This is a genomic window from Thioalkalivibrio sp. ALJ1 (genome assembly GCF_000745395.1).
GTDB lineage: Bacteria > Pseudomonadota > Gammaproteobacteria > Ectothiorhodospirales > Ectothiorhodospiraceae > Thioalkalivibrio.
Genome location: NZ_KN050684.1, coordinates 618,486 through 675,506, shown reverse-complemented (window position 1 = coordinate 675,506; position 57,021 = coordinate 618,486). Strand labels below are relative to the sequence as shown.

The window sequence follows — 57,021 nt, the reverse complement described above, 5'->3', positions numbered from 1 at the left end:
GAGGTGAGCCCGGACCTGCGCGCCCGCCAGCAGGCGCACCTGGAGGCCACGCTCACGCCGCAAGAGTATGCCCGCGTTGCCTGGCTGGACGCCTTGCCCGATGCCCCGGTGCGCGGCGTGGTGCTGGCCAACGAGGTGCTGGACGCTCTGCCGGTGGAGCTATTTCGCTGGCGCGAGGGGCAGGTCTGGCAGGTCGGGGTGACGACCGGCGTGGGTGGGGATCTGGGCCTGGCCGAGCGACCGGCTCCGCCGACCCTGGCCGAGCCGGTCGCGCACTTGCAGGCCGAGTACGGCCCGTGGCCCGAGGGCTATCTGTCCGAGTGGCGGCCTGCGCAACGCGCGTGGGTCGGCGCGCTCGCCGATTGTCTCAAGCAAGGGGTGGCCGTGATTGTTGATTACGGTTTTCCGCGTGCCGCCTACTACGCCCCCGAACGCCACCAGGGGACTCTGGTGGGCTACTACCGCCAGCAGATGATCCAGGACCCGCTCGCGCACCCCGGCCTGATGGATCTGACAGCGAGCGTGGACTTCACTGGCGTGGCCGAGGCCGCGGCGGGCGCGGCTCTCGACGTGCTCGCCTACGCCGGGCAGGGCGAGTTCCTGCTGGGTGCCGGACTGCCGCAGCGCTTCGAGGCCCGTGTGGGCAGCGGGGAGGACGCGCGTCTGACCATGCAGGCCGCCCAGGCCGTGCGCATGCTGACCCTGCCGGGGGAGATGGGCGAGCGCTTCCAGATGATGGCCCTGGGTCGGGGTTGCTCGCACCTGCCGTTGACGGCGATTCCGGATCGACGGGGGCGGTTGTGAGGGCCGCCCGGGTTTCAAGTACATGGCACCACAAGGGCTGCTTGGTTCCCGCTCGGAACGGCGGCATGCTGCAGCCATGAAGGTACTGGGTATCGAGACCTCCTGTGACGAGACGGGCGTGGCGCTGATCGACGCGGATCAGGGTCTGCTCGCGCACCGGCTATACAGCCAGACGGATCTGCACGCGATCTACGGGGGCGTGGTGCCGGAGCTCGCCTCGCGCGACCACATCCGCCGTCTGTTGCCGCTGGTGCGCGCAGTGCTGGACGAGGCGGGTGTGGACGGTCACGACCTGGATGCAGTGGCCTACACCGGTGGCCCGGGGTTGCTGGGCGCGCTGCTGACTGGGGCCTCGGTCGCGCGTGCGCTTGCCTGGGGCTGGGATATCCCGGCGCTGGCGGTGCACCACCTGGAGGGCCATTTGCTGGCACCTTTTCTGGAAGATACCGGCCTGGACTTCCCGTTCCTGGTGCTACAGGTCTCCGGTGGGCACACCCAGCTGATCCATGCCCGCGCGCTGGGCGACTATGACTTGATTGGCGAGAGTATCGACGATGCCGCCGGCGAGGCCTTCGACAAGACGGCCAAGCTACTGGGGCTGGGTTATCCGGGGGGTCCCGCGCTGGCACGCCTGGCGGAACAGGGAGCCGCCGATGCCCTGCGTCTGCCGCGCCCGATGCTGGATCGTCCGGGTCTGGACATGAGTTTCTCCGGGCTGAAAACCGCGGTGCTGACCGCGCTGAAGAAGCAGGTCTACCGGGCGGAGGATGTTGCCCGCGCCTTCGAGGAGGCGGTCACCGACACCTTGGTGGAGAAGACCCGCCGAGGGCTGGAACAAAGCGGGGCCCCCGCGCTGGTGGTGGCGGGTGGCGTGGCCGCGAACACTACGTTGCGCGCCGGCCTGCAGGCGATGGCGCAGCGCCAGGGCGTGCCGGTGTATTTCCCGCGTCCGGAGTTCTGCACCGACAACGGCGCGATGATCGCGCTGGCGGGGCTGCGCCGACTTCAGGCCGGGGCGGTCGCAGAGACGACGGCTCCCGTGGTGGCGGCGCGGGCCCGCTGGCCGCTGGCAGAGCTGACGGCGCCGGGCGCGTAGCCGCCGCGGCCGTCAGTCGTTGGTCGAAGCCGCAGATTTGTCCTTCTTGCCGATGCGGGACTCCTCCCCGCGCATCAGACGCCGGATGTTGCTGTCGTGGCGGATGAACAGGATCACGCTCATCAGGGCGACCGCGGCGCTGATCCAGTGATCCATGCCCAAGAACACCGTGTACACCGGTGCCATGCCCGCGGCGACCAGCGCAGCCAGTGACGAATAGCGCCAGATGGCCGCGACCAGCAACCAGGTCAGCAGGACCAGGCCGCCGGCCAGCGGGTTGAAGGCGAGGATGACGCCCAGCGCCGTGGCCACGCCCTTGCCGCCCTGGAGGCGGTAGTACACCGGGAACACGTGCCCCAGAAAGGCGGCCAGGCCGATCAGTCCGATCGCCCAGCCGGGGAACAGGTCCAATTGCAGGGCCACAAATACGGGTAGCCAGCCCTTGCCGACATCCCCGATGAGCGTGATGATGGCCGCCGTTTTGCCCCCGGAGCGCAGCACGTTGGTGGCGCCGGGGTTCTTCGAACCGGTGGTGCGCGGGTCCGGCAGGCGCAGCAGGTTGCTGACCAGGATGGCCGTGGAAAGCGACCCCAACAGGTACGCGATGATGATGCCGATTGTAATGCCCATGAGCGGTCAGCCTGCCTGCGCGGGTCGAGAGGATTCGGCCGCATATGATACGCAAGCTGGTGGCCGCCGTTCAGGGCGCTGAGATGGGCGTGGGACATTCGCCGGGTGGCGCGCCGACGTTGGTGCTGTTGCATGGCTGGGGTTTCTCCGGCGCGGCGTGGGCACCTTTACGCGCAGCCCTTCCGGCTGCCACGCGTGTGCTGGCCCCGGATCTCCCTGGGCATGGTGCGGCCGGTGATGGCGAGGCGTTGGCCGATGTCGAGCGTTCGGCGGCGGCCCTGATCGGGTCTCTGCCATCGGAGGTGGTGTGCCCGGTCTGGGTCGGCTGGTCCTTGGGTGGGCTGGTCGCGCTGGCGGCGGCCCGTCAGTGGGCGGGGCCGCAGGGCGTACTGCTGATTGGTTCCACGCCGCGCTTTGCGCGGGGTGGCGATTGGCCGGCTGCCCTGCCGTGGGCCGAGCTGGAGGATTTCCGGACGGCGCTGGGGGGTGACCGTCGCCGGCTTGAACGCCGCCTGGCGATGCTCTGCGCCCGCGGCAGCCCGGATGCGGCCTCGCTCGCCCGCACACTGACCGCCCAGTTGCAGGCCAACCCGGCGGCGCCCGAGGGGCTGGAGGCCGGGCTGACCCTGCTGGAACGGTCCGATCTGCGCTCCGCCTGGGCGGATGTGGAGGCGCCCGTGGGGGCGTGGCTGGAGGCCGGGGACGCGCTGGTGCCAGTGGCCGTCGAGGCGTCCCTTCAGAAACTGCGACCGGATGCCCGGATCGGCCGCGGGCCGGGCGGCCACGCCGAGTGGTTCCAGCGGCCGGAGCCACTGGCCGGATTTATCTCCGAATTTTTGTCCGATTGCGGCACCAAGGAGCCGGCATGAGCCAACCCGAAGGATTCAATCTCGACAAGGCGCGGGTGCGCGCGGGTTTTGCCCGCGCGGCGGCGACCTACGAGGAGCATGCGGTCCTGCAGCGGGAGGTGCAGGAGCGCATGCTGGGTCGGCTGGACTGGATCCGTATGGAGCCGGAGCAGATCGTCGATCTCGGTTGTGGTACCGGCGAGGCCCTGGACCACCTGAGCCGCCGCTATCGCGGGGCGCGCCTGACCGGAGTGGATTTTGCCCCGACGATGGTGGCCCGGGCGCGCCGCCGCGGACGCTGGCTGCGGCGGCCCCGGGTCGTCTGTGGGGATCTCGAAGCATTACCGTTGGCGGAGCATTCGTTCGATCTCGCGATCTCCAGTTCGGCCCTGCAGTGGTGCGCGAGTCTGGATCAGGCCTTCGCCGAGGCGCGGCGTATCCTGCGCCCGGGTGGCTTGTGGATGTTCACCACCTTTGGTCCGGACACCCTGCGCGAGCTGCGCGCGGCCTTCGCGGCGGTCGATGGCGGGACGGGCACGCATGTAAACGCGTTCATGGATATGCACGACATCGGCGATGCCCTGGTGCGGGCCGGTTTTGCCGACCCGGTGATGGATCAGGAGGCGCTGACCCTGACCTACCCGGATCTCAACGGGTTGATCCGCGACTTGCGCGGCGTTGGCGTGCGCAACGCGCTGTCCGGGCGTTCCCCCGGATTATTCGGTCCTCGTCGTCTGCGCGCCGTGGCCGAGGCCTACGCGCAGGCGTTCGGCGTCGACGGGCGCCTGCCGGCGACTTGGGAGGTGGTCTATGGCCATGCCTGGGTGCCGGACGCACCGCCGCCGTCGCGTCCCGCGGGTCGCGTGATCCCGGTGCAGCCGGTTCGTTGATCTGGATCAAATCTTTCCGACCCGCAGGCCTCGCCTGCACGCGCATGAAGAATGTATTCTTGCTCTGGTCAAAAGTTCCGCCGATCGCGCTTAATATCCGAGTGAGATAGGCGGTATTGGTTTTTTGTGGGCCCGGAATGGGGTAGAGTTCACGCCCCCGAACGATCGGGACATCCGTGTTCCCCGCAGCAAGGTGGAAAAGTCATGTCACAAGCAGCCACTACGGCGGGTGCCGCACCCGCAGCGTCAGTCGCGACTTCCGAGCAGTACAACTACGCGATCATCAAGCGGTTCGCCATTGCCGCCATCCTCTGGGGTGTGTTTGGCATGGCGGCGGGCGTCTGGATCGCTTCGCAGCTGGCGTTCCCGTTCCTGAACTTCGATATCGCGCAGATCACCTTTGGGCGTTTCCGCCCGGTCCATACCTCGGCCGTGATCTTCGGGTTCGGGGGTAATGCGCTGTTTGCCACCTCTTACTACATCGTTCAGCGAACCTGCCAGACGCGCCTGTGGAGCGACTCCATGGCGAGCTTCACCTTCTACGGGTGGAACCTGGCGCTGATCCTGGGCGTGATCACCTACATGATGGGGATCACCCAGGGCCGCGAGTACGCCGAGTTCAACTGGCAGATCGACATCATCATCCTGGTCGTCTGGGTGGCCTATTTCATGGTCTTCCTGATGACCCTGCTGCGCCGTAACCAGCCGCACATCTATGTCGCGAACTGGTTCTTCATGGCCTTCATCCTGGCCACTGCTTTGCTGCACATCTTCAACAACATCCAGGTCCCGGTGGGCCTGTTCCATCCGCACTCCTACTCCATCTTCTCCGGGGTGCAGGATGCGATGACCCAGTGGTGGTATGGCCATAATGCGGTGGGCTTCTTCCTGACCGCGGCCTTCCTGGGGATGATGTACTACTTCGTGCCGAAGCAGGCCGGACGTCCGATCTACTCGTACAAGCTGTCCATCATCCACTTCTGGGCGCTGGTCTTCCTGTACATGTGGGTGGGTGCGCACCACCTGCACTGGACGGCCCTGCCGGACTGGGTGTCCACCTTGGCGGCGACCTTCTCCATCCTGCTGCTGCTGCCCTCCTGGGGTGGTATGATCAACGGCATCATGACCCTGTCGGGCGCTTGGGATAAGCTGCGTACCGACCCGATCATGCTGTTCCTGATCACCGCGCTGGCCTTCTACGGCATGTCGACCTTCGAAGGTCCGATGATGTCCCTGAAGAGCGTCAACGCGCTGTCCCACTACACCGACTGGACCGTGGGCCATGTGCACTCGGGTGCGCTGGGCTGGGTGGCCATGATCACCTTCGGCTCCCTGTACCACCTGATCCCGCGGCTTTGGAACGTGAACCTCTTCAGCTTGAAGCTGGTGTACGTGCACTTCTTCCTGGCGACCATCGGGATCGTGCTGTACATCACCGCGATGTGGGTGGCCGGTATTGGCCAGGGCCTGATGCTGCGCGCCTTTGACCAATACGGGAACCTTGCCTACACCTTCACCGAGTCGGTGGTGTTCCTGCACAAGCCGTACGTGGTGCGCGCCATCGGTGGCGGGTTCTTCCTCGCCGGCATGCTGATCATGGCGTTCAACATCGCGATGACCGTTCGCTCGGGCATCAAGGCCGAGGCCCGCGAGGCCCAGGCCGCGTCCGCCGAAGCCCGCACGGCCTGATTAGGGAGAGACTAGATCCATGAAGCATGAAAGCGTTGAAACCAATGCCGGCCTGCTGATCATCCTCACCCTTGCGGTGATCAGCGTCGGCGGCCTGGTCGAGATCGTGCCGCTGTTCTACATCGACGACACGATCGAAGAAGTGGACGGTGTCCGCCCGTACACCCCGCTGGAGCAGCGTGGGCGTGATATCTACGTCCGCGAAGGTTGCTACACCTGCCATTCGCAGATGGTGCGCCCGTTCCGTGACGAGATGCTGCGCTATGGCCACTACTCGCTGGCGGCCGAATCGCAGTACGACCATCCGTTCCAGTGGGGCTCCAAGCGCACCGGTCCGGACCTGGCCCGTGTGGGTGGCAAATACTCCAACGAATGGCAGGTCCAACATCTGATTGACCCGCAGTCGCTGGTGCCGGAGTCGATCATGCCGGGTTACCCCTGGCTGGCGACGACGCCGCTGAACTACTCCGACATCGAAGCGCGGATGATCGCGCTGAAGCGGGTTGGTGTGCCGTACTCGCTCACCGACGAGGAATACGAGGCCAACGTCGAGCGGTTCGGTGCGGAACACGCCCGGATGTTCGATATTCGCGACGCCGAGGACAACCTGGTTGGCCAGGCTCAGGCCGAAAACTTCGACGGTAACCCCGGCACCATCACGGAGATGGATGCGATCGTCGCCTATCTCCAGGTCCTCGGGACCATGGTCGACTTCAGCGCATACGACGACGGGCACTTTGCCGAATTCCGGTAAGGAGGAGCGGGCGCCACAATGATGGGACTTTGGGAATGGATTACGGACATGGGCAACAGCAAGATCGTCGCGCTGTTGCTGTTCATGAGCACCTTCATCGGTGTAGTGATCTTCCTGTTTTCCAATCGTCGCCGCGCCCAGAAGTTCGAGACGTATCGCTACATTCCTCTGGATGACGATGATTCACATCGGGAGCCCGTGGCCCGGCGTGACAAAACCGAGAGTGACGAGCAATGAGCACACAGGACAACCGCGATAAGGACCAGAAGAACCAGGTCGAGACCACTGGGCACGTCTGGGACGGGGACCTTCAGGAATACAACAACCCGCTCCCGCGCTGGTGGCTGTGGGGCTTCTACGCCACGGTGGTGTTCGCGCTGGTGTACTGGCTGATCTACCCGGCCTGGCCGATTGGTGACAGCTTCACCAAGGGCTTTAACACCATCACCTTCGAACAGGGTGGTGAAGAACGCACCATGCACTGGAATACGCGTGCGCTGTTGGCCAAGGACATGCAGACCGGTACCTATGCCGTGCGTCAGCGCGAGATGCTGGAGCAGGTCGCCGGCCAGGACTATGAAACCATCCTGGCGGATGCCGACAGCATGAGTTTCGTGAACGCCTACGCCCAGGGTTCCTTCGGGACCTGGTGTGCCGCTTGTCACCAGGTGGGCGGCGCCGGTGTGGTTGGGCAGTACCCGAACCTGCGCAATGACCATTGGAAGTGGGGCGGGACCGTTGACCAGATCGAAGAAACCCTGCGCCAGGGCCGCCTGGGTTACATGCCGGGTTACCGTGACACCCTGAACAGCGATCAGCTGAACCAGGTCGCCGCCTACGTGCTCTCGCTGAACGACTACAGCGTCGACCAGGATGATGCCGATGCCGGCGAACGGATCTTCACGGGCTCCGATGGCGGGTGCTTCCAGTGCCACGGCATGGACGCCCAGGGCCTGAGTTCTCAGGGCGCGCCCAACCTGACCAATGACCTCTGGGGTCTGGTTGACGTGCGTGGCGCAGAGAGCGACAGCGAGCGTCAGCGCCTGGTTGCCAACTTCGTCCGTGATGGCGTCCAGCGCGAGATGCCCGCCTTTGCCGATCGCCTGTCGGAAGCGGAGATCAAGATGTTGACGGCCTATGTCCACTCGTTGGGCGGTGGTCAGTAAGCGGGGACTTCAGACCCGGCGGCTGGCGCCAGGGCCGGCGGCCTGCCGCAGACTTGAAAGGGGTGTCCAACGGGCAGGATTGACGCCCGGAGGCGCCCCTGTTTTGTTGCAAGGAACCGTACTCGCGGGCAAGGCTGGATCTTGCCCCATGCTGCCGGACTAACCTCCGGGAGGTTTTGATGTCCCAGGCCCAGCCGTTGTACGAGGCGCGCGTCCCGATCCACCCGCGATCGGTCAAGGGGCGTTTTCGCAATCTGAAGACGGGTATTCTGCTGCTCGCCTACGGCGTCTTTTTCGGGCTGCCCTGGATTCGCTGGGAACGCGAGTACGGCCCCGACCAGGCGGTCCTGTTTGACATCCCGGGGCGTCAGTTCCACATCTTCGACCTCGTGGTCTATCCGCAGGACATCTTCTGGCTGGCCGGTTTTCTGGTACTGGCCGCCTTGTTGCTGTTCTTCGTGACGGGGGTGGCCGGCCGTGTGTTTTGTGGCTATTTCTGCTTTCAGACCTTGTGGACCGATGTGTTCATGTGGCTGGAACGCAAGATCCAGGGTGAGCGTCCGGCCCGCCTGCGTCTGGCTAAACAGTCCTGGAACGGCGAGAAGGTCTTCAAGTACGGCCTGACGCACCTCTCCTGGCTCCTGGTGGCCTTCTCCACCGGGCTTGGGTTTGTCCTCTACTGGGGGAACGCACCATCGATCGTGGCCGACTTTTTTACCGGCCAGGCCGTCTACGCCGCCTATGTCACCGCAGGCATCCTGACCGCGACGACCTATACCTTCGCGGGCCTGGCGCGGGAGCAGGTGTGCACCTTCATGTGCCCCTATGCCCGCTTCCAGAGTGTGATGTTCGATCGCGACACCATGATCGTGTCCTATGACGATGGGCGCGGCGAGGGCACCGCAGGCCGGGCCAAGGTGAAGGCGGGCTTGAAGACGCGCGAAGAACGCCAGGCGGCCGGGGTCGGTGACTGCATCGATTGTGGCTACTGCGTCCAGGTTTGCCCGACCGGCATTGATATCCGTGATGGGCTCCAGGTCCAGTGTATCCACTGTGCGCTGTGCATTGATGCCTGTGACACGATCATGGACAAGCAGGGCTGGCCGCGTGGGCTGATCGCCTACACGTCCGAGCGCGAGCAGGAGGGGGGCAAGACCCGCCTGCTCAAGGGCAAGACACTTGGCTATGGGGCCGCGGTGCTGATCGTGATCGTCGCACTCGTCGGCAGTATCCTCGGCCGCCCGCCGGTGGATGCCAACGTGAACCAGGTTCGCCAGCCTCTTTATGTCCAGATGTCCGATGGGCGCATCCAGAACGGTTACGAAATTCGACTGAACAACACGGCTGACCGCGAGCTGGATTTCGAGATCGGCCTGGCCGGTCTGGACGGGGCCGAACTGGACCTGGGACAGGTCGAGATCATCCGCCTTGAGCCGGGCGAGCGCCTGACCGTGGTCGCGCGGGTGCGGCATGACGTGCCGGACGGCACGCCGTCGCCGAAACCCTTCCGGTTTGTGATCACGGATCGAGATGGGTACATCGAACCGCTCGAGGTGAACTCGCAGTTCAGTCATCGGTAACAAATCGGCCTCCGGGCCGCCGGCCGCAGAAACAGCAATCATGCTGGCGGATTTGACGCAATGTCATGCAACCCTCTAGGTTGCTAAATCGCAGGAAACGAAGAAACCATTATGAGCAATCTCGTCATCACCCTGGGGGTTGGCAGCGCCGTACTGGCCTTGCTGTTCGCCCTGATCTATCGCTTCACTCGCCTCAAGGCCTATAGCACCTCGGCGGTGGTGGTGGCCTTGATGTTCTTCGTGTTCATCCCCTACTCGATCCTGACCTGGCAGGGCGCGGATGTCTTCGCGATTCATCTCGCCTTGTACATCATTGTTCCCTACGGTCTCGGGATCGTCTTCACCCAGAAAGAGGCGGAGGCCGAGAACGGGGGCAAGGCCAAGATCGGGCGCCTGCATTGGGCTCCGCTCGTGCTGGTCGGCTTCTTCACCATTGTGGCGTCGGTCCAGGCGGTTCTGATTACGCTGGCACATAACGGGATGCCGCAGCAGTTCATCGGCTCCATCCTGCCCGAACCGGAAAACCGGGCGGAACAAGTCACCTCCGGGTTCCCTGGCACCGTGGCGGGGATGGAGAGCCGCAAGCAGGCCCTCGCGGTGCATCGGGTCTCCGAACTTCTGGAACAACGGCAGAAGGGTTGGCAGGTCCGTCAGGGTTGGTTGGAGCGCCCCACCGAGGGCGAGACCGCGACCCTTCAGGTCGAGGTACGCGATGCCGAGGGTGACCCGATCAATGATGCCCAGGTCCGGGGCCTGTTCATGTGGTTGGCCGACGAACGCCGCGATCAGACCTTCGAGATGCAGGCGATGGGGGACGGTCTCTACCAGGTCGAAGTCGCGCTGCCGGCACCGGGCCGTTGGGACTTGCGCTATCAGGTCGTTCACGACGGGGAACTGCTCGAGCAACAGGCCCGCACCCGTGTGCGTAGCGGCCGCTCCGGCTGAACGAACGCCCTTTCGCCGTGGCGCACGCGTCCGAGTCGCAGGGCCCGGCATCGTCCGCGGCCGATCGCGCACATTGCTTCCACTGTGGCCTCGAGGTTCCGCCCGGGGCCGATTATGCCGTCACCTTCGAGGGCCGCGAGCGGCCCACTTGTTGCCCAGGGTGTCAGGCGGTCGCCGGCGCCATCATTGAGCGCGGACTGGGCGCCTACTACCATCATCGCGACGCCCCGCCCGCCGAGAGCGGTAGCCCCCTAATCCCCGACGAGTTGCGCGAACTCGAGCTGTTCGACCATCCCGGCGTGCAGCAGCAGTTCGTCGTGTCCGCCGGCGCCGGCAATGACCGTCGCGAGGCGGCGCTGATGCTGGAAGGCATCACGTGTGCTGCCTGTGTCTGGCTGAATGAACGCCACGTGCAGGCGTTGCCGGGTGTGGAGAGCTTTCGCGTCAACTACTCCACCCACCGGGCCCAGGTCATGTGGGACCCGGAGCGCATCGCCCTGTCCGACATCCTGAAGGCGATCCGCGACATCGGCTATCACGCCCACCCCTACGACCCGGGCACGCGCGAGCAGGCCATCGCGCGTGAACGTGGTCTGGCCCTGCGGCGGATTGCGGTGGCCGCGCTGGGCATGATGCAGGTGATGATGCTGGCCGTGGCTCTGTGGCTGGGCGCCGAGGACACCGAACACGAAGACCTGCTCCAGTTCATGCGTTGGGTGGCGGCTGCCCTCACCACGCCGGTCGTCTTCTACTCCGCAATCCCGTTCTACCAGAGCGCCTGGCGCGATCTGCGGCATCGCCAACTGGGGATGGACGTCCCGGTCAGTCTGGCCATCATCGCGACCTATCTGGCCAGCCTGTACGCGGTCATCCTCGGCACCGGCGAACACGTCTACTTCGAATCCGTGGTGATGTTCGTGTTCTTCCTGCTGACCAGTCGCTACCTCGAGCTGATCGCGCGCCAGCGCGCCTCTCACGCCATCGATCGCCTGGATCGCCTGGTTCCGGCCATCGCCAGCCGTCGGATTGCCGACGGCCGCTTCGAAGCCGTACCGGTGGGCGAGCTGGCTCCAGGAGACACCCTCCGCGTGCGACCTGGCGAGACCATCCCTACCGATGGTGTGGTGTGCGAGGGTGAGTCCACGGTGAACCAGGCCCTGTTAACGGGCGAACCTGAACCGCACCCGGTGCGCCCCGGCGAGCGTGTCACCGGTGGCACCGTCAATGTCGACGGTCCGCTACTGATCGAAGCCGAGCGCGTCGGAGCCGAAACCACCTTGGCAGCGATCCAGCGTCTGCTCGACCGCGCCCAGACCGAGAAGCCCCGCATGGCACGGGTTGCCGAGGCCGGCACGGGCTGGTTTGTGGGTGTCGTGTTGCTGTTGACCGCCTTGGCCGGGGTGGTCTGGTATGCCTGGATCGACCCGTCGCGGGCCTTGTGGGTCATGGTCGCCATGCTGGTCGCGACCTGCCCCTGTGCGCTGGCTCTGGCCACCCCGGTCGCGCTGACCGCGACCACGGGTGCCCTCTCGCGCCTGGGCATGCTGGTCACTCGAGGACGCGCCCTGGAGGCCCTGCCCCGAGTCGACCTGGTGTGCCTGGACAAAACCGGGACCTTGACCCTGGGGCAACCCCGCCTCGTGGCCCGTGCCGATCTGCAGCCACCCCCGGATGCTGGCTCCTGGTTGGACTGGGCCGCGGCGCTGGAGGGGCACTCCGAACACCCACTGGCTCGGGCCATTGTGGGCATCGCAGACGGGACCGGCCCCGTCGCGACCCACGTCCACAACCTTCCCGGTCAGGGCCTGACAGGTCAGATCCATGGCCACCGGGTCGCCATCGGGGGCAACACGATGCTCCCGCAGGACCCTGCCGCGTCCCCCTCGCCGCCGGAGGGCTTTCCTTTGGCGAGCCCTGTTTGGCTCGTGGTTGATGACCAGCCAGTGGCTCTATTCTGGCTGGCGGATACCCCTCGCCCGGATGCGCGTGCCCTGATCACGGATCTGCAGGCCCGCGGGCTAGGAGTGGTCCTGTTGACCGGCGACCGCCCGGAGGCCGCGCAGGCCTTTGCAGCACAGATGGGCATTCCCGACGCTGTGGGTGGATTGGCGCCCGAGGACAAGCTGGCCTACGTGCGCGCTCGTCAGGCCGAGGGCCGGGTGGTGCTCATGGCCGGTGAAGGTATCAACGATGCCCCGGTACTGGCAGGCGCCGACGTGTCGCTGGCTATGGGTGGCGGCACGCAACTGGCCCAGAACCAGGCCGACCTCGTCCTGCTGTCGGACCGGCTGGAGCCGTTACCCCAGGCCCTGGATCAGGCGCGCCACACACAGCGCATCATTCATCAGAATATCGCCTGGGCAATCGGCTATAACGCCCTGGCGCTCCCGGTGGCGGCGTCCGGCTTGCTGACTCCCTGGCTTGCGGCACTGGGCATGTCGCTCAGTTCGTTGTTGGTGGTGGGCAATGCGTTGCGCCTTCGACCGCCCCGTGAGGATTCAGCTACCGTTTCCAGTCGCGCTCCGGTCCCGGCGTCAGAACGTGGTGCGCCCCCGGTTTAAGGCCACCACGCAGGGGGGTTACACTGATTGCATGACGATCCTGTACCTGCTGATCCCGCTCGCCATGCTGTTTGCCCTGGTGGTGGGACTTGTCCTGTTCTGGGCGATCCGCTCGGGGCAGTACGACGATCTCCAGGGGCCAGCCCACCGAATCCTGATGGACGACGACGATCCCCGTATTCCGACCGGCTCCCAGTCGGATTCGCCGGAGCGTCCGGAAGAGGGTGGCGGCCACGAAAAGACCAAGCGCTGATCTCGGTCGAACTTGCGTCGCGCCGCAGCGCAGCTTACCCTTTACCTGATTCTGTTAGGAACATTCCGAGGACTGCGAGATGCGCGAGTGGTTTACCTTTTCAAACTTCCCGTTGACGTTCACGGCGGGCCTGATCATCTGGTCCTGGATCAGCTTCTTTTCGGTGATCCTGTTCGGCTGAGCCAGGAGGATTCCGGCCGGGTCGGGTGAGTAGGCCCGATGTCCGGCAACAAAAAGGCCCCGGCAAATGCCGGGGCCTTTTTCGTTCGGGCTCTAATGCCCTCTGCTTTGGCGCTGCGCGGAGACGTTAGTCGTCGAATGCCGCGCGGATACGCTTGATCGCGTTGTTCTCGATCTGGCGGATACGCTCGGCCGACACGCCGTATTCCGCCGCCAGTTCATGCAGCGTCGCCTTCTGCTCCGCCATGTAGCGGCGCATCAGGATGTTGCGCGCGCGCTCGTCCAGCTCGCCCAGCGTCTGGCTCAACCGTTCCTGGTAGTGGCGGTCCCAGTCTTCGTCCTCGGTGACGTGGGCCGGGTCATCGCTAAGGTCCTCCAGGCTCAGGCGTTCGGACGGTGACGCATAGCTGTGCTCGTCGTCCACCTCCGGGCCTGGGTCGAAGCTCGCGTCCTGGCTGGACAGGCGGCGTTCCATCTCCCAAACGTCCTTTTCCGAAACGCCCAGATCCTGCGCCACTGCGGAGACCTCCGCGTTGGACAGCCAGCCGAGGCGCTGCTTGGCGCTGCGCAGGTTGAAGAACAGCTTGCGCTGCGCCTTGGTGGTGGCGACCTTCACGATGCGCCAGTTGCGCAGGATGAACTCGTGGATCTCGGCGCGGATCCAGTGCACCGCGAAGGACACCAGCCGTACACCCTGGTTGGGGTCGAAGCGGCGCACGGCCTTCATCAGGCCGACATTGCCTTCCTGGATCAGGTCCCCCAACGGCAGGCCGTAGCCCTGGTAGCCGCGAGCGACGTGGATCACAAAGCGCAGGTTATGCAGGATCAGTTGGCGTGCGGCATCCAGGTCCTGGCGCTCGTGCAGCGCCACGGCCAGTTCGCGCTCCTGTTCGGTGTCCAGTACCTCGATGCGGCCTACGGCCTGCATGTAGTGATCGAGGTTACCGACCGGGACGGGCATATCGATGCGCGGGGTGGTCAGGGCCTGAGTCATGCGTGGTGTTTCCTCCCGATTCATGGCTCTAGATTAGCAGTCTGTGCGTAGGAGTGCTAAACCCTGTAAAAGTTCCGGCCGTTGGGCCGGGTCGAATTGCCCCTACGGTGCGTCGCGCAGGGCGTGGCCGCTTCCCAGACGGGCACCCAGCCAGCCGAGGAAAAGGCCGGCCAGCATGAGCGACAACAAATGGCTTGCTCCGGGCAAGCCGAGTTCGAACTCGAATGCGAACGCCGCCGCAGCCTGTTCCAGGGGCGCACGACTTAGGGCAATGCCGACCAGCAGCAGGATGCCCGCAAAGACGCCGCCCCCGAAGCCGGTGAGCAGGCCGCCGTACAGCGATGGACGACGGAGGAATCGGTGGGTCGCCCCGCTGATGCGCGAGATGGCGATCTCTTCCCGGCGTTCGCGCAACTCCGACGCGGTCGCGAGGGCCAGGATCAGCACGGCCCCCAGCCCAAGCAGGGCACCCACCACGGTCAGGATACGCAGGCCCACCTGGTGCAGGCTGTTCAGCTGGCGCACCCACTCGTCGTCGCTGATCACGGTTGCGTTGGGCGCGAGTGCTTCGAGTTCCTCGCGCAATGCCGTCACCGTTGCCGGGTCAGCGGTGGCCGGTACGACATCGATCACATCGGGCAACGGGTTCGCATCCAGCCAGTCCAGAAGGCCGGGGTCGGACAGCCCCTCGCGATAGCGTTCCAGGGCTTCGTCGGCGTCGATCCAGGTCCAACGTTCGACCCGCGCGTCGGTCTCCAGGTGGCGTTCCAGTTCAGCGGCCGTTTCGGGTGCGACATCGTCCAGATACAGGGCGATGCGCGGGTCATGGTCGATGTGTGCGGACAGGGCGCGGGCGTTATCCAGCAACACCCAGAGGAAGGCTGGGAGCGTCAGGATGAAGCCCAAAACGGCGATGCTGATCAGACTCAGCACGGGGGCCTGAAGCCGTCGTTGGAAGCTGCGTCGGGCGGCATCCCGGTGCGCCTCCACCCATGCGGGCACGGCGTCGAGTACGCGCCGACCGGATCTCATGCAGGGTGCCCCGAGGCGGCGCGGGCCTCGATGCGCCCGTCCTCCAGGTGCAGGATCGGTTTGCCCATACGCTCGACCAGCCCGAGGTCGTGGCTGGCGATCAGCGCGGTCATGCCGACCCCGTTGAAGTCATCGAACAGCTGGAGGATCTCGCGCGAGAGCGCCGGGTCGAGGTTGCCGGTGGGCTCGTCTGCCAGCAGCAGGACCGGGCGATGGACAATGGCCCGCGCAATCCCGACGCGTTGCTGTTCGCCTGCGGACAGGGTGCGCGGGTTGACCGCCTCCTTGTGCAGCAGGCCGACCTTGTCCAGCGCTGCACGCACGCGTTTGCGCATCTCCGGTCGGCGGTAGGCGAGGATTTCGAGCGGCAGGGCAACGTTATCGAACACCGGTCGATCGAACAGCAGGCGGTGATCCTGGAAGACCAGTCCAATACTGCGGCGAAAACCGGGGATCGCCCGGTTGGAGAGCCGATCCAGGTCGTGGCCGTTGACCTGGATACGCCCACGGGTCGGGCGTTCCAGCCCGGCGATCAGCCGCAGCAGCGTGCTCTTGCCGGCACCCGATGGGCCGGTGATGAACGCCATCGCGCCCGCGTCCACCCGAAGACTGACGTTGCTAAGCGCCTCTGACGCGCTGCCGAATCGTTTGGTGACGCGTTGTAGGCGAATCATCCAGAACGCTCGCTAATCGCCGTCGCGGCCGAGCAGGGCGCGCACGAAGGCGCGAGCATCGAAGGCCTGCAGGTCTTCCGCCTTCTCCCCGACTCCGATAAAGCGCACCGGAACGCCGAGCTGCTGCGCAAGGGCGAACAGCACGCCGCCCTTGGCGGTACCGTCGAGCTTGGTGACCACGATTCCGGTCAGGCCGAGGGCCTCGTGGAACTGGCGCGCCTGGTTCAGGGCGTTCTGGCCGGTACCGCCGTCGACCACCAGCAGCACTTCGTCCGGGGCCTGTTCGTCGAGTCGGCCCATCACGCGTTTTACCTTGCGCACCTCATCCATCAGGTTGGTCTGGGTATGCAGGCGCCCGGCGGTGTCGGCGACCATCACGTCGATGCCGCGGGCCTGGGCCGCCTGCAGGCTGTCGTAGACCACCGAGGCGGAGTCGGCCCCGGTGCCCTGGGCGATGACCGCGACGTTGTTGCGCTCGCCCCAGGTCTGCAGCTGTTCCACGGCCGCGGCGCGGAAGGTATCGCCCGCGGCCAGCAGTACCGAACGCCCTTCCGCCTGGAGGTGGTGCGCCAGCTTGCCGATGGTGGTGGTCTTTCCGGCCCCGTTGATGCCCACCACAAGGATCGAAAACGGGCGCTCGGCCGCAGGAATCTCCAAGGGCTGCGAGACGGGTTCGAGGATCTCGATCATGGCCGCCTCCAGGGCGTCCATCAGGGCCTCGGCATCATCCAGTTGCCCGCGCTTCACCTCGCGGGTGATACGATCCATGATCTGCTGGGTGGCATCCAGGCCAACGTCGGCAAGAAGCAGGCGTTCTTCCAGTTCCTCGAAAAGCTCGTCGTCGATTTTGCGCCGGAACAGCGACCCCAGGTCGCCGCCCAGGGCCTGCCCGGTTTTGGCCAGACCTTGACGCAGCCGCTGGAACCACCCTCCGCGGGCGGGCTTTTCCGGCTCGGTCCCGGGCGTTTCCGGGGCGGGTGCAACAGGGTCGTCGGACTTGTTCTTGCGGAAACCGAACATGCTCAATGTGGTCAAGTAGAGAGTTCGCCAATGCTAGCACGAGGATTCACGAATCATGCGCGGTAAAGATCTAGTGGCAGTGCTTGCAACCGCACTGGCTTTCGCCTGGCCCGTCGTAGCCCCGGCCGACTCGCTCGAGATGGAATCCGACGTGGTTGAGGCCACGCTGGACAACGGCCTGACGGTATTGGTGTTGGAGGATCGGCGTGCCCCGGTCGTGGCCAATATGGTCTGGTACCGCGTCGGCTCGGCCGACGAGCACAGTGGTGTGACGGGGATCTCGCACATGCTGGAACACATGATGTTCCGTGGGACCGAGGCCTACGAGCCTGGTGAATTCTCGCGCATCGTCTCGCGCCTGGGTGGGCGCGAGAACGCCTTTACCGGTCGCGATTACACCGGCTACTTCCAGATCATCGGCCGTGATCACTGGGAGACGGTGATGGCCATGGAGGCCGAGCGCATGCAGTACCTCAAGCTGCAGGACGATGAGTTCCAGCCGGAGCTGCGCGTGGTGCAGGAGGAGCGCCGCCTGCGCGTGGAGGACCAGCCCAATTCGCTCTTGCGTGAACAGGTGATGGCTACCGCGTTCTTCAACCATCCCTACGGCATTCCTGTGATCGGCTGGATGAGCGATATCGAGGCCTACACCCTGGAGGACACACAGGCATGGTATGACCGCTACTACCACCCGAACAATGCCGTCGTGGTGGTCGTCGGCGATGTCGATGCCGAGGAAGTGATTGCGGCCGCGCGCGAGCATTTCGGGGACATCCCGGCCGGAGATTTGCCCGAGACGAAGCCGCGTACGGAGACCCCGCAACGAGGCGAGCGGCGCATCACCCTGGAGGCGCCGGCCGAGCTGCCCTTCCTGATGATGGGCTGGAAGGCCCCAGTCCTGAACACACTGGACGACCCGATGGATGCCTACGCCCTTATGGTGGCGGCAGGGGTTCTGGATTCCGGCGAAGCCTCGCGGTTTGCCCGCGAGATCGTGCGTGGCGAGGAACTGGCCGGCGCGACGTCGGCCCGTTACAGCCCATTCAGCCGCCTGGATGACCTGTTCATGATCGCGGCCGTGCCCAGCGCCGATACCGATATCGAGTCCCTGGAGGCAGCCTTACTGGAGCAGGTGGAGCGCCTGAAGGACGAGCCAGTCAGCGACAGTGAGTTGGAGCGCGTACACGCCCAGGTGATTGCCTCCGAGATCTACCAGCGCGACTCGGTGCGTTCGCAGGCCTTCCAGCTGGGCATGCTGGAAACCATCGGGGTGGGTTGGCAGGAAGGTGATCGTTTCGTGGAACGCGTGCGTGCGGTTACCGCCGAGGATGTGCAGCGCGTGGTACGGGAATACCTCGTGCCCAATCAACGCACGGTCGGCGTTCTCGACCCCCAGCCCCTGGATGGCGAGGCCCGTCCCGATTCGAGGCAGGCCTACGGTGATGACACGGGAGGTCTGTGATCATGGGAGCCAAGATGATGCGAGCGGGTGTTCTGAGTGTCCTGGGTTTTCTGCTGGCGCTGGCGCTACCGGCCCAGGCCGTCGAGATCGAAGAGTGGGAGACCACCGAGGGGTTGCGGGTGTTGTTTGTGGAGGCGCCGGACCTGCCGATGGTCGACCTGCGCCTGACCTTTGACGGCGGAGCCTCGCGCGATGGGAGCCAGGGCGGCCTGGCGTTGCTGACCAGCAGTGCATTGCGCCACGGCACCGCGGATATGGATGCCGACGAACTGGCCGAGCGCTTCGAGTCCGTCGGTGCCGAATTCGGCACCCAGTCGCTGCGCGATATGGCCATCATCAACCTGCGCAGCCTGACCGAGCCGGACTGGATGGATGCGGCGCTGGATACCCTGACGGACGTCCTGGCCGCGCCGGCTTTCCCGGATAGCGACTTTGACCGCGCGCGGCGCCAGGCCCTGCAAGGTCTCCAGCGCGAGCGCCAGGACCCGGGCAGCGTGGCCACCCGTCGCTTCTACGAATTGATGTACGAAGGCCACCCCTATGCCAATTGGCCGCGGGGTGACCGGGACAGCCTTGAGGCATTGAGTCCCGGGGATGCGCGCACGTTTTTTGAGCGCCACTACACGACCGGCAACGGCGCACTGGCGATTACCGGCGGCCTTGATCGCGAGCAGGCCGAGAGTATCGCGGCCCGCATCTCGTCGGCGCTACCTCGGGGTCCCGCAGTCGATCCGCTGCCAGACGTACCGCAACAGGACGAACCGGTGGAGGAGCGCATTGACTTCCCGTCGGAACAGGCCCACATCCACATGGGCGCGCCCGCCCTGCGCCGCGGGGACGATGACCACTATGCACTGACCCTGGCCAATCACGCCTTTGGTGGCGGTGGATTCACCTCGCGGCTGTTCCAGGAGATCCGCAGCCAGCGCGGATTGGCCTATTCGGTCAGCAGCCGCTTTCAGCCGATGGCCGTGGAAGGGCCGTTCCGGATTGGTATGCAAACCGGAGTGGATCAGGCGGACGATGCGGTGAGCGCCCTGCGCGACGAACTGCGGCGCTGGCACGCCGAGGGAATCGATGCGGACGAGCTGGAGGCGTCGCGTGAGAACACGGTCAAGAGCTTTCCGCTGTCGTTGGCCTCGAACAGCGATATCGTCAGCCTTCTCGGTATGATGGCTTTCTACGAGCTGCCGCTGGACTACTTGGAGCGCTACATCGAGCGCATGGAGGCGGTTGAGCTGGATGACCTGAATAAGCGCCTGCGCGAGCGCATCAATCCGGATGCGATGGTCACGGTGATCGTGGGTGGCCAGGAGTAGGCGTGCCCCCGCCGGGCGCGCCGCGCGCATCCGCATCATCGGCGGTGCCTGGCGGCGGCGCTGGTTGCCGGTGCTCGGGGTGGGTGGGCTGCGGCCCACCGCGGATGCCCTGCGCGAGACCCTGTTCAACTGGCTGCAACCCAGTCTCCCTGGTGCCCGCGTGCTGGATCTGTTCGCTGGTACGGGGGCCCTGGGCCTGGAGGCGGCGTCGCGTGGGGCGGCATCGGTGTTGTTGGTGGAACGTGATGCGCGTGCGGCCGCGCAGTTGCAGGCCAACTGCGAGACGCTGGCGGCCGAACAGGTCACGGTGCGCCGCGACGACGCCCTGCGCTTGCTGGCGTCCGCTCCGCCGGATGGGCAGCCCTATGACTTGGTGCTGGTGGACCCCCCGTTCCACCAGGATCGGGTGGCGCCAGTGCTGGAGGCCTTGGTGATGCAGGGTTGGATCCATGCCGCCAGCCAGATCTACGTGGAGATTGAGGCCGAGGCCGCCCTCGACTTTCTTGCTTCAAGTGGGTGGCATATCGAGCGAGAGCGCCAGGGCGGGCAGGCCCGCGCCTTGCTTTTGACGCGGCTTCCCAGCGTCTAACGGTGAGTGATACGGCGAGGGCTGTGAAGCCCTTCGCGGTTTTTGCAGTGTTGGAAGTCTTTCGCTACGGTGGGCGAAGTCCCACCTGAAAGCGGCAACGCGCCAACGGGCGCGCACCTGAGCGGCTTTGCGGCAAGAAGCAGTCAGGCCCGTGCCCGCAACTCGAACACAAGGGGAAACCGAATGGATGAACAGTCCACCCCCGGTCTGACGCAAACGCGCCTTCGCGGCTTTGGCGTGATCTGCAGCCCGGTCTTCTATGCCTCCAGTATTGTGATCGCAGCGTTTGTGCTGTTTGGGGCGATCTTCCCGGATCGTGCCGAGGCGATCTTCGAACAACTGCAGACCGGGATCTCGGAATATCTTGGCTGGTACTACATGCTGGTCGTAACGGTGTTCCTGGTGTTCTCCCTCTACCTGATGTTCAGCCGGTACGGTGGGGTGCGCCTGGGGGACCAGTTCGAGACGCCGCGCTTTAGCTATGCCGCATGGTTTTCGATGCTGTTCTCCGCCGGGATGGGGATCGGGCTGCTGTTCTGGAGTATCGCCGAGCCGATGTACCACTATCTGAGCCCGCCGCATGCGGAGGGCGAGACCAGTGGCGCGGCCGTCGAGGCGATGCGCTACACCTTTTTCCACTGGGGGCTGCATGCCTGGGCGATCTACATCGTCGTGGGCCTGTCGCTGGCGTATTACGCCTACCGCCACAACCTCCCGCTGCTGATCCGCTCTTCGCTGTATCCCTTCATCGGGGATCGGATCTATGGCCCCTGGGGTCACGTGGTGGATGTCGTGGCCTTGTTCGGCACCCTGTTTGGTGTGGCGACCTCGCTGGGGCTCGGGGTTATGCAGATCAACTCGGGCCTGAACTTCGTGTTCGGGATCGAGGAATCGACCGCCATGCAGATCATACTCGTGGCGATCATCACCCTGATCGCGGTGGGTTCGGTCGCGCTGGGTGTCGACAAGGGCATCAAGCGTCTGTCGAACTTCAACATCGGGCTGGCCGCGATCCTGGTCGCACTGTTGCTGATCATGGGGCCGACGCTGTTCATCCTGCGCCTGCTGGTTGAATCCACCGGCGTTTATGTGCAGAACCTGCCCGAGATGAGTCTGTGGGCCGATACCATTGAAGACTCCGGCTGGGCTGCCTCGTGGACCATCTTCTACTGGGGCTGGTGGATCTCCTGGGCCCCGTATGTCGGCATGTTCATTGCGCGAGTGTCGCGTGGCCGCACCATCCGAGAATTCGTGGCCGGCGTGCTCCTGGCCCCGACCGCCGCGGCCTTTGTCTGGCTGGCCGTGTTCGGGGGTACCGCGATGAGCTACGAGCTCGACGGTGTGGTCGATCTGACCGCCGCCGTGTCGGAGAGCGTGTCCACCGCGTTGTTCGTGACCCTTCAGGCGATGCCGCTATGGGATTGGCTGGCGCTTGTGGTGATGGCAGCGGCGACCTTGCTGATCGTCACCTTCTTTGTCACCTCCTCGGATTCCGGTTCGCTAGTCATCGACACCCTGGCCTCCGGCGACGTGCGCAACCCGACCGTCACCCAGCGCGTGTACTGGGCCATCCTCGAGGGGGTGGTCGCCTCCATCCTGTTGCTGGCGGGGGGGCTCGCGGCGCTGCAGGCCGCCGCGATCAGTATCGGGTTGCCGTTCTCGGTGGTGATGCTGATCATGGTCATCGGGCTGTACAAGAGCCTGCAGCAGACCGAAGCGGTTACGCCGACCAAGTACCAGAAGGAGGCGCCACCGCCGCATACCCTGTTCGGGTATACCGACGACCTCGACGACAAGATCAAATAGGAGTCGATATGGCTGCGTCCCGAGTGGCGCTGCTGGGATGCGGGCTCATGGGGCAACCCATGGGCCTGCGTCTTTTGCAGGCCGGATTTCCCGTGGTGGCGTATAACCGCACGGTATCCCGCGCCAGTGATCTGGCTACGGAGGGAGTGACCGTTCATAGCGCACCTGCGGCGGCGGTCGCGGAGGCAGATGTACTGGTACTCATGCTCAGCGACGCAACGGCCATCGAGGCCGTGCTGGGTGGCCTCCCGACCGGGTCGTTATCGGGGCGCTGCGTGATCCAGATGGCGACGATCCTGCCGGCCGAGAGCCGGGCGCTGGCCAAGCGGGTGCGCGCGGCTGGGGCTTGCTACCTGGAGGCCCCGGTGCTGGGTTCCATCCCGGAAGCTCGGGATGGCCGCCTGCTGATCATGGCGGGTGCCGATAGCGATGAGGACTTTGCCCGTGCACAGCCCGTGTTGGCGGCCCTAGGCGAGACCCCTCGGCATGTCGGTCCGGTGGGGCAGGGGGCGGCGCTGAAGCTGGCTTTCAATCAGCTGATCGCCAGTCTTACCGCCGCGTTCTCCTTGAGCCTTGCGCTGGTCCGACGCGAAGGCGTGGAGGTCGATACCTTCATGGAGATCTTGCGCGATAGCGCTCTGTATGCCCCAACCTTCGACAAGAAGCTGGGCAAGATGCTGTCCGGCGACTTTGGGTCCGCTAACTTCCCGGTCAAGCATCTGCTGAAAGATGTGCGCCTGACCGAGCGGGCGGTCGAGGATGCTCAGCTGGTTGGGCCGTGGTTACCGTTGTTGGCGGACCTTCTGGACCAGGCGCAGGACCAGGGGCTGGCGGACGCTGACTATTCGGCGATCTACCGGGCGATTGCTCCGGAGCCCGCCAAACACTGACCGGCGCGGCACGTTGGCGTGGGTTTATGCACAGTGCGTACCAAGTGCTCGCTCATTGCGGTGGTAGGCCCAAAAAGCGGCGCTCGCGCAGTAACGAAAGAATTAATTGGCCATCAATCAGTAAGTTGCAGGAGGTTCGGCGTTGGTCTGATCCTTGTGGGCTTGACGTTCGAGCCAGCGTTCGTTCCGCTTCCGACAATTCGTCCACAAAGTTATCCACAGGTTGTCCCGGACTATAAAACCCTCTGTTCATTCAGTGAGTTGCCATCCGCTTTGCAGAACGGCTCTCGAAAGACGCTCGCAAATGGGTCTTGCGCTGGTGGGTGATCCACGGCTATCCTATCGGACTTTTCGCCAGAACCTGCGTGAGCCGATCATGAAAGCCGATATCCATCCGAACTACCACCAAGTCAAGGTCATCTGCAGCTGCGGGGAGCAGTTCGAGACCCGCTCCACCCTCTCCAGCGAAGAGATGCAGGTGGATGTGTGCTCGCAGTGCCACCCGTTCTATACCGGCAAGCAGAAGATCGTTGACACCGCTGGCCAGGTCGACAAGTTCAACCGCCGCTTCGCATTCTGAAGCCGTGGCGCGCCGGCCGGCGCGAGATGCAACCGGACGCGTAGCCGCTGTGGCGGGCCGCGGCCGACCCAACGAGGGCGCCCTGTGGGGCGCCCTCGTCTGCGTTGGAGGGGTGCTGCTTTTGTTCGCCCAGGCCGTTGCGGCCCAATGCCAGCTGGCGGACCAGGATGCGCGAGGGCTTCAGGAAGTCGAGGTCGACCGGGTCCAGGGTTTCGATGGACTGCGGTTGGCCGATGGGCGCAGCATCCGCCTGATCGGGCTCGCCCCGGCGGCGGAATTACCGGAGACGAGTCCCTTGATGCGACCTCTGCGCCTGCACGAAGACCTGCAGGATGTATTGGACGAACGGATCGACGCGGCTGGCCAACGCCTGATCCTGCGTCCCGGGCGACCGGCCCGGGATGCCCAGGGGCGTCTCCATATGCACGCCTGGTTACCCGAGGGGCCGCTGCTCGCCAGTGAGCTGATCGCTAGTGGCGCGGCCGTTGCCCGCCCCGGTCTCCAGCCTTCCGCCCTGGACACCTGCTACTACAACGCCGAGGCCGAGGCGCGTGCGGGACAGCGGGGACTCTGGCTGGAACGTCCTGCCGCCTTTCCTGCGATGGCCCTGGACCGGCACGCAGGCGCCCTGCGTCCAGGGCGGTTGCGAGTGCAGGGCGAGGTGGTCTCGGTGCGTTCGACGGAACGCCACTGGGTGCTGGAACTGGACGGCCCGCTGGATGTGTTCATCCATGAGGATGACCGCGCGCACTGGCCGGATCTTGAACCTGACACTTTGAATGGCGAGGCGGTCATTGTGCGTGGTCAGGTGTATCCTTGGAGAGACCGACTGCGGATTCGCATCCGGAATCCGCGCGATCTCGAGGTGGTCGAATAATGCGCGCTTTTCGCAAGCCCTGGCGGACCGGACGTGGTCGCCTGACATCCCTGCTTTTGACGGTGTTGATTGCCGCCGGTCTCGCCGTGGCGGTCCCCGGTTGTGCTACGAACCCGGTGACCGGCCGCTCCCAGCTGATGCTGGTGTCCGAGAACCAGGCGATTGATGCCTCGCGCAGTGCCTATGTCGAGATGCTCGCCCCGGCACGCGAAGAAGGCCGGGTGGACGCCAACCCGGAGATGACCGCGCGGGTCCAGGGCATTACCGAACGCGTGGTGGCGCAGGCCGTCAAGTATCGTCCCGAAACCGCCGACTGGGATTGGGAGATCCGCGTGATCGAGGCCCCGGACACCATCAATGCGTTTGCCATGGCCGGCGGCAAGATGGCGATCTACTCGGGCATTATCGAGCAGCTGGAGCTGACCGATGACGAGCTCGCCCAGATCATCGGGCACGAGATTGCGCATGCGTTGTCCGCGCACACGGCGGAGAAAATGTCGGTGGCAATGGCCAGCAATCTGGCCGTGGCGGGCTACGCGATGACCGGTGACCGTTCGGCGGTTGCATTGACTGGCGCGGCCCTCGGCGCGGCCCTCGCCGTACAGCTCCCGCATAGCCGGCAGATGGAGTCCGAGGCCGACCGCATCGGGATCGAGCTTGCCGCCCGCGCCGGATACAATCCGGATGCCGCCGCCAGCCTGTGGCGCAAGATGGCGGCTCAGTCCAACGGACGGCACCCGGTATTTCTGAGTACGCACCCGGCACCGGAGTCGCGTCAGCGCGAGTTGACCCGGCTGGCCGATCAGTTCCGGCCGGCGTACGACGAGGCCCGCCGCGGCTCCGTCCCCACGCATCCGGTCAACTGACCCTGGGTTCCGGAGCGGCTGCCGGCCGCTCCGGGGCTCGCTGTTTCGCAAGTCACCGTCTTACAAAAAGGCCCCGCGACACTATGTCCAAGGATTTCAACCAGCGCGCGCTGGAGTACCACGAGCAGCACCCGGCCGGGAAACTGGCTATCCACGTCACCAAGCCGACGGCGACCCAGGAGGACCTGTCGCTGGCCTACTCCCCGGGGGTTGCCGCACCGGTGCGCGCAATTGCTGCCGATCCGGAGCTGGCCTATCGCTATACCGGCAAGGGCAACCTGGTCGCCGTGATTACCGATGGTACCGCCGTACTCGGGCTGGGCAACGTCGGTGCGCTGGCGTCCAAGCCGGTGATGGAGGGCAAGGGCGTGCTGTTCAAGGCCTTCGCCAATATCGATGTCTATGACATCGAGGTGGACGCGCCGCAGCCGGAGGATTTCATCAACACGGTGGCGCGGATTGCCGGTGGCTTTGGCGGCATCAATCTCGAGGATATCGCCGCGCCGCATTGTTTCGAGATCGAGCGCCGTCTGAGTGAACGCCTGGATATTCCGGTCTTCCACGATGACCAGCACGGGACGGCGATCATCACCGCCGCCGGATTGGTCAATGCGCTGGAAATCCAGGGCAAGAAGCTGAGCGAGGCCAAGATTGTCTGCGTCGGGGCCGGTGCCGCCGGGATTGCCTCCATGCAGCTGCTGGTCCGCCTGGGCGCGGTGAAGCGAAACCTGTTCATGGTGGATCGCAAGGGCGTGATCCACAGCCAGCGCGACGACCTGAACGAGTACAAGCAGATCTTCGCGGTGGATACCGACGCGCGCAGCCTGGCCGATGCGTGCCAGGATGCCGATGTCTTCATTGGCCTGTCCGGCCCGGACCTGCTGACCCCGGATATGTTGCGCTCCATGGCGCCGAAACCGGTCATCTTTGCGTTGTCCAACCCGGACCCGGAGATTCGCCCGGAGCTGGCGCTGGAGACGCGCGACGACCTGATCATGGCGACCGGGCGTTCGGACTACCCGAACCAGGTCAACAACGTGCTGGGTTTCCCGTTTATCTTTCGTGGTGCGCTGGATGTGCGCGCCCGGACGATCAACGATGAGATGCTGGTGGCCGCGGTTCACGCCCTGGCCGGCCTGGCTCGCGAGCCGGTGCCGCAGGTCGTGCTGGATGCCTATGGTCTGGAAACCCTGGAGTTCGGCCCCCACTACATCCTACCGACGCCGTTCGATCCACGCCTGATCGATACCGTGCCGCCCGCCATCAGCAAGGCCGCTCGGGACAGCGGGGTCGCGCGCCTGTAACGTCCACGAGCAAGGACTGAGGAGTCGTATGCAAAAGATCGCCATAGTCGGCGCCGGCCGCGTCGGCGAATCCACCGCCCAGTTCCTGGCGCGCCGCGATGTGGCGCGCGAGATCGCGTTGCTGGATGTGCGCGAGGGTGCCGCGGCGGGCGCGGCACTGGATATTCAGGAGACCGCGCCACTGCTGCGCTTCGATACTCGCCTGAGCGGCAGCCATGAGCCGTCGGTGATCGCGGGATCGGAGCTGGTCATCGTGACCGCCGGATTGCCGCGCAAGCCGGGGATGTCGCGTTCCGATGTGCTGGACAAGAACGTCGAGATCCTCGATCTCATCCTGCAGGACATCCTGGTTCACGCCCCTCAGAGCCGTATCCTGGTGGTGTCGAATCCCGTGGACGTGCTGACCTACCGCGCCTGGCAGAAGACCGGCTGGAGTCGCGATCGCATTTTCGGTCAGGCCGGGGTGCTGGATACCTCGCGCATGGCCGCCTTCATTGCGCTGGAGACCGGGCTGTCCACCCATGACATCCAGGCGTTGGTGCTGGGCGGCCATGGCGACGCAATGGTGCCGATGCTGCGCTACTCGTCGGTCAATGGCGTGCCGCTACACCACTTCATGGATCAGTCCACGCTGGACAATATCGTCGAGCGTACCCGCCACGGTGGGGCCGAGATCCTGGCCCTGAAACAGACCTCCAGCGCCTACGGCGCCCCGGCCGCCGCGATCGCCGAGATGGTTGAGGCAATCGCCCTGGATCGCCGTCGGGTGCTGCCGACCGTGGCCCTGCTGGACGGCGAATACGGCGAGCGTGACGTGGCCATGGGCGTGCCCTGTATTCTGGGCCAGGGCGGCATGGAGCGCGCGATCGAGCTGGAGCTGAATGCCGAGGAACGCGCGGCCTTTGACCAGTCCATCGCCGGTGTGCGGAAGGACCTTGAGCGCCTCTCCTGAGCCCAGCCTGGCAGCAGGTGCCCGGTTGCCGACCCTGACCCTGGTCGACAGCAGCATCTTTGTGTTTCGCGCCTGGTTTGCGCGGGGGCTGGATGCGGATTCGCGGGGGCGTCCCGGTGGTGCGTTGCACGGCCTGGTGCACTCGCTCTGCCAGTGGCTGCCTACCTGCGCGCCGGGGCCGGTCGCCTTCTGTTTCGACACCGGCTTGCGCCGAGGCTTTCGCCACCGCATCGACCCGACCTACAAGGCCCATCGCCCGCCGGCGCCGCCGGAGCTGCGCGAGCAGTTCGAGCGGATCCGTGAGCTGCTGGAACGGCTCGGCTTCGCCACGTTCGCCAATCCCGAGTACGAGGCCGACGACCTGATCGCGACCCTGGCCCGCAGTGGTCGCGCGGCGGGGTATCGGATCGACGTGAAGAGCGCGGACAAGGACCTGACCCAGGTCATCCTTGGCCAGCAGGATCGTCTGCACGACCCCGAGCGCGGGCTTGATCTGGATCGCCGGGCTATCGAGAAGCGCTTTCGCCTGCGTCCGGAGCAGGTCGCGGACATGCTGGCCCTGGCCGGTGATGCCAGTGACAACATCCCAGGGATCGAGGGCATCGGGCCGAAGAGCGCGGCCCGGATCCTGCGGCGTCTGCATGACCTCGACACCGTGCTGGCGGACCCGGCGGCGGTCGCCCGCTGCAATATCCGGCGCGCCCCCGTGGTGGCCACGACCATTGCCGAGCAGACCGATGCGCTCCGCCGCTGGCGGCAATTGACCGGGCTCGTCGACCGTATTCCGGACTTGCCGCCTCCGGGACTGCTGGGGCCTGCGGGCCCCGAGCCGAACGCATGGGCGTGGTTGCAGGACCTCGGCGTAGCGCTGGCCTACCAGGCCCCCCTTCTCGCGGCGGCGCGCGCCTGGACCCCTGCAGATGCGAGGCAGACCGCATGATTCGCCATTGGGCTCCCCTGATGGTCACGGTGCTGGCCCTGCTGGTACTGCTCCCGGGCACGCTGCAGGCGCACCCCCACGCCTGGATCGACCTGGAGATCACGTTCGAACGCGATCGCGACGGGCAGCTGACCCACATGCATCACAACTGGCGCTTTGATCCCACCTATGGGCAGTACCTGTACGACGATGCCCAGGAACACCAGGAGGGCACGACTTCCGAGGAGCGCCTGCAGGCGCTGGCAGCCGAGATCCTCGGCAACCTGGACGAGTATCGCTGGTACAGCCACATCAAGGCGGGCGATGAAGCCATTGGCATTGCGGCGGCCGAGGAGCCGCGCATGGCGATGGAGGAGGGGTTGCTGCACTTTCGCTTCCGGCTGGAGCTGGATCAGCCCGTGGATCCGAAAGCCCGCGACCTGGAGTACAAGGTCTACGACCCGACCTTCTTCATTGAGGTTCTGCACCGCGAGCCGCATGGCATACGCGTAGTCGATGCGGCCGGACTGGTGGATGCGGCTTGCGAGGCCCGGCTCGAGCGGCCGCGGCCCGATCCGGCAATGGTCGCGCGCGCCATGGCGCTGGATTACGGCGCCAGTGTCGATTACGACCTCGGTCGGCATTTCGCCGAACGCGTCACGTTGCGCTGCGACTGACCCAACAGGCCATGGCCCGGGTCGTCCTCTTTCACAAGCCCTGGGGCGTGTTGCCCCAGTTCACCGACCCTGAAGGGCGCCCGACGCTGGCCGACTTCATCGACGTTCCCGGCGTCTACCCTGCCGGGCGCCTGGATCGGGATAGCGAGGGCCTGCTTGTCCTGACCGACGACGGTCGTCTGAACGCGCGCCTGACCCAGCCCAAGCACAAGACCAGCAAGACCTATTGGGTCCAGGTCGAGGGCGAACCCGATGATGCGGCATTCGAGGCCCTGCGCCACGGCGTCAAATTGAAGGACGGCCTGACACGACCGGCGAAGGTGGAGCGCATGGCGCCACCCGACCTACCGGAACGTGACCCGCCGGTGCGCTTTCGTCGCCATATACCCACCCGCTGGCTGGCGATCACCCTGCGTGAGGGGCGCAATCGCCAGGTCCGCCGCATGACCGCGGCGGTAGGGCATCCGACCTTGCGTCTGGTGCGGTACCGGGTTGGCTCCTGGACCCTGGACGGGTTGGCGCGCGGTGAAGCGCTTGTACTGGAGACCTGATTCTCACGTTGACTCGGAAAGCACGAACTGCCGGCGCCGCAGTGCGAAACGGGACAAAGTTCGTTGCAAGTGCCCCAGGGCTGGTCGATGATGGAGATCCATTGATTCGAGGGTTGGGCATGCGCCTTTCCAGGAGCGTATTGGCCGGGCTGGCCGCCCTGTTGCTGGCCCTGGCCGCGGCATTTCCGGCGGTAGCGGCCGAAGACGATCTCTATGTCTTCGAGCGCAGCCTGTTCCTGCTGGCGGAGCGCGCGCTGAACCGCGGTGACATGACGGCTTATCGCGCCGCGCGCAGCACCCTGACCGGCTATCCTCTAACGCCCTACCTCGATTACCGTGAACTGGCGCGCAACCTGAGTCGCGCCGACCCCGATGCCGTGCAGGATTTTGTGCGCGAGCATGCCGACACCCCTCTGTCCCCCCGGTTGTACAGCAGCTACCTGTCGCATCTGGCGGACGAGGAGCGCTGGTCTGCATATCTGGATTTTGTCGATGATGACCGCCCCCTGTCCGTGACCCAGGACTGCCAGCGGCGCAAGGCGCTGTTGGAAACGGGTGAGCGTGAAGCGGCCCTGGACGACATGGAATCGATCTGGCTGCACGGCCAGTCCCGACCCTCGGCTTGCGATGCCGCGTTGAGCGCCTGGCGTGACGCGGGTGGGCTGACGGACGAACTCGCTTGGGACCGCTTTGCACTGGCGATGGAGGCAGGCCAGACCGGTCTCGCCCGCTATCTGCGACGCTACCTGGATAGCCGCGATCGCGATTGGGGCGAACGCTGGCTGAACCTGGCCGAGCGCCCGGCGCGGGTGGCTGACGTCGACTTCCGTGCTGGGGACCACCGCGCGGCGGAGACGATGCTGGAGCACGCCTTTATCCGCTGGGTGCGCCAGGATCTGGATGCTGCACTGGAAGGGTGGGAGCAATCCGGAGATCGGCTCGAGCTGGCATCCGAATCGGCCGGGCGAGTGCAGCATGCGCTGGCCCTGCGCCTGGCCTTGCGTTACCGCCCCGAGGCCCTGGATTTCATGGCTGCCCTGGACCCCGAGGTCTTTGATACCCAGTTGCGCCAGTGGCAGGTGCGGGCGGCACTCTACGAGCGCGACTGGGAAACGGTGATGGACGCGATCCGGGTGATGGATCGTGATGTTCGCGACGAGGCTAACTGGCAGTACTGGTATGGCCGCGCCCTGGAGCAGACCGAATCGCTGGAGGCCGCGCGGCGCTTCTACGAGCGCGCGGCCCAGGAGCGCAACTTCCATGGTTTTCTGGCCGCCGATCGTTTGGGCCAGCCCTACCGCATCGGCCATCAGCCGTTGATTGTCGCGGACGACCGGCAGGCCTCGATCCGTGAACATGCCGGCATGCAGCGCATGCGCGAGCTCGTGCGCCTGGACCGCAATGCCGAGGCCCGCCGCGAGTGGACCCATGCGGTGGCGAATATGGAGATCTCCGAGCTGGAGGCCGCGGCCCTCGCCTTTGCCGACTGGGGTTGGCATGACCGTGCGATTTTCACCGCCGCTCGGGCGCGCGCCTGGGATGATATCGAGCTGCGCTTCCCGCTGGCCTTCGACGACCTGATTGTGGCGGGGGCCCGCGAGCAGGCGATCGACCCGGCCTGGGCCATGGCGATCGCGCGGCAGGAGAGCGCCTTTCTCTATGACGTGCGTTCCGGGGCCGGGGCGCTAGGAGTCATGCAGGTCATGCCGGCGACCGGGCGTTCGATCGCCTCGGCGGCCGGGGTGCGGGTGAACTCTGACTGGGACATCCTCGACCCTGCGACCAACGCCCGTCTGGGGACCTACTATCTGCGCCGGAATCTGGATCGCTTTGGCGGGCACAGCATGCTGTCCAGTGCCGCCTACAATGCCGGTGCACACCGTGTGCGCTCGTGGTTGCCGGAGGACCGGGCGATGGACCCCGACATCTGGGCCGAGCTGATCCCGTTCTCCGAAACCCGCGACTATATCCGCCGCGTGTTCGCCTATCGCATCCTGTACGCGGTGCGTTTGGGGCAAGAGCCGCCGTCGCTGGCCACGCTGCTGTATCCGGTCACCCCGGAATCGCGTCTGGCCGCAAGCCGCGAACAGCACCTGGCCGCACTGCCGGGCGACGCGGGCGTCACCCTCAGCCGCGCCTTCTGCGACGCCCCGGGCTACACCGACAACGCCTGCTAGGGCGTCTGTCCACCACGAAGCGCACGAAGATACGAAGAAGGGCCAAGTCAAAAGCGGTTTACAGGAAGACGGAAAGGGAAGAAGGGTTCTTGGTGGGAGACGCTCGGGGAGGGCGCTCACGGTGAAGGCCATTGTGTCGCACCCGGGCCCGCCTGGCCCTGACCATCACGGCCCGGCCTCGGGCCAGCTATCTATTTTCCTTCTGATCTTCGAACCTTCCTGTAGACCGCCCTTGACCTTCTTCGTGTCTTCGTGCGCTTCGTGGTGCAAACAAAAAGGCGGGTTAGCCGCGGATGATGTCTTCGCGCATGCGGCTGGCGATGCCGTCGGCCAGTTGCTGCCATTCGGCCGCCAGCGGGGGTTCCAGGTGTTCTTCGGTGGTGGCCTTGAAGTGGCGCATCCACACAGCCAGGTCGGCCTCGGTCAGGTTCAGCGGGGCGTGCTTGCCGACCATGTCGATGGTCGGCGGCTGTTCCAGACGCCCGCCCAGGTTCATGTACCAGAAGTCCGCGATCCGGCTGACATGATCCGGAAAGTCCTGGATACGCTCGAAGTGATGGCCGATCTCGGGGTTGGCCGAAAGCCGGCGGTAGAAGTCGTCGATTACCGCGCGGATGCGTTCGGCACCGATCTTGTCGCAGAGGGGTTCGAGTTTGCGAAAAGCCATGGGGATCTCCTGACGGATCCTGCGACAGCCGGTACCCTGCAACTTGAAATGCAATCCGGAAGCCGAGGATGAACCGATTTGATTCAGCGGGCCCCGATGCCGTGACGGCGGCGGTGGCCCAGTGCATTGGCGACCATACCGGAACCGCCTTCCAGCCGTCAGGAAGCCAGGCCTGTTCCGGGGGCTCCATTAATCAGGCGCAGCGTCTGACCGGAACCGACGGCCGCGAATTCTTCGTCAAGCTGAGCGGAGGCGATGGTGCCGCGATGTTCGCGGCCGAGGCACGGGGCCTGGAAGAACTGCAACGCTGTGGGCGGCTGAAGATACCCGCGGTGTGCGGTATGGGATCGGTTGGTGGCAACCATTTTCTGGTGATGGAGAACCTGGACCTGGGTGGGCGGCGCGATGGCGTGGTGTTGGCGCGCGGCATCGCCGATATGCATCAGAAGACCCGAATGCGTTTCGGGCTGGATCACGACAACTTCATTGGGAGTACGCCGCAGCCGAATACTGAACACGACGACTGGGTCTCGTTCTATCGCGACGAACGCCTGGGCTTCCAGCGCCAGCTGGCGCGGCAACGTGGCGCCGCGGCGTCCCTGCTGGGGGCGTTGGAGGAGCTGGAGGCGTCATTGGGCGGCTTCTTCACCGACTACCAGCCCGCTCTCTCCCTGCTGCACGGGGACCTGTGGAGCGGCAACTGGGGCTTTCTGGCCGATGGGCGCGCGACGATTTATGACCCGGCGGTGTACTACGGCGACCGCGAGGCGGACCTGGCGATGATGGAGCTGTTCGGGCATCCGGGGCAGGACTTTGTCGCCGCCTACGAGGAGATCCTGCCCATCGATCCCGGCTATGGCGTGCGCCGTACGCTGTACAACCTCTACCACATCCTCAATCACGACCACCTGTTCGGCGGCGGCTATGGTCCCCAGGCCGAACACATGATCCGCCAACTCCTCGCCGAACTCCGCTAACCGCCCACGTCGAGCCTTTGAAAGGCAAGGGCGGTTTTACCACGAAGCTCACGAAGGCACGAAGAAGGTCAAGGGCGGGTTTACAGGAAGAAGGGAAGTCAGGAAGAGGTCTTGTGGGGCGGCTGCGGGGCGCGGCCCCGAGCTGTTGCCTTTGCGGTCGCGGCTGGCGCCGGCACCAGCCCTCCAACTCATTTTCCTCCTTCCGATCTTCCAACCTTTCTGTGAATCGCTTTTGACCTGGCCCTTCTTCGTGCCTTCGTGCGCTTCGTGGTGAATCAGGGTTTCAGCGGCCGAGTTCGCGGGAGCGGTCGGCGGCCGCGGTCATGGCGCGCAGCATCAGCTCGCGCAGGTCGCCGTCCTCCAGGACTTGCAGGGCGCGCTCTGTGGTGCCACCCGGCGAAGTGACGCGGTGGCGCAGCTCGGCGGGGCTCTCGTCGCTTTCCGCGGCCAGGCGGGTGGCGCCGGCTAGGGTGCCAAGGGTAAGTTCCAGCGCGGTATCCGCGGGCAGGCCCAGGGACTGCGCCGCCTCCTGCATGGCCTCGATTATCAGGAAGACATAGGCCGGGCCGCTGCCGGAGGTGGCGGTGACCGCGTGCATCAGCTCCTCGTCGTCCACCCAGATCGCGCGGCCGACAGCCTCCAGCAGGCGGGTGGCCGTGGCGCGATCCTCGGGTCCGGCGGTTGGAGCGGCGTACAACCCGGTGACGCCGGCGCCCACCAGGGCCGGGGTGTTCGGCATGGCGCGGACTAGGCGCGTGGCATCGCCCAGCCATCCCGCCAGTTGTGCGGTGGTGATACCGGCGGCCACCGAGAGCACCAGCGGTTCCCCTTCGCCGACGGCAGTGCTCAGGGTTGGGGCCAGCTCGGGCAGGGTCTGGGGTTTGACGGCGAGGACCAGGGTTGCGCTGTGGGCGGCCAGTTCCTCCGGGTCGCCAGTGGCGAGTCCCGGGTAGCGGGCCCGCAGATCGCGTATGCGCTCGGGGCTCTTGTCGGCGATGGCAACACGCTCGGCGGCATGGCCGGACTGGATCAGGCCCTGGATCAGGGCCTCGCCCATGTTGCCGGCGCCGATGAAGCCGACTTCGTAGCGGTATTCTGTCATGCGGACTCCTTCTGGGTGGGGCGTGGGCCGAACAGGGCGGTGCCGATGCGCACCAGGGTGGCTCCCTCGAGGATGGCGGCTTCCAGATCGCCGGACATGCCCATGGACAGGGTATCCAGCGACTGACCGCGGGCGTTCAGGGTATCGCGCAGTTCGCGCAGGCGTGCGAAGGGTTCCCGCTGGCGTTGCCGATCGACCTCGGTGGCCGGGATGGCCATCAGGCCGCGCAGTTCGAGGCCGGGGAGTTCGGCCACGATGGCGGCCAGCGCCTCGGCCTCCCGAGGCGCGATACCGGCCTTCTGCGGCTCCTCGCTGATGTTGATCTGCAGGCAGACTTGTAGCGGCGGCATCCCTTCCGGGCGCTGGTCGGACAGGCGCCGGGCGATTCGTTCACGATCCACCGTATGCACCCAGGCGGCGCGTTCGGCCACGGCGCGGGTCTTGTTGCTCTGCAGGGAGCCGATGAAGTGCCACTCGATTCCCAGGGGTGCGGGCGGAGCCTCCAGTGTGTCGTGCTTCGCCACCAGTTCGGGCACGTAATTCTCGCCAAACGCGATCTGCCCGCAGGCATGCAGGGCTCGGATTTCCCTCACGTCACGCGTCTTGCTGACGGCCAGGAGCCGGACCGAATCCGGGTTGCGTCCAGCCTCGCGGCAGGCGGCCTCGATGCGGGCTCGAACGGTGTTCAGGGCGTGGTCTGGTGCGGTCATTTCCCTATGATATAGTCCCGAAGAACACATGGGCACCGTGGATTTTCCGCGGGCTTGCAAGCGACAGGGAGTGGCGGCGATGGCTGCCACTAGGCGGCTGGCGCACCTCGGCGTCACGTTCGAACACAGGAGGATGCATGGATATCACGCAGTTGCTGGCCTTTTCGGTCAAGAACGGGGCCTCGGACCTGCATATCTCCGCGGGCATGCCGCCGATGGTGCGAATTGATGGCGACATGCGCCGGGTGAACGTGCCGGTCATGGACCACAAGGAGGTCCAGAGCCTGATCTACGACATCATGAACGACCGCCAGCGCAAGGATTACGAGGAGTTCCTGGAGACGGACTTCTCGTTCGAGGTCTCGGGCCTGGCGCGCTTCCGTGTCAACGCGTTCAACCAGGACCGCGGCGCGGCAGCGGTGTTCCGAACCATCCCCTCCAAGGTCCTGACGCTGGAAGAGCTGGCGGCCCCGCGCATCTTCGAGGAGATCTCCAACTACCCGCGCGGCATCGTGCTGGTGACCGGCCCGACCGGTTCGGGCAAGTCGACCACGCTGGCGGGTATGGTCAACCACCGTAACGAGAACGACTACGGGCATATCCTCACCATCGAGGATCCGATCGAGTTTGTTCACGAGTCGAAGAAGTCGCTGGTCAACCAGCGCGAAGTGCACCGCGATACGCATGGCTTCAGCGAGGCCCTGCGCTCGGCTCTGCGCGAGGACCCGGACACCATTCTGGTCGGCGAGCTGCGCGACCTCGAAACCATCCGGCTGGCACTGACCGCGGCCGAAACCGGGCACTTGGTGTTCGGCACCCTGCATACCAGCTCTGCGGCCAAGACCATCGACCGGATCGTCGATGTATTCCCGGCGGCGGAGAAGGACATGGTGCGGGCGATGCTGTCCGAGTCCTTGCGCGCGGTCATCGCCCAGACCCTGATGAAGAAGATTGGGGGCGGGCGTATCGCGGCGCATGAGATCATGCTCGGCACGCCCGCGATCCGGAACCTGATCCGCGAGAACAAGATTGCGCAGATGTACTCGACCATTCAGACCAGTGCCGGAACCGGCATGCAGACGCTCGACCAGTGCCTGAAGGACATGCTGGCGCAGGGCGTGATCAGTCGCGAGGATGCCCGCCGCAAGGCGGCCAACCCGGATTCCATTTGATCGATACGGCCCGCTTGGCGTGAACGTCGCATCGGGTATCAGGGGAGAACGCCATGGATCGTGACAAGGCGATCAAGTACATGCACGACCTGTTACGGGCCCTGGTGGATCGTGGCGGCTCAGATCTGTTCATTACCGTGGGCATGCCGCCGGCCGCGAAGATCGACGGGCGCGTGGTGCCGATGACGGAGCAGAAGCTGTCGCCCTCGCATACCCAGGCGCTAGTGCGCTCGCTGATGAACGACAAGCAATCGGCGGAGTTCGAGCGTCACCAGGAGTGCAACTTCGCGATCGGGTTGTCGGGGGTCTCGCGTTTTCGCGTGAACGTATTCACCCAGCGTGGTAGCCCCGGCATGGTGCTGCGTACCATCAACTCGGTGATCCCGAAGTTCGAGGACATCCAGATGCCGAAGCAGCTGGAGAAGATCACCCAGGAGCGTCGGGGGCTGGTGATCTTCGTTGGCGGCACCGGGTCCGGCAAGTCGACCTCGCTGGCGGCGATGATCGGCTATCGCAACCGCACGACCGCCGATCACATCGTCACCATTGAGGACCCGATCGAGTTCGTTCACGAACACGACAAGAGCATCATCACCCAGCGCGAAGTCGGGGTGGATACCGAGGGCTACGAGATCGCGCTGAAGAACACCCTGCGCCAGGCGCCGGACGTCATCCTGATCGGCGAGATTCGTGATCGGGAGACCATGGATTACGCGATCGCGTTTGCCGAGACCGGGCACCTGTGCCTGTCGACCTTGCACGCGAACAGCACCAACCAGGCCCTGGACCGCATCATCAACTTCTTCCCCGAGGATCGGCGCGAACAGTTGCTGATGGACCTGTCGCTGAACCTCAAGGCGGTCATCTCCCAACGGCTGGTGCGCCACGAGAATGGCCAGGGACGGGTGCCGGCCGTGGAGATCCTGATCAACACGCCGTTGATGGCCGACCTGATCCTGAAGGGTGAGGTGCACAACATGAAGGAGCTGATGTCGCGCTCGCGCGAACAGGGCATGCAGACCTTCGACCAGGCCCTGTTCGATCTCTACGAAGCCCGCAAGATCAGCTACGAGGAAGCCCTGCGCAACGCCGACTCGGTCAATGATCTGCGTTTGCGCATCAAGCTTGATAGCCAGCGTGCTCAGGACGATGGGGCCCCGGCCGTGGCGGACGAGGGCGGAGACCTGTCCGTGGACGAGCGCGCCGAAGACTTTAACCTGCGCTAGCCGGGGAAGCGGACATCATGAGTCAGCTGCAGATTGAGCCCTACCTGAAATTGATGGCCCAAAAGGCCGCGTCGGACCTGTTCTTTCTGACGGGCGCCCCGGCCAGCATCAAGGTCGACGGTCAGCTGCAGCCGATCTCGCGCAAGGCGCTCGCACCCCGGCAGACCGAGGCGATCGCGCGCGAGATGATGAGCGACCATCAAGCGGAGATCTTCGAGCGCGAGACCGCCGTAAACTTCGGTTTGTCGCGCGAGGGTCTGGGGCGTTTTCGTGTGAATGTCTATCGCCAGCGCGGCGAAGTCGCGATGGTCATCCGTTTCATCCGCGTGGCGATCCCGACCATCGAGCAGCTCGGGTTGCCGCCGGTGCTCAAGGACTTCGTGTCGCATAACGACGGACTGGTGCTGATCGTGGGGGCGACGGGAACCGGTAAATCGACCACGTTGGCGTCGATGATCGACTACCGTAATACGAACAGAAATGGGCATATCCTCACGGTCGAGGATCCGATCGAGTTTCTGTTCAGCCACAAGCGTTCGATCGTGGGTCAGCGGGAGGTGGGCATCGATACGCCCAGCTACGATCATGCGTTGCAAGAAGGTATGCGCGAGGCGCCGGATGTGATCATGGTCGGCGAGGTGCGTTCGCGCGAGACCATGCGCGCGGCCCTGACCTACGCCGACACCGGCCATCTGGTGCTGACGACCCTGCACGCGACCAACGCTACTCAGGCCCTGGACCGCGTGATCAATCTGTTCCCCGAGGATAACCGCCCGCAGATCCTGTCCGATCTGTCGCTGAATCTGCGCGCGATTGTGGCCCAACGCCTGCTTCAGACCAAGGATGGCCGCCGCGTGGCGGCACTGGAAATCCTGGTCAACACGTCCTACATCGCGGAGCTGATCCGTGACGAAAAGATCAACGAGATCAAGGAAGTCATCGCCAAAGGTGGCTCGGTGGGGATGCAGACCTTCGATCAGTCCATCGTCAAGCTGTTCAAGACGGGTGACGTGATGCTGGACGAGGCCCTGAACAAGGCCGACTCGCGGGCCGATCTCGAATGGCGCCTGAACTTCGGCGGCGGCGTGGCCTCGGCCGACGAGACCGAGGAAGAGCTGAAGATGCCCGACCGGTAGTGAGACGCTGATTTCAGCGTCTCACTAGGAGCCTGCGCACAGGCGAAGTCCCCGCCAACGCCGGGCCAGGGTTTTCAAGGAGGACTGGGCCTTCCGGATCGAGGCCTCCCCCTCAGGCCCGCGTGGGCTCCGGGAAGACATCCTTGGCCGCGAACACGGGCCCGTCCACGCAAACCCGTTTCATCGCGATTCCGTTCGGGGTGCGAACTGGCACCGTGCAGCCGGCGCAGCCGCCCACCGCACAGGCCATAAATTCCTCCAGCGAAACCTGGCAGGGCAGATCGAACTCGGCCGCCAGTTCGGCACAGGCCTCAAGCATTGGGTGGGGACCGCAGGCGAAGATCTCCACCTGATCCCGTTCGCCTGGGCTGAGCCCGGCGAGCCAGGCGCGTCCCAGGTCGGTGACGAAGCCGTCAAAGGCGCCTGGAAGCCCGGCCTTCGAGGTCAGGCGGCAGGCCACACCCCAATCTTCCAGCAGCGGCAGGGTCGCGATCGCCCCGTCTGGCAGGCCCGGCCAGAGGATCTCCGACGGGCGTGCATGGAAGGGAAACGGGACCTCGGAGCCCAGCACGGCGTGGGTTTGTCCGGCCTTGCCCTGCAGATGCAGCTGGTGCGCGAGAAAGATCATCGGCGGTATGCCCACCCCGCCACCCAGCAGCAGGCGCTTCGGTCGCTCCGGATTGAGGCTAAAGGGCTGGCCGATCGGCCCCAGCACGCTGAGGGTGTCGCCCTTGGTCTGTTGCGACAGGGCGTGGGTGCCGTCGCCGACCACCTTGTAGAGGAACTCCACCCAGCCGGCTTCGCGGTCCACGCGCTGGATGGACAACGGGCGGCGCATCAGCAGGCGCGGGGCACACTGGAGGTGGGCGAATTGCCCGGGTTGCGCGGCCCGTGCGCATTCGGGTGCGGCGACCCGCAGGATCCACTGGTTGGCCCCGGCATCATGGTGATCCAGGATGCGGCCTTCCTCCTGGAAGATGGTGCCGCGGTGCGGCCGTTCACTGGCGGGGGTCGGGCTCATGCGGTGTCCTCGGCGGGGCGGGTCCAGACCGGTCGCCCGGCTACCCAGGTCTCGCGGGTCTGACCGGCGAAGGTCCAATTGAAGAAGGGCGTATTGCGGCCGGCGCTGAGCCAGTCTTCGCTGCGGACCTCGTGCATCGCGGCCGGGTCCCAGAGCACGAAGTCGGCACGTGCACCGGGTGTCAGTCGGCCCTGGGCAAAGTCGAGGATTTCGGCCGGGCCGGTGGTTACCCGGGCCAGGGCCTCGTGCAGACTCAGGAGGCCGTCTTCGACTAGGCGTAGCGTCAACGGCAGCAGGGTTTCCAGGGCCGAGATGCCGGGCTCGGTGCTGGCGAACGGCCCGAGCTTGCTGTCCGGTTCGTGTGGTTGGTGGTCGGAACAGATCGCACTGATCTCGCCACGTGCGACGGCCGCGCGCAGGCCATCGCGGTCCCGCTGTCCGCGCAGCGGCGGGATCACGTGGCAATTCGGGTCGAACTCCGCTACGTCGACCTCGGTCAGGAACAGCTGGTGGGCGGCCACGTCCGCACTTATTGGCAGGCCTTCGGCGCGTGCCTTCGCGATCATCTCCGCCCCGCGGCGGGTTGACAGCCGGGCCACGTGGACGCGGGCGCCGGTCTGTTCGACCAAGGCCAGGATGGCGCCCAGTGCCGCGGTCTCGGCCGCTTCCGGGATACCTGCAAGGCCCAGGCGGGTGGAAACCGCTCCCTCGTGCATGCAGCCGGACCCGGTGAGCGCCGGGTCCTGGGCCGAGAGCACGATGGTCAGGCCGAAGGTGGTGGCGTATTCCAGCGCTCGGCGGAGGACCAGAAGACTGGCCAGCGGTTTGCTCGCATTGCTCACTCCGCGCGCGCCGGCCTGCATCAGGGCAGCCATCTCGGCGAGTTGCTGGCCCTCCAGCTGACGGGTCAGGGCGCCCAGCACGTAGACCCGCACACCGCAGGCCTGGTGGGCGCGGCGGTTGATCAGTTCGATCTCGGCCGGGGAGTCGACCGGCGGCTCGGTATCCGGTGGGACGACCAGACTGGTAATTCCACCGCGGGCCGCCGCCAGGGTCTCGCTGGCAATGGTGGCCTTGTGTTCCTGGCCCGGTTCGCGCAGGCGTGCTGCGAGGTCGATCAGACCGGGGAAGGCCCACAACCCGCTGCCATCGATGCGGCGGCGAGGTTCGAAACCCTCCGGCGCCTGGCCGCGGGCAAGGATCTCGCTGCCCTGCACGACTAGCTCGCCGACTGCATCAAAACCGTCGGCCGGGTCGAGGATACGCACGTTCTCGATGAGCACGCTCACGCCTGATGCGCCCCCATCACCATGGACATGACCGCCATGCGCACCGAGATGCCGTAGGTGACCTGTTCGAGGATCACCGAGTGCGGGCCGTCCGCGACCGCCGATTCGATCTCCACCCCGCGGTTGGCAGGGCCGGGGTGCATGACCAGGCAAGTGGGGTGTGCCAACTGAAGGCGCCGCGAGGTCAGGCCGAACAACTGGTAGTACTCGTGCTCGGATGGCAGGTGGGCGTGCTCCATGCGCTCGCGCTGCAGGCGCAGCATGATGATCACGTCAACGTCTTTTAGCCCTTCGTCGAGGTCGTTGTAGACCTGCACGCCGAGTTGGTCGACATCCGCGGGCAGTAGCGAACACGGCGCGACCACGCGCACTTCGCCCGTCTGCAGGATGTTCAGGGCATGGATCTGCGAGCGCGCCACGCGCGAGTGCAGGATGTCGCCGACGATCGCGACCTTCAGCTTGGTGAAGTCGCCCTTGTGGCGGCGGATGGTGAACATGTCCAGGAGCGCCTGGGTCGGGTGCGCATGGCGGCCGTCACCGGCGTTCAGCACGCTGATCCCGGGCATGACATGGCGGGCGATGAAATGTGCGGCCCCGCTCTCCTCGTGGCGCACCACGAACATGTCTACGTTCATTGCCTCGATGTTGCGCAGGGTGTCCAACAGGCTCTCGCCCTTGACCGCCGACGAGGTGCTGATATTGACGTTGAGGACGTCTGCGGACAGGCGTTTGGCGGCCAGTTCGAAGGTGGTGCGCGTGCGCGTGCTGGCCTCGAAGAACAGGTTGACGATGGTCTTGCCGCGCAGGAGCGGGACCTTCTTCACCGCCTTTTCGTTCATATTGGCGAACGACTCGGCAGTATCCAGGATCTCGGTCATCAGTTCCCGGTTCAGGCCCTCGATGGTCAGCATGTGGCGCAACTGGCCGTCCTCGGTCAGCTGCAGTCGGTTCGGCAGGGGCCCCGGCAGCGGGAGCCGCGCGTGCGGGCGAGCGATCAGGGTATCGGTCATCCTTGAGTGTCCGGCCGGTCAGTCGTCCAGGTCCTCGGGGTCGATGGCGACCCGTTCCAGGCGCAGGGGCTCGGGACCCCGCAGCTTGATCTGTTCGGCCTCTCCCAGCTCCATGTGGGCACCCGCAATCACCGCCTCAATGGGCAGTTCGCGGCCGTCGCGCTCGACCAGTACGGCGAGCGCGACCGAGGCCGGGCGGCCATAGTCGAACAGCTCGTTCAGGGCGGCCCGAATGGTGCGGCCGGTATACAGGACATCGTCCACCAGCAGGACATGCTCCCCGTCCAGGTCCTCCGGCAGCTCCGAGGGGCGCACCTGCGGGTGCATGCCGATGCGCGAGAAGTCGTCGCGGTAGAAGCTGATATCCAGCCGACCCAGTGGCCGTTCGATCCCCAGACGTTCGCGCAGGTGTTCCGCGATCCATACGCCACCGGAGTGGATGCCGACCACGATGGGGTTGTCGATTCCGCGGGCCTTCAGGTAGTGGCGGGCCTGTTCGGCCATGTCGTCGAGCAGGGTGGGGACGTCCGGGGTCATGATTCGTTCTCCTGAAACCAGCCTTCGAGAATGACCGCGGCTGCATGGGCGTCCAGCCCCGGGTCGTTGCGTCCCGGCCGGCGGCGTTCGCGGGCCAGGTGGGATGTCAGGTGCTCGTCGCACCAGTATACCGGTTGCTGGTAGCGCTCTTCGAGCGTGCGGGCGAAGGCGCGTATGCGCTTGGCCAGCGGGGTTGGTTTGCCGTCCGCCTGCGTGGGCCAGCCGACCACGAATCCTTCCGGGTCCCAATCCGCCACCAGGGCGTCCAGCGTTGACCAAAGATTGGGGGCATCGGTGGGCATGGTTCGCAGGCCGCGCGCGGAACCGGTGAGTTCCTCGCCCACCGCAATCCCGATGCGCCGCCGGCCGTAGTCGAACGCCAGCAGGCCCATCGTCAGGCGTGGCCGGACGCCGAGCTGATCAGATTGACGTCGATGCCGATCAGCTCCGCGGCGGCCTGCCAGCGTTCGGCACTGGGCCGGTCGAACAGGATATCGGCATCGGCTCGGGTGGTTAACCAGGCATTGTCGGCCAGTTCGCTCTCCAGCTGACCCGGGCCCCAGCCGGCATGGCCGAGAGCGATCAGGACGCGCCGGGGCCCCTTGCCGGCGTTGATCGCCTCCAGGATGTCGCGGGAGGTGGTGAGTACGATGGAATCCGTGATGGGCTGGCTGCCGCGCCAGGTCTGTTCTGCGGAGTGCAACACGAAGCCGTGTTCGGGTTGCACGGGGCCACCGCGGTAGACGGGAATCTCGGGGAGGTCCTCGCCGGGTTCCAGCTCCACGTGTTCCAGTAGCTCGCGTAGCGAGAACTCGGTGGGCTGGTTGATCACCAGCCCCAGCGCGCCCTCTTCGTCGTGATCGCAGATATAGGTGACCGCATGGCTGAAGTAGCCATCGTTCAGGCTCGGCATGGCGATCAGGAAGTGATCGCGCAGGTTGTCGGGCTCGTGGCGAGGGGTCGTTTGCGTCATATTGTCAGTATCGATGCTGACCTGGCGTGCCGCAAGGACGCTTGGAGCGGGTCTGCCTTGCGTTGAGACCCCAGGGCCGAACTGGATTAACGGACCTGTTCCATCTGATCGCGGCGGAATGCCCAGGTTCGAGTAATGACCAGCTCATCGTATTCCTCGCGCATTGCCTCAGTGAACGGGGCGTACGGTGCGGCCAGTTCCACGATACGGATGGCAGCCTGATCCAGCACCGGCTCGCCAGAGCTGCGGGCGATCTCGATATTGATCAGTTCGCCCTCAGGGTTCAGGCGCACCGAGAGCACCAGGGTGCCCGACAGGCCGCGGCGGCGGGCCTCGTCCGGATAGTTCAGGTTGCCGAGGCGCTCGACCTTGTTGATCCAGGCCTGTAGGTAGGCGGCCTCCGGTGCGCTGCGTGCCGCCAGGCTGTCCAGATAACGCGTGCGGTTTGCGCGAGTGGAGAAGGTCTGGCGTTCCTCGGCCGGGGCGGCGCGGGCACTCTCCAGGCCGCGATTCATCAGGGTCGCGGCGGAGGGTTGGTCCTCGGCATCGGGCGCTTCCAGCGGTTCGGGGTCGGCCACCTCGGGCGGTGGGGCCCGGTCGTCCTCGGCCTCGGCCGTCACCTGCTCCGGCTCTGGCTCGGGTTCCGGCAGCGCTGGGTCCATCACCAGTGGGCCCGCCTCCGGGAGCGGGGCATCCAGGCCTTCTGGCTCGGGCTCGCCGACGCCAGCATCCTCGGCCTCGGGGGCCTGTGCCTCGCGGACTTCCTCGCCCTCGCCGCTGGCGGCCTGATCCTGGGTGGCGATGTGTTCCACCGCCTCTTCGGGTTCCGGGGGCGGGGCGTCGGGATCGGTAACCCAAGTGATATCCAGGGGTTCTCGGGTTGGGCTCTCGATCGAATCGACGGCAAATCCAATGCCCAGGATGATCAGGGCATGTGCGACGATCGCGAGGAAGATCATGGTCCCCAGGTGATCTTGCACGCGAGGGATTTCCGGCGAGAATGCGCTTCCCGGTGACGGGTCGGGGGTGGTTTTGGCGGTCATGCCCGCTCCAGCCGACTCGCAAGGTGGGTCGGGCAGGTGCGGTTGTTACTGGCGCTAGTGGCGGACATGGCGCTGGATTCGCGGGTCGGCGAGGACATGGGCGGTCAGTATACCGGTCAGGCTGCCGGTGATCAGGGCAGCAAGCAACAATGGTGGCAAGACGAACGGGAGGTTGGGGTGGGGGATGATGACCATCCAGGCCAGTAGGAACTGACCAGTGATATGGGCCATCGCGGCGGCGATCGCCAGACCGACCGGGCCCACGTGGCGTGGCGCAAGCGGACGCAATAACGCCAGGATGGCCAGGGTGGCCACGGCCCCGGCGATGGAAAGCCAGAAGGTTGGACTTAGCAACGTCCCCAGCAAAAGACTGCTGCCCACCACCCGGATCAGCGTGACCGCGACGGCCGCGCGCCAGCCCAGGGTGAGCAGCGCGATCAGCGTGATGATGTTGGCCAGCCCCGGTTTGAGGCCGGGAACCGGGCTGGGGATGGCGGCCTCAAGGATCTGAATCCCGATGGCGATGGCGGCCAACGCCGCGATGGCGCGGTCGTGGCGGGTGAGGCCGGTGTGCGGGTCCGCGCTCATGGCCGGCGTGTTCATCCGCACCTAGCTAGTAATGCATGCTGTCGAAGCCCGGCTCCGCACCCAGCACCTGCAAGGTCAGGCGGTTGGGCAGGCTGACGGCGACATCGCCGTGGGCCTGCAGCCAGCCGCTAGACTCGCAGATGTTCTGGCGTCCCGGAGAGTCGGCACAGCGCGCCCGGCCAGGTTCGATCTCGACGCGGGTGATCCCGGCGGGACCCTGGATCTCCAGAACCCGGGCGCGATCCAACGGCTCATGCTGGGTGGCCGCTCCGGCCTGGCTAATGACGAGTAGACGAGCATCCCCGGAGGGGCTGTAGGTTAGCGTGAAGGCCGCGACCACGACCGTGGTAGCCGCGGCCCCTATCAAGACGTCGCCCCAGCGCAGCAGGCCTTGTTTCATGGGAGTTCGCGTACCACGAACGGTTCGTGGTCTCGGCTGGGTTGAACGCGCTCGGCCAGCCCTGGCGTTGCCTCGATGCGATCGTCCAGCACCACAAGGGCGTGTTCGATCCCCATTTTCTGGGCGTACTCCAGCCAGGCATCGGGTCCGGCGATCATCAACGTGGTGGCGGCCGCGTCTGCCAGTGCCGGGTCGTGGTGGAGTACGGTGGCGCTTTCGATACCCTGGCTGGGACGACCGGTGCGCGGATCGATCACGTGGTGGATGCGCTCGCCCTCCCATTCGTAGCCGCGCTCGTAGTCACCGGAGGTGAACAGGGCTTCTCCGGCCTCCAGCTCGATACTGCCCAGAGTGCCGCCATGCGGGTGGCGGATGCCGACCCGCCACGGCCGGCCCTGTGGGCGTCCGAGCGTCATCAGGTCACCGCCGGCATTGAAGATCGCCGCCTCGACGCCGAGCTCTTCAAGCAGCTCCAGGACGCGCTCCACCGCGAGGCCCTTGGCCAATCCACCAAAGTCGAGCTGCAGGTCCGGGTGGGTGCCGCGCAGGCGCACCCCGTTGCGCTCGATGTCCTTCATGCTGGGCGGATCGTCCAGCAGGTCGTCCAGGGTTTCCTGGTCCGGGGGCGGACCTTCGGGCTCGTCCTGGTGGAAACCCCAGGCGGCGATGAGTTTGCCCAGCGCGGGGTTGAACAGCCCGTCGCTCAAGGCCTCCATCTCGCGGCCACGCTCGATCAGTGGCAGCACCGAGGGTGGGGCGCTGAATTCGCCCTGCAGGGCCAGCAGTTCGTTGGTGCGTCCGAGCGATCCGGGCTCCCAGGCGTGCCAGGATTGATGCAGCACCTCCAGTTCCTCCTGGACGGCCGCCTCGATGGCCTCGATGTCGTACTGGCCGGCCGGGTACAGGGTCAGGTCCACCAGGGTCCCGAAGGCGTAGAAGCCGAGCGCTTCGGTATCGGGTTCTTCGCGTCCGCAGGCGGTCAGCAGGAGGGCTGCGAAAAACAGCGTCAGGGTGCGGGTCATCAGGGGGTGCATGCCGGTCATCCTTCGCTCGGTCGGCAGAGGTAGTCGATGTACTGTCCGGCCAGGTCGTGGCCGCCCGCGGCGTCCAGTTCGCGCACACCGGTGGGACTGGTGACGTTGATCTCGGTGAGGTAGTCCCCGATCACGTCGATGCCGACGAAGTCCAGGCCCCGGGCCTTTAGCTCCGGGGCGATCTCGTCGCAGATCCAGCGGTCACGCTCGGTTAGCGGTCGGGCCTCGCCCCGGCCGCCGGCGGCAAGGTTGGCGCGGCTCTCGCCCTCCGCCGGGATGCGCGCCAACGCGTGGTCGTAGGGCTCCCCGCGGATCAGGATGATGCGCTTGTCGCCAGCGGTAAATTCCGGAAGGAAGCGTTGTGCGACCACACTGCGCTGGTCGAACTCGGTGATGGTCTCGAGGATCACCGAGGTGTTCGGGTCGCCCTGGCGCACGCGAAACACCGAGGCCCCGCCCATGCCGTCCAGGGGCTTGACCACGATATCGCCCTGGACCTCAAGGAAGTCGCGGATCCGGCTGCGGTCGCGGGTGATCAGCGTGGGCGGACAGCACTGCGGAAAGTGGGCGGTAAAGGCCTTCTCGTTCACGTCCCGCAGGGCCTGGGGGCGGTTCGACACCCGCACGCCGTCGCGCGCGGCGAGATCGAGGGCGTAGGTCGCGTAGACAAACTCGAGGTCGAACGGCGGGTCCTTGCGCATGAGCAGCAGATCGAAGCGGCTCGCCGGGCCGCTCTCGACGTCGCCCAGCGTAAAGAAATCGGAGTGCGTGTCGCGCACCGTGACTGGCCGGCTGCGGGCAGCGGCCCGACCGTCCTCAATCCACAGGTCAGCGGGCTCCAGATAGTGCAGATGGTGGCCGCGGGCCTGGGCCGCAAGCATCATCGCGAAGCTGGTGTCCTTCCACGGTTTGATGGAGCCGATCGGGTCCATCAGTATGGCAATGTTCTTGGTCACGTTGCCTCGTTTGTACGCAAAGTCTCGGGGAAGTATGCCATGCAGGTTGGGGGTGGGGCGGCCTCTCGCGGCGACGCGGCGGCTATGGCGCTTGCGGCCCGCGCTGGGCAATATCACAGTGTGCTGTTTGTCACACGGCCCCGGTTCCGCTAGATTCGGGGCGAAATGACCTCAGGGGGAGAAGGTGTCTAACGCGCTTGCCGAAGCGGACTCGGCCACCGAGTTTCAGGGGCTCAAGGTCATGGTGATCGATGACAGCAAGACCATTCGGCGCACGGCCGAATCCTTGCTGCAGAAGCACGGGGCCGAAGTCATCACTGCCGTGGACGGCTTCGAGGCGCTGTCCAAGGTGGCCCAGTCGCGCCCGAACATTATCTTCATCGACGTCATGATGCCGCGTCTGGATGGCTACCAGACCTGCGCACTGATCAAGAATAACAAGCAGTTCCGCGCCACGCCGATCATTATGCTGTCGAGCAAGGACAGCGTGTTCGACAAGGCGAAAGGCCGCGTTGTGGGATCGGAGGATTACCTCACCAAGCCTTTCACCAGGGATGACCTCCTGGGCGCCATGCGTCAATACGCTAGTCCGGCGGCATGACGCACCCCGTCACTATCAACAAGGAAAGACGAACTCCATGGCTCGCATTCTGATCGTTGACGACTCGCCGACCGAAATCCATGTCCTGCGCACAATGCTCGAGAAGCATGGCCATTCGGTGACGACCGCCGAGAGCGGTGAAGACGGAGTCGCCGCGGCCAAGTCACAGGTCCCGGACCTGATCCTCATGGATGTGGTGATGCCGGGTCTGAATGGTTTTCAGGCCACGCGTCAGTTGTCGCAGGCCGATGAGACCGCGGACGTCCCTGTGGTCGTGGTCAGCACTAAGGATCAGGCGACCGACCGTGTGTGGGCGATGCGTCAGGGCGCCCGCGACTACATCACCAAACCGGTTGTCGAAAAGAACCTGCTCGAAACCATCGGGAAGTATCTTTCGGCATGAAGACCGACCTGTCCTCGCCATTTGCGCTGCTCGCGAACCTGGATCGCGAAGGGCGCCGCGTGAATCGCGAACTGCGGCGGGATATTGGTACGGGTTGGCGTGGGGTGCTTCTGCGCGTTGGGGATTTCCGTTTTCTGGTGGATATGGATTCCATCGCCGAGGTCACCGACCCAATGGCGCTGACCCGGGTCCCACTGGCGGATTCGGCAGTGCTGGGTGTTGGCAATCTGCGTGGGCTCGTTTTGCCGGTTTTCGATTTGGGCAAACTGCTGCTGGACCGCCCGCTGTCGGATGACGCGACCGGACAGCGTGTGGTAGTTGCTCCGCAGGGCCAGGGTATGGCCGGGTTGCTGGTCAGCCAGGTCGAGGGGATGCGCCGCTGCATTCCGTCGCAGCGCCGTCTCGAAGTCTCGGTCCCGGAGGCGGCGCGGCCGTTTATTACCGGCGGGTTCGATCTTGGTCACCGGTTGCATCCGGTGCTGGATTTGGATCTGTTACTTAATGATAACAATCGCTTTTCCGGCCTGGGCTTGGCCGGGACATCCAATAGCGAACAGCCCTCAGTTGCCGTCGGATGACGGTGGTTGCGGGGCTGCGACAGGGGGTATGAACTGATGGGATCGAATCGTCGCGCACGCAATCTTTTCCTTGGGGGGCTGCTGGTACTGGCTCTGATCGCGACGGGCGCAGCATTTACCTATCACGAGTACGAGCAGAGTCAGTACCGTGACCGCATCGCCCTGGCTAACGATCTGCGCCTGCTATCGCAGCGGTTGGCGACCAGTTCCCTGGAGGCGGCCGCAGGCTCCGAGCAGGCCTTCACCGACCTGCGGACCCTGCGCGACGAATTCGAGACCCGCCTGGGGCGCATCCGAGAGGGTGGCGAGGGGCTGCAGCCGCTGCCCGAGGCCCTGCAAGACGATATCGCGGAAGTCGACCGCGAGTGGTCGGCTTACCGTGACGAGATCAACACGGTCATCCTGGGGCGCTCGGATATCCAGTTGATCACCGAGTTCTCCGACGCGGTGGCGGCCTTCTCCCCAGAACTTTCCCGTTTGTCCGACGACGTGGTGCGGCGTATGACCCAGATCGGCGAGCCGGCGGATCAGGTCTACGTGGCGGCGCGCCAGACGATGCTGATCCAGCGTATCGCCAACAGTCTGGGCCAAGTGCTTCAGGGCGGTGCCGAGGCGGCTACTGCGATCGAGCGCTTCGAGCGTGACGCCACGTTGTACGGACGTGTGTTGGACGGCCTTATTGAGGGGTTCGTCCCGCTGGGCATCGAGGCCATCGATGATGACCAGGCGCGTGCGACGTTGCAGGAGATCGCCACGCTTTTCGTGGCCTTCAGTGAGGCCGTCGAAGGGGTGCTGGACACATCCACTCAGGTGTTTGAAGTCAACGCAGCAGCCTCCAATGTCGAGGCCCGCAGCGGGGGCATGCTCGAGACGACCGGCGAGTTCGAGAACGCGATCGCCCGCGAGGCTGAGCAGGCCGGGGTTATTGCCGGGATCGGTTTCGCGCTGGGTGGCCTGGCGCTGTTGCTGCTGATCGCGATGGGGCTGTTCCTGTACCGCGATACCAAGCGCGAGCTGGCCGAGACCGAGGCGCAGAACGAACGCAACCAGCAGGCGATCCTGCGACTGCTCGACGAGATGATGAATCTCGCCGACGGTGACCTCACCGTGAACGCAACGGTGACCGAGGACTTCACCGGGGCCATCGCGGACTCGATGAACTACGCGATCGAGAACCTGCGTACCCTGGTTGCGACGATCAACACGGTGTCGGCCGACATCAGCGAGTCCTCGGCAACGACTCGTTCCCAGGTGCTCGGTCTGGCCGAGAAGTCCGAAGAACAGGCGCGCGAGATCCAGCGCGCGGACGATGCGATCGACGAGGTGTCGCGCTCGGTCGACAAGGTGGCGCAGGATGCCGAGCAGTCGGCCTCTGTGGCACGTAACTCGGTGGAGATCGCGTCCCGCGGGGCGGGCACCGTGCGCCGTTCCATCGAGGGTATGGACAGCATCCGCGAGCAGATCCAGGAGACTGCGAAGCGGATCAAGCGCCTGGGCGAATCCTCGCAGGAGATCGGCGACATCATCGGCCTGATCAATGACATTGCCGAACAGACCAACGTGCTCGCGCTGAATGCGGCGATCCAGGCGTCCGCCGCGGGCGAGGCCGGCCGCGGTTTCGCAGTGGTGGCGGACGAGGTCCAGCGCCTCGCGGAACGTTCCTCCAGTGCGACCCGTCAGGTCGAGGGTCTGGTCAAGGCCATCCAGGCGGATACCAGCGAGGCCGTCAGCTCCATGGAGCAAAGTACCGCGAACGTGGTCCAGGGGGCCGAGCTGGCCCAGGCCGCGGGCGAGGCGCTGTCCGAGATCGAACAGGTTTCCGCCGACCTGGCCGACCTGATCGACGGCATATCCTCCTCGGCGCGCAAGCAGTCCGAGATGGCGCAAGACGTGACCTCCATCATGGCCCAGATCCGCGAGATCACCTCCGAGACCACACAGGGTACCCAGTCCACGGCGGCCGCGATCGGTGATCTGGCGCAGCTCTCGGCCCAGCTGCAGTCCTCGGTATCGGACTTCAAGCTGCCGGCTCCTGGTGGCCTGGTCGATGCCGCGGACGACGTTTCTGAAGCGGTGGACCCCGATCCCGACGCCGGCGCGGATCCTTCCGACGAACAGCGGGCCTGACGGCGGGCCGACCCGATGGCATCCAGCGCACTGAACTGGGTCCGTGACGAACTCGACAAGCTGTTTGTCGAGGTCCAGGACGCATTGCGGCGGTACTCGGACGACCCGTCCTGCGGCGATTGTCTGGCCGAGGCCCGCAGCCGGGTCGAGCAGATCCGCAATACCCTGGTCATGGTCCAGGTCGAGAGCGTGGTCCTGATCTGCGACGAGATGCTGCAGGTCCTGGAACAGCTCGAACAGGCGGACGAGCCGAACGTGGCGGCGACCGAGCCGCTACTGCGGGCCGCGCTGCAACTCCCGGATTATCTCGAGAACGAGGGCGATGGCGAACTGCCCTCGCCGATGATCCTCGTACCGCTGCTGAACGAGCTTCGCAGCAGCCGTGGCGCCTCGTTACTGCTGGATGTGGCGGCGTTGATGCCGGACCCACAATCGGTGGATGATGCCCGCGTGGGCTCCGGCGACGAGGTGCTGGAGCCGGTCGCCCGAGTGCCGGTACTGCAACAGGCGCGACGCCGTTTCCAGCGCGAACTGCTGGAACTTGTGCGAGGTGACGATGCGACCACGCCGGCTGGGCGCTTGCAGGAGACCGCTCGTGTGGTCGAGGAAGCGGTTCCGGCGGGCGAGGCCCGCCGCCTGTTCTGGGTGGCGGGTGCCGTGCTCGAAGCCATCGCCCAGGGCGGGGTCGAAGCCGATACCGACGTGCGTCGACTGATCGGCCGGATTGATCGCGAGCTGGGTCGTTACCTCAGTGTTTTGATTGCTCACGTTGAGTCGTCCGGTGACGGGTCCGAGCCCGAATACGAGGCCCCGGCCGCGCTGGTCAAGACGCTTTTGTTCCACGTGGCCTGTGCGACCTCGGAAGGTGAGCAGACCCTGGCCGTGCGCGAGGTGTTCGGGCTGGATAGCCTGAATCTCGACGAGGAGAGTGGTGTCGGGCGTTCGGTTTACGACAACCTGCGTCAGGCCTTGGAAGACGATCTTGCCGAGGTGCGCGAGCGCCTTGATGTCCTGATGCGCTCACCCGTCCGGGGGGCCGAGGACCTCGATAACCTGCGTGAACAGGTTGAAAGGATCGGCTCGACCCTCAGTCTGCTGGGCCTGGATTCCGGACAGGACCACACGGATGCCCTGGCGGCCTCACTGACTCCTGAGCGTGCCGGCGAGGCGGACGAACAGGTCGACATGGTGCTGGCGGAGCACCTCCTGGCCCTGGAATCCCTGTTGGAATCGGGTCTGCGTCGCAAGAGCACAAGCCCCACGCCTCAAGCCGAGTTTGATCGTGCCCTGGCGGTGGCGGTGTACAAGGAGGCCTTGGTTGACGTCCGCCGGGTTCGTGACCTGTTTCTCGGGTTCCTCGACGCAGGTCCGGAGACCTCGGGTGATGGCCTTGACGAGGCCCGAGAGGGTCTGCGCCGTATCGAGGGGGCGATGTCGATGTCGGGCTTCGAGGCCCTGCACGCCCTTCTTGGCCCGCTGATTCGACATCTCGATTCCCGTGTTGGCATGGCTGCGACCGAGCTGGATGCGGGCGAGATTGAAGCCCTGGCCGAGGTGCTCAGCAGTATCGAAGTGGCGCTGGAGTCATCCGGTCAGCCGTGGCGCGAACTGGACAGTGTCCACGAGCGTGGGATTGCAGCGCTGCAGCGGATCGGCGCCATCTCCGGTGGTGACTCCGAGGCTGAAGGGGAACCGCTGCAGGACCTTGCGGCAGCCGACGACCACGATGTTGGCTCCGCGTCGGCACTGGATGCCGGGCTTGATGCCCCGCTCGATGCCGGGGCGCCGGAAGAGGCTGCGGACGACGCGGCGCATGAGCAGGGTTTGTACGACGTGGCTGCTACCTCCAGCCCGGTTCCGGCGGGTGGGCGCGATTCGCTCCCATTCGATGACACCGTGCTGGCGGAGCAGGTTCGTGGCCCGGATGTGGACCCGGAGATCCTGGAGATCTTCCTCGAGGAAGCGGACGAGGAGGTGGCGAGCCTGGGCGAGCACTTCCCGCGCTGGCAGACCAATCCGGCCGACTTGGAGACCCTTTCGGTCATTCGGCGGTCGTTCCATACGCTAAAGGGATCCGGCCGTCTCGCCGGCGCCCTGCGCTTGGGGGAGTTTGCCTGGGCGCTCGAGTCCTTCCTGAACCGGTTGTTGGACTCGGGCCACGAAGCGGATCACGCAACCCTGCAGGTGATCGAGGATGCCATTGGCGTCCTGCCCGGCTTGGTGACCGAGGTCCGTGACGATACCGGTCCGGATACCCCGGTGCTGGATATCGCGTTGCGACTCCGGGCCCTAGCCAGTGGTGACGTGGCCACCGACGCCGAGCCCGAGGATGACGCCGCCGCCGAGCGTTTCGCACCACCAGGGGCGGAAGAAGATTTCCTGGCCTTGGCGCGCACCCTTGATGGGCTCGATGCACCAGAGCCTGCCGAGCCCACCGAAGCGACGGAGATCGCGGAGGAGGCGGCTGCCGACTCTTTCCTGCAGGAAACGGGCGCCTTCGTGCCGGACTTGCCACCGGAAGAGGCGTCCGAGTCCGAAGAGGTAGCTGCCTCCCCATTGGACCTCGAAGACCTTGAGCTCCCGGCTGATGCGCTCGACACCAATGAAGAGGTGCTGAGCGAAGAGCTGGAAGAGCTCGCGACCGCCGGGATCGAGGTCGGCGACGAACCGGCTGATCTCGATGAGGAGTCACTCGCAGCCGTCGGGGCCGTCGACACGGGGGAGCCCGAGTCCGAAATCGCCCGCATGGAAACGGACCCGCAGCTGTGGCAGGTCTTCTCGGCCGAGGCGCAGGTTCATCTGCTCACGCTACGGGGCTGGCTGGACGAGTCCCAGTGGCGGCCGGACCGGATTCCGAATCACGATCTGGAGCGCGCGCTGCATACCCTGAACGGGAGCGCGCGGACGGCCGACATTCGGGGGATCTACTCGGTTTGTGGGCCGTTTGAGCGCCTGATCCGCATCCATCGTGACATGGAGTGGGCATTGCCCACCCAGGCCATCGAGCTGTTGCGGCAGTTGGAAGGCTACGTGGCCGACGCGGTGGGGGACGAGGAGCCCGATCCACGCAAGGTGATGGACCCACCCCCTTGGGCGCCCGAGGTCTATTCCTTGCTGGATCATGCGACGGCCGAACAGTTGTTGCGGGCCGAGGAGGATGCGGGCGAAGAGGATGCGCCGGAATTCGCGGGACCCGGTTTCGCCGGCGACGAGCCGGCTACGCCAGCCGCCGAGGCAGAGTTCGAGATTGACTGGGAGTTTGCCGAGGTCTTCATCGAGGAGGCCCGCGATATCCTCGAGGCGGCCTTTGCCGCCCTGGGTGGCTGGCGCGAAGCCGGTGGCCGCCCCGGACCCGACCAGAACACCTTCCAGCGCGAACTGCATACCTTGAAGGGCAGTGCCCGCATGGCCGGCTTCACCGTGGTCGGGTCCGTTGCGCATGCGCTGGAGAGCGCGCTGAGCGTCGAGACCGAGACCGGTCTGGAACCCCGCGACGGTTTCTTCCAGCTCGCCGAACGTGCCCTGACCGACGTCCAGCATCTGGTTGAACGGGGCGTGGGGGCATGGCAGATGGACGAGTCTGCCAGTGAATCACTGCCGGCCCTCCGGGCCTGGGCGGCCGGAGAGTCCGCCGAAGGGGCCGACGCCGAGTCGGATGTGCCGTCGGGGACAGCGGCCGAATTTGAAGATCCGGTGGCGAGCGATACCGGGGATGAGGATGCGCGGCCGACGCAGGTGCCGAGTGCCGCTGGGGATCAGCGTACCCACGAGGCGCCCGAGGCAGAAGGGCGCCGCATCCAGGACCAGGTCCGCATGGATGCCGAGGTGCTGGACAGCCTGGTGAACAATGCCGGTGAGCTGGCGACCTTCCATCGGCGCTTCGAACAGACCGTCGGGCGCGTCGAAGGTCAGGTCGACGAGCTGGAGCGCACCATCGCCCGCTTGCGTGACCAGCTGCGCAAGCTCGAGATCGAGACCGAGGCGCAAATCCTGTTCCGGGTGGAAGAAGAGAGTGGCGAAGAGGCCCTGGACTTCGACCCGCTGGAGATGGACCGATATTCCGGCATTCAGCAACTCTCGCGCGCGCTGGCGGAGAGTGTCAGTGACCTCGAGGCCCTTAAGCAGGAAGTGGGCGACGAGCTGCAGAATGCCGGTGGCATCTTGTTGCAGCAGCGGCGGGTGGGTACGGATCTCCAGGATCAGCTGATGCGTCAGCGCATGGTCCGTTTCGCCCGCATGGCGCCGCGTCTACGTCGAGTCGTGCGGCAGGCGGGGGAAGACCTGGACAAGCCCGTGCGTGTGGAATTTACCGGGCAGGGCGCCGAGCTCGACCGCGCCTTGCTGGAACGGCTGGTGTCGCCGCTGGAACACCTGTTGCGCAACGCGATTGCGCACGGCCTCGAGTCGCCGGCTGAACGCGAGCAGGCCGGAAAGCCCGCGCAGGGACAAATCGACGTCAGCCTGGAACAGTCCGGAAGCGAGATCCGGTTGCAGGTCACCGACGATGGCAAGGGCATCGACGCCGAGGCCATTCGTGCCCGTGCCGTGGAGCGTGGACTCATTGCGGCCGATGCCGAGGTGAGCGATCCCCAGGCGTTGCAGCTCATCCTGCAATCCGGATTCTCCACGGCCGCCGAGGTCTCGCATGTCGCGGGCCGTGGTGTGGGTCTGGATGTGGTGAACAGTGATGTAAAGCAGCTGGGTGGGACGCTCGACATCCAGTCGACACCTGGAAAGGGCTCCCGCTTTACCATGCGTTTGCCGTTTACCCTGGCCATTTCTCAGGCCCTTTTGGTGCAGGTGGGCGAGGAGACCTTTGCGGTCCCGATGGCCTCGGTGGAGGGCGTGGTCCGGGCTCGAGCCGAAGAAATCGATCGGCGCGACGGCGAGGCGACGTACAACTATATTGGACAGGACTATCAGGTCCGTGGCCTCGGCGACCTGATGGGCGTCGAGAGCCAGGCCGGCGTCGAGCATTTCCCGGAGCACCCGTTCCCGCTGCTGCTCGTGCGAGCGGATGATCAGCGCGTTGCCCTGCGCATTGATGGCCTGCTGGGTAGCCAGGAAGTCGTGGTGAAGTCTGTGGGACCGGTATTGAGCCGTATCCCGGGCGTGGCCGGTGCCACACTGCAGGGCGATGGTTCGGTGATGTTGATCCTGGATCTCAGTATGCTGGTGCGCTTCGCGGCTGCAGCGGCGTCGCTGCCGGAGGCGGCGCAGCCGGTGATCGAGACCCATAGCGTCAAGCGCATCATGGTGGTGGACGATTCGATCACCATCCGCAAGGTCACGGCCCGCCTGCTAAGTCGTCATGGCTACGATGTGGTCACTGCCCGCGACGGCCTTGACGCGATCAGCCTGCTCGACGAGCGGCGGCCGCAGCTGA

The 57,021-nt window shown here is 65.5% G+C and carries 54 protein-coding genes (2 of these 54 running past the window's edge); 35 read left to right on the top strand and 19 right to left on the bottom strand.

Translation table 11 applies throughout. The features are described 5' to 3' along the window. Positions 1-804 carry the 3' portion of a class I SAM-dependent methyltransferase gene (locus F462_RS05490; RefSeq protein WP_038052222.1) on the top strand. 396 nt of this gene lie to the left of the window's left edge, so only the last 804 of its 1,200 coding nucleotides appear in the window; its start codon lies beyond the left edge, outside the window; the stop codon is at positions 802-804. A 76-nt stretch (positions 805-880) separates the two neighbouring features. Then, on the top strand, positions 881-1,900 hold the full coding sequence (gene tsaD, locus F462_RS05485) for a tRNA (adenosine(37)-N6)-threonylcarbamoyltransferase complex transferase subunit TsaD (RefSeq protein WP_038052220.1): 1,020 nt from the start codon (positions 881-883) through the stop codon (positions 1,898-1,900). A gap of 12 nt (positions 1,901-1,912) precedes the next feature. On the opposite strand, the gene plsY is transcribed toward tsaD, so the two are convergent. After that, entirely contained in the window at positions 1,913-2,530 is a 618-nt protein-coding gene (gene plsY, locus F462_RS05480; protein WP_018142290.1) for a glycerol-3-phosphate 1-O-acyltransferase PlsY, read from the bottom strand. A 44-nt stretch (positions 2,531-2,574) separates the two neighbouring features. Between plsY and F462_RS05475 the strand changes: the two genes are divergently transcribed. From F462_RS05475 to ccoS, 10 genes are all read left to right on the top strand, one after another. After that, positions 2,575-3,399, top strand: a complete 825-nt coding sequence (locus F462_RS05475; RefSeq protein WP_038052218.1) for an alpha/beta fold hydrolase — start codon at positions 2,575-2,577, stop codon at positions 3,397-3,399. Continuing rightward, positions 3,396-4,268 carry a malonyl-ACP O-methyltransferase BioC gene (gene bioC, locus F462_RS05470; RefSeq protein WP_038052216.1) on the top strand — a complete coding sequence of 291 codons (873 nt, stop codon included), beginning with the start codon at positions 3,396-3,398 and terminating at the stop codon, positions 4,266-4,268. Before F462_RS05475 ends, bioC begins: the two co-directional genes overlap by 4 nt. 204 nt (positions 4,269-4,472) lie before the next feature. Beyond that, positions 4,473-5,957: a cytochrome-c oxidase, cbb3-type subunit I gene (ccoN, locus tag F462_RS05465; RefSeq protein ID WP_018142287.1), complete on the top strand. Its 1,485-nt coding sequence runs from the start codon at positions 4,473-4,475 to the stop codon at positions 5,955-5,957. 19 nt (positions 5,958-5,976) lie between these two features. Continuing rightward, positions 5,977-6,711, top strand: a complete 735-nt coding sequence (gene ccoO / locus F462_RS05460; RefSeq protein WP_018142286.1) for a cytochrome-c oxidase, cbb3-type subunit II — start codon at positions 5,977-5,979, stop codon at positions 6,709-6,711. A gap of 18 nt (positions 6,712-6,729) precedes the next feature. Further along, positions 6,730-6,948 (top strand): cbb3-type cytochrome oxidase subunit 3, encoded by a 219-nt coding sequence (locus tag F462_RS05455; RefSeq protein ID WP_018142285.1) that lies wholly within the window; start codon positions 6,730-6,732, stop codon positions 6,946-6,948. Next, on the top strand, positions 6,945-7,877 hold the full coding sequence (ccoP, locus tag F462_RS05450) for a cytochrome-c oxidase, cbb3-type subunit III (RefSeq protein ID WP_038052214.1): 933 nt from the start codon (positions 6,945-6,947) through the stop codon (positions 7,875-7,877). Before F462_RS05455 ends, ccoP begins: the two co-directional genes overlap by 4 nt. Before the next feature lie 179 nt (positions 7,878-8,056). Continuing rightward, on the top strand, positions 8,057-9,457 hold the full coding sequence (gene ccoG / locus F462_RS05445; RefSeq protein ID WP_038052212.1) for a cytochrome c oxidase accessory protein CcoG: 1,401 nt from the start codon (positions 8,057-8,059) through the stop codon (positions 9,455-9,457). A gap of 111 nt (positions 9,458-9,568) precedes the next feature. Further along, a complete protein-coding gene (locus F462_RS05440) occupies positions 9,569-10,402 on the top strand; it encodes a FixH family protein (RefSeq protein WP_018142282.1) in 834 nt (277 codons plus the stop codon). Between the two features lie 17 nt (positions 10,403-10,419). Further along, entirely contained in the window at positions 10,420-12,963 is a 2,544-nt protein-coding gene (locus F462_RS05435) for a heavy metal translocating P-type ATPase (protein WP_038052210.1), read from the top strand. Positions 12,964-12,994: 31 nt separating this feature from the next. Continuing rightward, the gene (gene ccoS / locus F462_RS05430) at positions 12,995-13,216 is read left to right on the top strand and encodes a cbb3-type cytochrome oxidase assembly protein CcoS (RefSeq protein WP_038052208.1); all 222 of its coding nucleotides are present in this window, start codon (positions 12,995-12,997) and stop codon (positions 13,214-13,216) included. A 307-nt stretch (positions 13,217-13,523) separates the two neighbouring features. Here the strand turns inward: ccoS and rpoH are convergent, their stop codons facing one another. The 4 genes from rpoH to ftsY form a co-directional block, all read right to left on the bottom strand. After that, a complete protein-coding gene (gene rpoH / locus F462_RS05425; protein WP_038052206.1) occupies positions 13,524-14,390 on the bottom strand; it encodes an RNA polymerase sigma factor RpoH in 867 nt (288 codons plus the stop codon). A gap of 102 nt (positions 14,391-14,492) precedes the next feature. Continuing rightward, the gene (locus F462_RS05420; protein WP_038052204.1) at positions 14,493-15,422 is read right to left on the bottom strand and encodes a cell division protein FtsX; all 930 of its coding nucleotides are present in this window, start codon (positions 15,420-15,422) and stop codon (positions 14,493-14,495) included. Further along, a complete protein-coding gene (ftsE, locus tag F462_RS05415) occupies positions 15,419-16,096 on the bottom strand; it encodes a cell division ATP-binding protein FtsE (protein WP_038052202.1) in 678 nt (225 codons plus the stop codon). The genes F462_RS05420 and ftsE overlap by 4 nt, the downstream gene beginning before the upstream one ends. A 12-nt stretch (positions 16,097-16,108) precedes the next feature. Beyond that, positions 16,109-17,116 carry a signal recognition particle-docking protein FtsY gene (gene ftsY / locus F462_RS05410; RefSeq protein ID WP_038052200.1) on the bottom strand — a complete coding sequence of 336 codons (1,008 nt, stop codon included), beginning with the start codon at positions 17,114-17,116 and terminating at the stop codon, positions 16,109-16,111. 55 nt (positions 17,117-17,171) lie between these two features. Here ftsY and F462_RS05405 point away from each other — a divergent pair, with 55 nt between their 5' ends. The 14 genes from F462_RS05405 (at position 17,172) to F462_RS05340 (ending at position 32,085) form a co-directional block, all read left to right on the top strand. Further along, positions 17,172-18,578, top strand: a complete 1,407-nt coding sequence (locus tag F462_RS05405; protein WP_038052198.1) for a M16 family metallopeptidase — start codon at positions 17,172-17,174, stop codon at positions 18,576-18,578. 14 nt (positions 18,579-18,592) lie between these two features. Next, entirely contained in the window at positions 18,593-19,897 is a 1,305-nt protein-coding gene (locus tag F462_RS05400) for a M16 family metallopeptidase (RefSeq protein WP_038054829.1), read from the top strand. After that, the gene (gene rsmD / locus F462_RS05395) at positions 19,884-20,486 is read left to right on the top strand and encodes a 16S rRNA (guanine(966)-N(2))-methyltransferase RsmD (protein WP_038052196.1); all 603 of its coding nucleotides are present in this window, start codon (positions 19,884-19,886) and stop codon (positions 20,484-20,486) included. The genes F462_RS05400 and rsmD overlap by 14 nt, the downstream gene beginning before the upstream one ends. Positions 20,487-20,669: 183 nt before the next feature. Beyond that, positions 20,670-22,292 carry a BCCT family transporter gene (locus F462_RS05390; protein ID WP_038052194.1) on the top strand — a complete coding sequence of 541 codons (1,623 nt, stop codon included), beginning with the start codon at positions 20,670-20,672 and terminating at the stop codon, positions 22,290-22,292. An 8-nt stretch (positions 22,293-22,300) separates the two neighbouring features. Then, complete coding sequence (locus tag F462_RS05385; protein WP_038052193.1) at positions 22,301-23,182, top strand: NAD(P)-dependent oxidoreductase; 882 nt, start codon at positions 22,301-22,303, stop codon at positions 23,180-23,182. Between the two features lie 376 nt (positions 23,183-23,558). Then, the gene (gene rpmE / locus F462_RS05380) at positions 23,559-23,762 is read left to right on the top strand and encodes a 50S ribosomal protein L31 (protein WP_026181709.1); all 204 of its coding nucleotides are present in this window, start codon (positions 23,559-23,561) and stop codon (positions 23,760-23,762) included. A gap of 49 nt (positions 23,763-23,811) precedes the next feature. Further along, positions 23,812-24,639, top strand: coding sequence for a thermonuclease family protein (locus F462_RS05375; protein ID WP_038052192.1), 828 nt, complete (start codon positions 23,812-23,814; stop codon positions 24,637-24,639). Further along, complete coding sequence (locus F462_RS05370; RefSeq protein ID WP_038052191.1) at positions 24,639-25,505, top strand: M48 family metallopeptidase; 867 nt, start codon at positions 24,639-24,641, stop codon at positions 25,503-25,505. The genes F462_RS05375 and F462_RS05370 overlap by 1 nt, the downstream gene beginning before the upstream one ends. Before the next feature lie 83 nt (positions 25,506-25,588). Then, complete coding sequence (locus F462_RS05365; protein ID WP_038052190.1) at positions 25,589-26,809, top strand: malic enzyme-like NAD(P)-binding protein; 1,221 nt, start codon at positions 25,589-25,591, stop codon at positions 26,807-26,809. A 28-nt stretch (positions 26,810-26,837) separates the two neighbouring features. Continuing rightward, positions 26,838-27,761: a malate dehydrogenase gene (gene mdh / locus F462_RS05360; protein ID WP_038052188.1), complete on the top strand. Its 924-nt coding sequence runs from the start codon at positions 26,838-26,840 to the stop codon at positions 27,759-27,761. Next, positions 27,745-28,701 carry a 5'-3' exonuclease gene (locus F462_RS05355; RefSeq protein ID WP_371180491.1) on the top strand — a complete coding sequence of 319 codons (957 nt, stop codon included), beginning with the start codon at positions 27,745-27,747 and terminating at the stop codon, positions 28,699-28,701. Before mdh ends, F462_RS05355 begins: the two co-directional genes overlap by 17 nt. Then, a complete protein-coding gene (locus F462_RS05350; protein WP_038052184.1) occupies positions 28,698-29,357 on the top strand; it encodes a DUF1007 family protein in 660 nt (219 codons plus the stop codon). Before F462_RS05355 ends, F462_RS05350 begins: the two co-directional genes overlap by 4 nt. Before the next feature lie 11 nt (positions 29,358-29,368). Further along, on the top strand, positions 29,369-29,908 hold the full coding sequence (locus F462_RS05345) for a pseudouridine synthase (protein WP_038052182.1): 540 nt from the start codon (positions 29,369-29,371) through the stop codon (positions 29,906-29,908). A 119-nt stretch (positions 29,909-30,027) separates the two neighbouring features. Beyond that, entirely contained in the window at positions 30,028-32,085 is a 2,058-nt protein-coding gene (locus tag F462_RS05340) for a transglycosylase SLT domain-containing protein (RefSeq protein WP_038052181.1), read from the top strand. Between the two features lie 283 nt (positions 32,086-32,368). On the opposite strand, the gene F462_RS05335 is transcribed toward F462_RS05340, so the two are convergent. Continuing rightward, positions 32,369-32,752 (bottom strand): group III truncated hemoglobin, encoded by a 384-nt coding sequence (locus F462_RS05335; RefSeq protein WP_038052179.1) that lies wholly within the window; start codon positions 32,750-32,752, stop codon positions 32,369-32,371. Between the two features lie 68 nt (positions 32,753-32,820). Between F462_RS05335 and F462_RS05330 the strand changes: the two genes are divergently transcribed. Next, positions 32,821-33,729 carry a fructosamine kinase family protein gene (locus tag F462_RS05330; protein WP_038052177.1) on the top strand — a complete coding sequence of 303 codons (909 nt, stop codon included), beginning with the start codon at positions 32,821-32,823 and terminating at the stop codon, positions 33,727-33,729. 283 nt (positions 33,730-34,012) lie between these two features. Here the strand turns inward: F462_RS05330 and proC are convergent, their stop codons facing one another. Next, entirely contained in the window at positions 34,013-34,831 is an 819-nt protein-coding gene (proC, locus tag F462_RS05325; RefSeq protein WP_038052175.1) for a pyrroline-5-carboxylate reductase, read from the bottom strand. Beyond that, positions 34,828-35,541, bottom strand: a complete 714-nt coding sequence (locus F462_RS05320; RefSeq protein ID WP_038052173.1) for a YggS family pyridoxal phosphate-dependent enzyme — start codon at positions 35,539-35,541, stop codon at positions 34,828-34,830. Before F462_RS05320 ends, proC begins: the two co-directional genes overlap by 4 nt. Positions 35,542-35,678: 137 nt before the next feature. Here F462_RS05320 and F462_RS05315 point away from each other — a divergent pair, with 137 nt between their 5' ends. The 3 genes from F462_RS05315 to F462_RS05305 are packed head-to-tail and all read left to right on the top strand — an operon-like array spanning position 35,679 to position 39,075. Further along, entirely contained in the window at positions 35,679-36,713 is a 1,035-nt protein-coding gene (locus F462_RS05315; RefSeq protein ID WP_038052171.1) for a type IV pilus twitching motility protein PilT, read from the top strand. Between the two features lie 53 nt (positions 36,714-36,766). Beyond that, entirely contained in the window at positions 36,767-37,939 is a 1,173-nt protein-coding gene (locus F462_RS05310; RefSeq protein ID WP_038052170.1) for a PilT/PilU family type 4a pilus ATPase, read from the top strand. A gap of 17 nt (positions 37,940-37,956) precedes the next feature. Then, a complete protein-coding gene (locus F462_RS05305; protein WP_038052168.1) occupies positions 37,957-39,075 on the top strand; it encodes a PilT/PilU family type 4a pilus ATPase in 1,119 nt (372 codons plus the stop codon). A gap of 112 nt (positions 39,076-39,187) precedes the next feature. Here F462_RS05305 and F462_RS05300 read toward each other — a convergent pair whose 3' ends face one another. The 11 genes from F462_RS05300 to gshB all read right to left on the bottom strand — a co-directional run bounded on the left by F462_RS05300 (position 39,188) and on the right by gshB (position 47,926). Then, on the bottom strand, positions 39,188-40,096 hold the full coding sequence (locus tag F462_RS05300) for a dihydroorotate dehydrogenase electron transfer subunit (protein WP_038052167.1): 909 nt from the start codon (positions 40,094-40,096) through the stop codon (positions 39,188-39,190). Next, positions 40,093-41,385, bottom strand: coding sequence for a dihydroorotase (locus F462_RS05295; protein ID WP_038052165.1), 1,293 nt, complete (start codon positions 41,383-41,385; stop codon positions 40,093-40,095). Before F462_RS05295 ends, F462_RS05300 begins: the two co-directional genes overlap by 4 nt. Next, a complete protein-coding gene (locus F462_RS05290) occupies positions 41,382-42,395 on the bottom strand; it encodes an aspartate carbamoyltransferase catalytic subunit (protein ID WP_038052161.1) in 1,014 nt (337 codons plus the stop codon). The genes F462_RS05295 and F462_RS05290 overlap by 4 nt, the downstream gene beginning before the upstream one ends. A gap of 18 nt (positions 42,396-42,413) precedes the next feature. Continuing rightward, complete coding sequence (pyrR, locus tag F462_RS05285; protein WP_038052159.1) at positions 42,414-42,932, bottom strand: bifunctional pyr operon transcriptional regulator/uracil phosphoribosyltransferase PyrR; 519 nt, start codon at positions 42,930-42,932, stop codon at positions 42,414-42,416. Then, entirely contained in the window at positions 42,929-43,324 is a 396-nt protein-coding gene (gene ruvX / locus F462_RS05280) for a Holliday junction resolvase RuvX (protein ID WP_038052157.1), read from the bottom strand. Before ruvX ends, pyrR begins: the two co-directional genes overlap by 4 nt. Positions 43,325-43,326: 2 nt before the next feature. Continuing rightward, on the bottom strand, positions 43,327-43,905 hold the full coding sequence (locus F462_RS05275; protein ID WP_018142248.1) for a YqgE/AlgH family protein: 579 nt from the start codon (positions 43,903-43,905) through the stop codon (positions 43,327-43,329). An 86-nt stretch (positions 43,906-43,991) separates the two neighbouring features. Next, a complete protein-coding gene (locus F462_RS05270; protein ID WP_244270878.1) occupies positions 43,992-44,864 on the bottom strand; it encodes a cell envelope integrity TolA family protein in 873 nt (290 codons plus the stop codon). Positions 44,865-45,002: 138 nt separating this feature from the next. After that, positions 45,003-45,536: a Gx transporter family protein gene (locus F462_RS05265; RefSeq protein WP_038052153.1), complete on the bottom strand. Its 534-nt coding sequence runs from the start codon at positions 45,534-45,536 to the stop codon at positions 45,003-45,005. A gap of 25 nt (positions 45,537-45,561) precedes the next feature. Next, positions 45,562-45,936 (bottom strand): NusG domain II-containing protein, encoded by a 375-nt coding sequence (locus F462_RS05260; protein ID WP_038052152.1) that lies wholly within the window; start codon positions 45,934-45,936, stop codon positions 45,562-45,564. After that, positions 45,933-46,970, bottom strand: coding sequence for an FAD:protein FMN transferase (locus tag F462_RS05255; RefSeq protein WP_038054827.1), 1,038 nt, complete (start codon positions 46,968-46,970; stop codon positions 45,933-45,935). Before F462_RS05255 ends, F462_RS05260 begins: the two co-directional genes overlap by 4 nt. Before the next feature lie 5 nt (positions 46,971-46,975). Beyond that, positions 46,976-47,926 carry a glutathione synthase gene (gene gshB / locus F462_RS05250; RefSeq protein ID WP_038052150.1) on the bottom strand — a complete coding sequence of 317 codons (951 nt, stop codon included), beginning with the start codon at positions 47,924-47,926 and terminating at the stop codon, positions 46,976-46,978. 184 nt (positions 47,927-48,110) lie between these two features. On the opposite strand from gshB, the gene F462_RS05245 reads away from it, so the two are divergent. The 5 genes in view from F462_RS05245 to F462_RS05225 are tightly spaced (at most 37 nt apart) and all read left to right on the top strand, a layout consistent with a single transcriptional unit that may run on beyond the window. Continuing rightward, complete coding sequence (locus tag F462_RS05245; RefSeq protein ID WP_038052148.1) at positions 48,111-48,527, top strand: response regulator; 417 nt, start codon at positions 48,111-48,113, stop codon at positions 48,525-48,527. A 37-nt stretch (positions 48,528-48,564) separates the two neighbouring features. Then, entirely contained in the window at positions 48,565-48,930 is a 366-nt protein-coding gene (locus tag F462_RS05240; protein WP_038052146.1) for a response regulator, read from the top strand. Then, positions 48,927-49,508 (top strand): chemotaxis protein CheW, encoded by a 582-nt coding sequence (locus F462_RS05235; RefSeq protein WP_038052144.1) that lies wholly within the window; start codon positions 48,927-48,929, stop codon positions 49,506-49,508. Before F462_RS05240 ends, F462_RS05235 begins: the two co-directional genes overlap by 4 nt. Before the next feature lie 36 nt (positions 49,509-49,544). Then, complete coding sequence (locus tag F462_RS05230; RefSeq protein ID WP_038052142.1) at positions 49,545-51,635, top strand: methyl-accepting chemotaxis protein; 2,091 nt, start codon at positions 49,545-49,547, stop codon at positions 51,633-51,635. A gap of 15 nt (positions 51,636-51,650) precedes the next feature. Beyond that, a protein-coding gene (locus tag F462_RS05225) for a hybrid sensor histidine kinase/response regulator (RefSeq protein ID WP_038052141.1) crosses the window boundary here: on the top strand, positions 51,651-57,021 show its 5' portion. 230 nt of this gene lie beyond the right edge of the window; the window shows 5,371 of its 5,601 coding nt (coding positions 1-5,371); it begins with the start codon at positions 51,651-51,653; the stop codon falls past the right edge of the window.

Coding starts and splice junctions, on each gene's coding strand:
- tsaD (WP_038052220.1), top strand. CDS start 881: ATGAAGGTACTGGGTATCGAGACCTCCTGTGACGAGACGGGCGTGGCG.
- plsY (WP_018142290.1), bottom strand. CDS start 2,530: ATGGGCATTACAATCGGCATCATCATCGCGTACCTGTTGGGGTCGCTT.
- F462_RS05475 (WP_038052218.1), top strand. CDS start 2,575: ATGATACGCAAGCTGGTGGCCGCCGTTCAGGGCGCTGAGATGGGCGTG.
- bioC (WP_038052216.1), top strand. CDS start 3,396: ATGAGCCAACCCGAAGGATTCAATCTCGACAAGGCGCGGGTGCGCGCG.
- ccoN (WP_018142287.1), top strand. CDS start 4,473: ATGTCACAAGCAGCCACTACGGCGGGTGCCGCACCCGCAGCGTCAGTC.
- ccoO (WP_018142286.1), top strand. CDS start 5,977: ATGAAGCATGAAAGCGTTGAAACCAATGCCGGCCTGCTGATCATCCTC.
- F462_RS05455 (WP_018142285.1), top strand. CDS start 6,730: ATGATGGGACTTTGGGAATGGATTACGGACATGGGCAACAGCAAGATC.
- ccoP (WP_038052214.1), top strand. CDS start 6,945: ATGAGCACACAGGACAACCGCGATAAGGACCAGAAGAACCAGGTCGAG.
- ccoG (WP_038052212.1), top strand. CDS start 8,057: ATGTCCCAGGCCCAGCCGTTGTACGAGGCGCGCGTCCCGATCCACCCG.
- F462_RS05440 (WP_018142282.1), top strand. CDS start 9,569: ATGAGCAATCTCGTCATCACCCTGGGGGTTGGCAGCGCCGTACTGGCC.
- ccoS (WP_038052208.1), top strand. CDS start 12,995: ATGACGATCCTGTACCTGCTGATCCCGCTCGCCATGCTGTTTGCCCTG.
- rpoH (WP_038052206.1), bottom strand. CDS start 14,390: ATGACTCAGGCCCTGACCACCCCGCGCATCGATATGCCCGTCCCGGTC.
- F462_RS05420 (WP_038052204.1), bottom strand. CDS start 15,422: ATGAGATCCGGTCGGCGCGTACTCGACGCCGTGCCCGCATGGGTGGAG.
- ftsE (WP_038052202.1), bottom strand. CDS start 16,096: ATGATTCGCCTACAACGCGTCACCAAACGATTCGGCAGCGCGTCAGAG.
- ftsY (WP_038052200.1), bottom strand. CDS start 17,116: ATGTTCGGTTTCCGCAAGAACAAGTCCGACGACCCTGTTGCACCCGCC.
- F462_RS05405 (WP_038052198.1), top strand. CDS start 17,172: ATGCGCGGTAAAGATCTAGTGGCAGTGCTTGCAACCGCACTGGCTTTC.
- F462_RS05400 (WP_038054829.1), top strand. CDS start 18,593: ATGATGCGAGCGGGTGTTCTGAGTGTCCTGGGTTTTCTGCTGGCGCTG.
- F462_RS05390 (WP_038052194.1), top strand. CDS start 20,670: ATGGATGAACAGTCCACCCCCGGTCTGACGCAAACGCGCCTTCGCGGC.
- F462_RS05385 (WP_038052193.1), top strand. CDS start 22,301: ATGGCTGCGTCCCGAGTGGCGCTGCTGGGATGCGGGCTCATGGGGCAA.
- rpmE (WP_026181709.1), top strand. CDS start 23,559: ATGAAAGCCGATATCCATCCGAACTACCACCAAGTCAAGGTCATCTGC.
- F462_RS05370 (WP_038052191.1), top strand. CDS start 24,639: ATGCGCGCTTTTCGCAAGCCCTGGCGGACCGGACGTGGTCGCCTGACA.
- F462_RS05365 (WP_038052190.1), top strand. CDS start 25,589: ATGTCCAAGGATTTCAACCAGCGCGCGCTGGAGTACCACGAGCAGCAC.
- mdh (WP_038052188.1), top strand. CDS start 26,838: ATGCAAAAGATCGCCATAGTCGGCGCCGGCCGCGTCGGCGAATCCACC.
- F462_RS05350 (WP_038052184.1), top strand. CDS start 28,698: ATGATTCGCCATTGGGCTCCCCTGATGGTCACGGTGCTGGCCCTGCTG.
- F462_RS05345 (WP_038052182.1), top strand. CDS start 29,369: ATGGCCCGGGTCGTCCTCTTTCACAAGCCCTGGGGCGTGTTGCCCCAG.
- F462_RS05340 (WP_038052181.1), top strand. CDS start 30,028: ATGCGCCTTTCCAGGAGCGTATTGGCCGGGCTGGCCGCCCTGTTGCTG.
- F462_RS05335 (WP_038052179.1), bottom strand. CDS start 32,752: ATGGCTTTTCGCAAACTCGAACCCCTCTGCGACAAGATCGGTGCCGAA.
- F462_RS05330 (WP_038052177.1), top strand. CDS start 32,821: ATGAACCGATTTGATTCAGCGGGCCCCGATGCCGTGACGGCGGCGGTG.
- proC (WP_038052175.1), bottom strand. CDS start 34,831: ATGACAGAATACCGCTACGAAGTCGGCTTCATCGGCGCCGGCAACATG.
- F462_RS05320 (WP_038052173.1), bottom strand. CDS start 35,541: ATGACCGCACCAGACCACGCCCTGAACACCGTTCGAGCCCGCATCGAG.
- F462_RS05315 (WP_038052171.1), top strand. CDS start 35,679: ATGGATATCACGCAGTTGCTGGCCTTTTCGGTCAAGAACGGGGCCTCG.
- F462_RS05310 (WP_038052170.1), top strand. CDS start 36,767: ATGGATCGTGACAAGGCGATCAAGTACATGCACGACCTGTTACGGGCC.
- F462_RS05305 (WP_038052168.1), top strand. CDS start 37,957: ATGAGTCAGCTGCAGATTGAGCCCTACCTGAAATTGATGGCCCAAAAG.
- F462_RS05300 (WP_038052167.1), bottom strand. CDS start 40,096: ATGAGCCCGACCCCCGCCAGTGAACGGCCGCACCGCGGCACCATCTTC.
- F462_RS05290 (WP_038052161.1), bottom strand. CDS start 42,395: ATGACCGATACCCTGATCGCTCGCCCGCACGCGCGGCTCCCGCTGCCG.
- pyrR (WP_038052159.1), bottom strand. CDS start 42,932: ATGACCCCGGACGTCCCCACCCTGCTCGACGACATGGCCGAACAGGCC.
- ruvX (WP_038052157.1), bottom strand. CDS start 43,324: ATGGGCCTGCTGGCGTTCGACTACGGCCGGCGGCGCATCGGGATTGCG.
- F462_RS05275 (WP_018142248.1), bottom strand. CDS start 43,905: ATGACGCAAACGACCCCTCGCCACGAGCCCGACAACCTGCGCGATCAC.
- F462_RS05270 (WP_244270878.1), bottom strand. CDS start 44,864: ATGATCTTCCTCGCGATCGTCGCACATGCCCTGATCATCCTGGGCATT.
- F462_RS05265 (WP_038052153.1), bottom strand. CDS start 45,536: ATGAGCGCGGACCCGCACACCGGCCTCACCCGCCACGACCGCGCCATC.
- F462_RS05260 (WP_038052152.1), bottom strand. CDS start 45,936: ATGAAACAAGGCCTGCTGCGCTGGGGCGACGTCTTGATAGGGGCCGCG.
- F462_RS05255 (WP_038054827.1), bottom strand. CDS start 46,970: ATGCACCCCCTGATGACCCGCACCCTGACGCTGTTTTTCGCAGCCCTC.
- F462_RS05240 (WP_038052146.1), top strand. CDS start 48,565: ATGGCTCGCATTCTGATCGTTGACGACTCGCCGACCGAAATCCATGTC.
- F462_RS05235 (WP_038052144.1), top strand. CDS start 48,927: ATGAAGACCGACCTGTCCTCGCCATTTGCGCTGCTCGCGAACCTGGAT.
- F462_RS05230 (WP_038052142.1), top strand. CDS start 49,545: ATGGGATCGAATCGTCGCGCACGCAATCTTTTCCTTGGGGGGCTGCTG.